58 protein-coding genes (1 of these 58 running past the window's edge) are annotated in these 57,671 nt (G+C 42.4%); 8 read left to right on the plus strand and 50 right to left on the minus strand.

What is annotated here, in order from left to right:
* Positions 1-258 precede the first annotated feature (258 nt).
* Both moaA and fdhD read right to left on the minus strand, forming a co-directional pair.
* A complete protein-coding gene (gene moaA, locus BAE31_RS11200) occupies positions 259-1,266 on the minus strand; it encodes a GTP 3',8-cyclase MoaA (protein WP_076840468.1) in 1,008 nt (335 codons plus the stop codon).
* 10 nt (positions 1,267-1,276) lie between these two features.
* Entirely contained in the window at positions 1,277-2,065 is a 789-nt protein-coding gene (fdhD, locus tag BAE31_RS11205; RefSeq protein WP_076840469.1) for a formate dehydrogenase accessory sulfurtransferase FdhD, read from the minus strand.
* A gap of 134 nt (positions 2,066-2,199) precedes the next feature.
* Between fdhD and BAE31_RS11210 the strand changes: the two genes are divergently transcribed.
* Together BAE31_RS11210 and BAE31_RS11215 are read left to right on the plus strand one after the other, a co-directional pair.
* Positions 2,200-3,465: an L-lactate MFS transporter gene (locus BAE31_RS11210; RefSeq protein WP_076840470.1), complete on the plus strand. Its 1,266-nt coding sequence runs from the start codon at positions 2,200-2,202 to the stop codon at positions 3,463-3,465.
* 82 nt (positions 3,466-3,547) lie between these two features.
* Positions 3,548-5,896, plus strand: coding sequence for an FdhF/YdeP family oxidoreductase (locus BAE31_RS11215; protein WP_076840471.1), 2,349 nt, complete (start codon positions 3,548-3,550; stop codon positions 5,894-5,896).
* A gap of 50 nt (positions 5,897-5,946) precedes the next feature.
* Here the strand turns inward: BAE31_RS11215 and BAE31_RS11220 are convergent, their stop codons facing one another.
* The 6 genes from BAE31_RS11220 to BAE31_RS11245 all read right to left on the minus strand — a co-directional run bounded on the left by BAE31_RS11220 (position 5,947) and on the right by BAE31_RS11245 (position 11,444).
* Complete coding sequence (locus BAE31_RS11220; RefSeq protein WP_076840472.1) at positions 5,947-6,624, minus strand: VWA domain-containing protein; 678 nt, start codon at positions 6,622-6,624, stop codon at positions 5,947-5,949.
* An 83-nt stretch (positions 6,625-6,707) separates the two neighbouring features.
* Positions 6,708-7,406: a VWA domain-containing protein gene (locus BAE31_RS11225; protein WP_080769523.1), complete on the minus strand. Its 699-nt coding sequence runs from the start codon at positions 7,404-7,406 to the stop codon at positions 6,708-6,710.
* A gap of 322 nt (positions 7,407-7,728) precedes the next feature.
* Positions 7,729-8,754, minus strand: coding sequence for a stage II sporulation protein D (gene spoIID, locus BAE31_RS11230; RefSeq protein ID WP_041115518.1), 1,026 nt, complete (start codon positions 8,752-8,754; stop codon positions 7,729-7,731).
* Positions 8,755-9,009: 255 nt separating this feature from the next.
* Positions 9,010-10,317, minus strand: a complete 1,308-nt coding sequence (gene murA / locus BAE31_RS11235; RefSeq protein WP_024423722.1) for a UDP-N-acetylglucosamine 1-carboxyvinyltransferase — start codon at positions 10,315-10,317, stop codon at positions 9,010-9,012.
* Positions 10,318-10,349: 32 nt separating this feature from the next.
* Complete coding sequence (locus BAE31_RS11240; protein ID WP_024423723.1) at positions 10,350-11,084, minus strand: YwmB family TATA-box binding protein; 735 nt, start codon at positions 11,082-11,084, stop codon at positions 10,350-10,352.
* 129 nt (positions 11,085-11,213) lie between these two features.
* A complete protein-coding gene (locus BAE31_RS11245) occupies positions 11,214-11,444 on the minus strand; it encodes a DUF1146 family protein (RefSeq protein ID WP_024423724.1) in 231 nt (76 codons plus the stop codon).
* Positions 11,445-11,581: 137 nt separating this feature from the next.
* Between BAE31_RS11245 and BAE31_RS11250 the strand changes: the two genes are divergently transcribed.
* Positions 11,582-12,088 carry a hypothetical protein gene (locus BAE31_RS11250; protein WP_249895864.1) on the plus strand — a complete coding sequence of 169 codons (507 nt, stop codon included), beginning with the start codon at positions 11,582-11,584 and terminating at the stop codon, positions 12,086-12,088.
* Positions 12,089-12,129: 41 nt separating this feature from the next.
* Here the strand turns inward: BAE31_RS11250 and BAE31_RS11255 are convergent, their stop codons facing one another.
* From BAE31_RS11255 to prfA, 21 genes are all read right to left on the minus strand, one after another.
* On the minus strand, positions 12,130-12,525 hold the full coding sequence (locus BAE31_RS11255; protein ID WP_003214592.1) for a F0F1 ATP synthase subunit epsilon: 396 nt from the start codon (positions 12,523-12,525) through the stop codon (positions 12,130-12,132).
* A 24-nt stretch (positions 12,526-12,549) separates the two neighbouring features.
* Entirely contained in the window at positions 12,550-13,971 is a 1,422-nt protein-coding gene (atpD, locus tag BAE31_RS11260) for a F0F1 ATP synthase subunit beta (RefSeq protein WP_008354929.1), read from the minus strand.
* A 24-nt stretch (positions 13,972-13,995) separates the two neighbouring features.
* Positions 13,996-14,862: a F0F1 ATP synthase subunit gamma gene (locus BAE31_RS11265; RefSeq protein ID WP_024423727.1), complete on the minus strand. Its 867-nt coding sequence runs from the start codon at positions 14,860-14,862 to the stop codon at positions 13,996-13,998.
* Between the two features lie 88 nt (positions 14,863-14,950).
* Positions 14,951-16,459 (minus strand): F0F1 ATP synthase subunit alpha, encoded by a 1,509-nt coding sequence (atpA, locus tag BAE31_RS11270; RefSeq protein ID WP_024423728.1) that lies wholly within the window; start codon positions 16,457-16,459, stop codon positions 14,951-14,953.
* A 16-nt stretch (positions 16,460-16,475) separates the two neighbouring features.
* Positions 16,476-17,021: a F0F1 ATP synthase subunit delta gene (locus BAE31_RS11275; protein WP_041108149.1), complete on the minus strand. Its 546-nt coding sequence runs from the start codon at positions 17,019-17,021 to the stop codon at positions 16,476-16,478.
* Positions 17,018-17,539, minus strand: coding sequence for a F0F1 ATP synthase subunit B (gene atpF / locus BAE31_RS11280; RefSeq protein ID WP_008354935.1), 522 nt, complete (start codon positions 17,537-17,539; stop codon positions 17,018-17,020). Before atpF ends, BAE31_RS11275 begins: the two co-directional genes overlap by 4 nt.
* 120 nt (positions 17,540-17,659) lie before the next feature.
* Positions 17,660-17,872 (minus strand): F0F1 ATP synthase subunit C, encoded by a 213-nt coding sequence (gene atpE / locus BAE31_RS11285; RefSeq protein ID WP_003214968.1) that lies wholly within the window; start codon positions 17,870-17,872, stop codon positions 17,660-17,662.
* Positions 17,873-17,920: 48 nt separating this feature from the next.
* On the minus strand, positions 17,921-18,655 hold the full coding sequence (gene atpB, locus BAE31_RS11290; RefSeq protein ID WP_024423730.1) for a F0F1 ATP synthase subunit A: 735 nt from the start codon (positions 18,653-18,655) through the stop codon (positions 17,921-17,923).
* Positions 18,656-18,662: 7 nt separating this feature from the next.
* On the minus strand, positions 18,663-19,046 hold the full coding sequence (locus BAE31_RS11295) for an ATP synthase subunit I (protein WP_024423731.1): 384 nt from the start codon (positions 19,044-19,046) through the stop codon (positions 18,663-18,665).
* A 497-nt stretch (positions 19,047-19,543) separates the two neighbouring features.
* Complete coding sequence (gene upp / locus BAE31_RS11300) at positions 19,544-20,173, minus strand: uracil phosphoribosyltransferase (protein WP_003214553.1); 630 nt, start codon at positions 20,171-20,173, stop codon at positions 19,544-19,546.
* 147 nt (positions 20,174-20,320) lie between these two features.
* Positions 20,321-21,568, minus strand: coding sequence for a serine hydroxymethyltransferase (gene glyA / locus BAE31_RS11305; RefSeq protein WP_034281450.1), 1,248 nt, complete (start codon positions 21,566-21,568; stop codon positions 20,321-20,323).
* Between the two features lie 177 nt (positions 21,569-21,745).
* On the minus strand, positions 21,746-22,285 hold the full coding sequence (locus BAE31_RS11310; RefSeq protein ID WP_076840473.1) for a TIGR01440 family protein: 540 nt from the start codon (positions 22,283-22,285) through the stop codon (positions 21,746-21,748).
* A 12-nt stretch (positions 22,286-22,297) separates the two neighbouring features.
* Positions 22,298-22,747, minus strand: a complete 450-nt coding sequence (gene rpiB / locus BAE31_RS11315) for a ribose 5-phosphate isomerase B (protein WP_076840474.1) — start codon at positions 22,745-22,747, stop codon at positions 22,298-22,300.
* A gap of 133 nt (positions 22,748-22,880) precedes the next feature.
* Complete coding sequence (locus tag BAE31_RS11320; protein WP_024423734.1) at positions 22,881-23,339, minus strand: low molecular weight protein arginine phosphatase; 459 nt, start codon at positions 23,337-23,339, stop codon at positions 22,881-22,883.
* Positions 23,340-23,402: 63 nt separating this feature from the next.
* Positions 23,403-23,957 (minus strand): manganese efflux pump MntP, encoded by a 555-nt coding sequence (locus BAE31_RS11325; RefSeq protein ID WP_076840475.1) that lies wholly within the window; start codon positions 23,955-23,957, stop codon positions 23,403-23,405.
* 60 nt (positions 23,958-24,017) lie between these two features.
* A complete protein-coding gene (locus BAE31_RS11330) occupies positions 24,018-25,070 on the minus strand; it encodes an L-threonylcarbamoyladenylate synthase (RefSeq protein ID WP_080769524.1) in 1,053 nt (350 codons plus the stop codon).
* A gap of 150 nt (positions 25,071-25,220) precedes the next feature.
* The gene (locus BAE31_RS11335) at positions 25,221-25,673 is read right to left on the minus strand and encodes a GNAT family N-acetyltransferase (RefSeq protein ID WP_076840476.1); all 453 of its coding nucleotides are present in this window, start codon (positions 25,671-25,673) and stop codon (positions 25,221-25,223) included.
* Positions 25,674-25,736: 63 nt separating this feature from the next.
* Positions 25,737-26,390, minus strand: a complete 654-nt coding sequence (gene spoIIR / locus BAE31_RS11340) for a stage II sporulation protein R (RefSeq protein ID WP_229137102.1) — start codon at positions 26,388-26,390, stop codon at positions 25,737-25,739.
* A gap of 121 nt (positions 26,391-26,511) precedes the next feature.
* Entirely contained in the window at positions 26,512-26,991 is a 480-nt protein-coding gene (locus BAE31_RS11345; protein WP_024423739.1) for a hypothetical protein, read from the minus strand.
* Between the two features lie 141 nt (positions 26,992-27,132).
* Positions 27,133-28,017 carry a peptide chain release factor N(5)-glutamine methyltransferase gene (gene prmC / locus BAE31_RS11350; protein ID WP_076840477.1) on the minus strand — a complete coding sequence of 295 codons (885 nt, stop codon included), beginning with the start codon at positions 28,015-28,017 and terminating at the stop codon, positions 27,133-27,135.
* Positions 28,007-29,074, minus strand: coding sequence for a peptide chain release factor 1 (gene prfA, locus BAE31_RS11355; protein WP_024423741.1), 1,068 nt, complete (start codon positions 29,072-29,074; stop codon positions 28,007-28,009). The genes prmC and prfA overlap by 11 nt, the downstream gene beginning before the upstream one ends.
* Positions 29,075-29,284: 210 nt before the next feature.
* Between prfA and racA the strand changes: the two genes are divergently transcribed.
* Positions 29,285-29,833 (plus strand): chromosome-anchoring protein RacA, encoded by a 549-nt coding sequence (racA, locus tag BAE31_RS11360; RefSeq protein ID WP_076840478.1) that lies wholly within the window; start codon positions 29,285-29,287, stop codon positions 29,831-29,833.
* 35 nt (positions 29,834-29,868) lie between these two features.
* Here the strand turns inward: racA and BAE31_RS11365 are convergent, their stop codons facing one another.
* The 10 genes from BAE31_RS11365 to BAE31_RS11410 form a co-directional block, all read right to left on the minus strand.
* On the minus strand, positions 29,869-30,825 hold the full coding sequence (locus tag BAE31_RS11365) for an AEC family transporter (protein ID WP_041108169.1): 957 nt from the start codon (positions 30,823-30,825) through the stop codon (positions 29,869-29,871).
* A 90-nt stretch (positions 30,826-30,915) separates the two neighbouring features.
* Positions 30,916-32,616 carry an oxaloacetate-decarboxylating malate dehydrogenase gene (gene malS / locus BAE31_RS11370; RefSeq protein ID WP_024423744.1) on the minus strand — a complete coding sequence of 567 codons (1,701 nt, stop codon included), beginning with the start codon at positions 32,614-32,616 and terminating at the stop codon, positions 30,916-30,918.
* A 279-nt stretch (positions 32,617-32,895) separates the two neighbouring features.
* On the minus strand, positions 32,896-33,498 hold the full coding sequence (locus BAE31_RS11375) for a thymidine kinase (RefSeq protein ID WP_024426350.1): 603 nt from the start codon (positions 33,496-33,498) through the stop codon (positions 32,896-32,898).
* 87 nt (positions 33,499-33,585) lie between these two features.
* Positions 33,586-33,786, minus strand: a complete 201-nt coding sequence (gene rpmE, locus BAE31_RS11380; protein WP_003215407.1) for a 50S ribosomal protein L31 — start codon at positions 33,784-33,786, stop codon at positions 33,586-33,588.
* Positions 33,787-33,918: 132 nt separating this feature from the next.
* Complete coding sequence (gene rho / locus BAE31_RS11385; RefSeq protein ID WP_008354975.1) at positions 33,919-35,202, minus strand: transcription termination factor Rho; 1,284 nt, start codon at positions 35,200-35,202, stop codon at positions 33,919-33,921.
* Positions 35,203-35,568: 366 nt separating this feature from the next.
* Positions 35,569-36,534 carry a class II fructose-bisphosphatase gene (gene glpX, locus BAE31_RS11390; protein WP_012011567.1) on the minus strand — a complete coding sequence of 322 codons (966 nt, stop codon included), beginning with the start codon at positions 36,532-36,534 and terminating at the stop codon, positions 35,569-35,571.
* 32 nt (positions 36,535-36,566) lie between these two features.
* Positions 36,567-37,856 (minus strand): UDP-N-acetylglucosamine 1-carboxyvinyltransferase, encoded by a 1,290-nt coding sequence (locus BAE31_RS11395; protein ID WP_024423746.1) that lies wholly within the window; start codon positions 37,854-37,856, stop codon positions 36,567-36,569.
* A 247-nt stretch (positions 37,857-38,103) separates the two neighbouring features.
* A complete protein-coding gene (gene fsa / locus BAE31_RS11400; protein ID WP_024426351.1) occupies positions 38,104-38,742 on the minus strand; it encodes a fructose-6-phosphate aldolase in 639 nt (212 codons plus the stop codon).
* 111 nt (positions 38,743-38,853) lie between these two features.
* Positions 38,854-39,711, minus strand: coding sequence for a class II fructose-bisphosphate aldolase (locus tag BAE31_RS11405; protein WP_024423748.1), 858 nt, complete (start codon positions 39,709-39,711; stop codon positions 38,854-38,856).
* 178 nt (positions 39,712-39,889) lie between these two features.
* A complete protein-coding gene (locus BAE31_RS11410) occupies positions 39,890-40,264 on the minus strand; it encodes a response regulator (protein WP_003214681.1) in 375 nt (124 codons plus the stop codon).
* Positions 40,265-40,444: 180 nt separating this feature from the next.
* On the opposite strand from BAE31_RS11410, the gene BAE31_RS11415 reads away from it, so the two are divergent.
* On the plus strand, positions 40,445-40,975 hold the full coding sequence (locus BAE31_RS11415; RefSeq protein WP_076840479.1) for a DUF2529 domain-containing protein: 531 nt from the start codon (positions 40,445-40,447) through the stop codon (positions 40,973-40,975).
* Between the two features lie 40 nt (positions 40,976-41,015).
* Here the strand turns inward: BAE31_RS11415 and pyrG are convergent, their stop codons facing one another.
* From pyrG to BAE31_RS11455, 8 genes are all read right to left on the minus strand, one after another.
* Positions 41,016-42,623, minus strand: coding sequence for a glutamine hydrolyzing CTP synthase (gene pyrG, locus BAE31_RS11420; protein WP_024423750.1), 1,608 nt, complete (start codon positions 42,621-42,623; stop codon positions 41,016-41,018).
* Positions 42,624-42,862: 239 nt separating this feature from the next.
* The gene (gene rpoE / locus BAE31_RS11425; RefSeq protein ID WP_034281231.1) at positions 42,863-43,402 is read right to left on the minus strand and encodes a DNA-directed RNA polymerase subunit delta; all 540 of its coding nucleotides are present in this window, start codon (positions 43,400-43,402) and stop codon (positions 42,863-42,865) included.
* A gap of 216 nt (positions 43,403-43,618) precedes the next feature.
* The gene (locus BAE31_RS11430; protein ID WP_080769525.1) at positions 43,619-43,816 is read right to left on the minus strand and encodes a hypothetical protein; all 198 of its coding nucleotides are present in this window, start codon (positions 43,814-43,816) and stop codon (positions 43,619-43,621) included.
* Between the two features lie 146 nt (positions 43,817-43,962).
* The gene (locus tag BAE31_RS11435) at positions 43,963-45,105 is read right to left on the minus strand and encodes an acyl-CoA dehydrogenase (protein ID WP_076840480.1); all 1,143 of its coding nucleotides are present in this window, start codon (positions 45,103-45,105) and stop codon (positions 43,963-43,965) included.
* A gap of 16 nt (positions 45,106-45,121) precedes the next feature.
* Positions 45,122-46,234: an acyl-CoA dehydrogenase family protein gene (locus tag BAE31_RS11440; protein WP_056765553.1), complete on the minus strand. Its 1,113-nt coding sequence runs from the start codon at positions 46,232-46,234 to the stop codon at positions 45,122-45,124.
* Positions 46,235-46,245: 11 nt separating this feature from the next.
* Positions 46,246-47,109: a 3-hydroxybutyryl-CoA dehydrogenase gene (locus BAE31_RS11445; protein WP_076840481.1), complete on the minus strand. Its 864-nt coding sequence runs from the start codon at positions 47,107-47,109 to the stop codon at positions 46,246-46,248.
* Complete coding sequence (locus BAE31_RS11450; RefSeq protein WP_076840482.1) at positions 47,109-48,302, minus strand: acetyl-CoA C-acetyltransferase; 1,194 nt, start codon at positions 48,300-48,302, stop codon at positions 47,109-47,111. Before BAE31_RS11450 ends, BAE31_RS11445 begins: the two co-directional genes overlap by 1 nt.
* A gap of 103 nt (positions 48,303-48,405) precedes the next feature.
* Complete coding sequence (locus BAE31_RS11455) at positions 48,406-50,517, minus strand: heterodisulfide reductase-related iron-sulfur binding cluster (RefSeq protein ID WP_076840483.1); 2,112 nt, start codon at positions 50,515-50,517, stop codon at positions 48,406-48,408.
* A 143-nt stretch (positions 50,518-50,660) separates the two neighbouring features.
* On the opposite strand from BAE31_RS11455, the gene cls (BAE31_RS11460) reads away from it, so the two are divergent.
* The 3 genes from cls (BAE31_RS11460) to BAE31_RS11470 all read left to right on the plus strand — a co-directional run bounded on the left by cls (BAE31_RS11460) (position 50,661) and on the right by BAE31_RS11470 (position 53,160).
* On the plus strand, positions 50,661-51,857 hold the full coding sequence (gene cls, locus BAE31_RS11460) for a cardiolipin synthase (protein WP_076840484.1): 1,197 nt from the start codon (positions 50,661-50,663) through the stop codon (positions 51,855-51,857).
* Positions 51,858-51,869: 12 nt separating this feature from the next.
* Positions 51,870-52,832 carry a UV DNA damage repair endonuclease UvsE gene (gene uvsE / locus BAE31_RS11465; protein WP_076840485.1) on the plus strand — a complete coding sequence of 321 codons (963 nt, stop codon included), beginning with the start codon at positions 51,870-51,872 and terminating at the stop codon, positions 52,830-52,832.
* A gap of 73 nt (positions 52,833-52,905) precedes the next feature.
* Positions 52,906-53,160, plus strand: coding sequence for a hypothetical protein (locus BAE31_RS11470; protein WP_041108190.1), 255 nt, complete (start codon positions 52,906-52,908; stop codon positions 53,158-53,160).
* 229 nt (positions 53,161-53,389) lie between these two features.
* Here the strand turns inward: BAE31_RS11470 and BAE31_RS11475 are convergent, their stop codons facing one another.
* The 3 genes from BAE31_RS11475 to cls (BAE31_RS11485) all read right to left on the minus strand — a co-directional run.
* Positions 53,390-54,388, minus strand: coding sequence for a S66 family peptidase (locus tag BAE31_RS11475; RefSeq protein ID WP_076840486.1), 999 nt, complete (start codon positions 54,386-54,388; stop codon positions 53,390-53,392).
* A 72-nt stretch (positions 54,389-54,460) separates the two neighbouring features.
* Positions 54,461-56,176, minus strand: a complete 1,716-nt coding sequence (locus tag BAE31_RS11480; protein WP_041088614.1) for an ABC transporter ATP-binding protein — start codon at positions 56,174-56,176, stop codon at positions 54,461-54,463.
* 105 nt (positions 56,177-56,281) lie between these two features.
* Positions 56,282-57,671 carry the 3' portion of a cardiolipin synthase gene (cls, locus tag BAE31_RS11485; RefSeq protein ID WP_256928144.1) on the minus strand. It continues 128 nt past the right edge of the window, so only the last 1,390 of its 1,518 coding nucleotides appear in the window; its start codon lies off the right edge, out of view — the gene reads right to left on this strand; it ends in the stop codon at positions 56,282-56,284.

The raw sequence follows: 57,671 nt of genomic DNA on the forward strand, positions 1-57,671 counted from the left end.
TACACTAATCGGATAACTAACTCTTTTTCCCATACAAAAAACACCTCCAAATTGTTTTCAGATATGCTATACCCGATTTTTCAATTTAAAGGTGTTTTTATTTGTCTCACTTTATGGGGTCAGTCCCGATTCTGCTGGTTTTTTATAGTGACTAAGTTCATAAGATAAAAAGACCTGTTTTCAAAAAAGGATTTTCAACCACGATTATGACATTTTCTCTTCTTTTCAAAAATACATGATCATGATACTTTATTGTCATTACCCACCGATGTATGACATCTCAACCTTTTTCTGATCTTTTTTCTGCTCTCTCTCGGCTGAATATTGGTCATGTCTATTCGACCATAATTCCTTTAACCTGTTCGTTAATTCTTCATTATCTTTTGTCGTACGAATCATCTGTTTCAGATCAAAACCCGATGATGCAAACAGACATGTAAATAATTCCCCCCGTGCAGACAGCCTTGCTCTGTTACATGTTCCACAAAAAGCATCTGAAACGGAAGAAATAATGCCTATCTCTCCTGAACCATCTTTGTAAAAAAATCGTTTGGCTACTTCACCTGTATATTGAGGAGGTTCTGGTTTGATAGGATATGTTGAATCAATTAATTCAATTATTTCTTTCTTTGTCATGACATGTTCTAGATTCCATTTATTCGTATTACCGACATCCATAAATTCAATAAATCTGAGAACGTGTCCTTCTTTTTTGAAGTAAGCTGCCATTGGTAAGACATCCTGATCATTCACACCTTTTTGAACAACCATATTAATCTTGATAGCAAGTCCAGCCTTTTTTGCAGCCTCAATACCATCAAACACTTTTTGGATAGAAATATGCCTTCCGTTCATTTGCTTAAAACGGTCGGGATTTAATGAATCTAAACTAACGGTGACTCTATTAAGACCAGCTCTCTTCAACTGATCAGCATATAAAGGTAAAAGCGTTCCATTGGTCGTCATCGCAATGTCTTCAATCCCTGGAATTTTTGCGAGCTTTTCTATTAAGACAGGCAGATCCTTTCGCATTAAAGGTTCTCCGCCCGTGATACGTATTTTTACCACACCTAGGTTCTTTACAAAAAGGGTAGCAAGTCGTTCAATCTCTTCGAAACTAAGCAGTTCTTCTTTTTTCAAGAAAGGATAATCCGGTCCAAAAATTTCAGCAGGCATACAGTACGTACATCTAAAGTTACAGCGATCAGTTACTGATATTCTTAAATCGCGCAATGGTCGATGTCTTTTATCTAAAATACTGACCATACTTTGCCTCCTATTCTGTAATACGCTGAGGATGAGTGTAAATGTTAAAGGATTTTCCTCTGACGAATCCAACTGTTGTAATATTTAGTTCTTCTGCCATTTTAAGCGCTAGCTCAGTAGGTGCTGATTTTGAAATGACGATAGACACTCCTAGTTTTGCTGCCTTCAATAGAACTTCTGACGATATCCGGCCGCTAAAAACAAGGATTTTATCTCTAAGTGGAATTCGCTGAAGTAAACAATATCCATAAATTTTATCTAAAGCATTATGTCTTCCTATATCAGTTCTAGTGATGAATAGCTTCTCTGTGTCACACAATCCAGCATTATGCACTCCACCAGTATGTTGAAATAATTGGCTTTCTTCTTGCAAACTCTTCATGAGATGCAGACAGGTTTCAGCAGAAATACTGATTTGGTCAATGGCTGTTTTTGCCGTCTTCACATCTTGAAGGAAATAAAAGTGTCTTCCTTTTCCGCAGCATGAACCAATCACTCGTTTTGTAAAATCTGATGAATCAAATCCACTTGAGTGAACTAAATCAACATAGGCAAAACCCATACTTTCATCTATTGTAAACCTTTTAATCTCATTTTCAAATCGAATGACCCCTTCTGAAGCCAAAAAGCCGATAACCAATTCTTTCAAGTGCTCTGGTGAACAAACAAGGGTCACAAATTCTTCTCCATTCACCATCACAGTTAAAGGATATTCTTCTACAATTTCATCAGTTTTGCAGGTAAACTGACCTTCACGGTATTGGTGTATGACTCGTTTCTTTTTAACAGAAGGATTCATTGTATGATCTTCCTTTCAATGCAAATTTAGTTATATGATCCAATCAAATTGTGATATTATTTTAAAAAGTCACAAAAATGTAACATATTTCTATCTTATCAAACTTCTTGATTGCTTTATATGGGGGGAACAAAATGAACAAATCGAAAAATCGCTGGCTCATTGCAGCAAGTGCTGTAGGAATTCATTTATCTATTGGGTCTGTTTATGCTTGGAGTGTTTTTACAAATCCTTTACATGAAGCCTTTCAGTGGTCATTAACAGAAATAAGTCTCACCTTCAGTATTGCTATTTTATTTTTAGGTTTATCTGCTGCTTTTATGGGACATTTCGTTGAAAGGTATGGTCCAAGGGCATCGGGGCTCTTCTCAGCTATTTTCTTCGGCATCGGAATGACTGGGTCAGGATTCGCTGTCCACATGTCCTCACTGCCTCTCCTTTATTTATTTTATGGTGTACTTGCTGGAATCGGTTTAGGGGTAGGCTATATTGCACCTGTATCAACTCTAGTCAAATGGTTTCCGGATCGAAGAGGTCTTGCAACCGGCTTAGCCATTATGGGGTTTGGGTTTGCTTCTCTTATTTGCAGCCCAATTATTCAATATCTCATTGAAAAAGTGAATATCGCAAATACTTTTTATTTCCTTGGAATCTCCTATTTTATCATCATGGTGATCTCATCTCTTTATTTATCACCACCAACACCTGATGACGTCAAACAATTTGACGTATTCAAAACAAAGAAAAGAAAAATCCCTCAAGATTTATCACAGCTTACAGCAAATGAAGCGATCAAAACAAGACGTTTTTATTATTTGTGGCTTATGCTTTTTATTAATATCACATGCGGAATCGCTATTATTTCAGTAGCATCACCTCTTGCTCAAGAAAGTGTTGGGTTCACTGCAGGTGCTGCAGCTACTCTTGTGGGCATTTTAGGTGCTTTTAATGGTTTAGGACGCATTGGCTGGGCATCGTTTTCAGATTATATAGGAAGACCGAATACGTATACGATTTTTTTCAGTATCCAGCTCATTGCTTTTCCTTTACTCCCCTATTTAAAAGAACCGCTCATCTTTTCAATCGTGATGGCGATCATTTATACGTGCTATGGAGGAGGATTTGCTTCAATTCCAGCCTATATTGGCGATTTGTTTGGTACAAAGCAGCTTGGTGCCATACACGGTTATATTTTGACTGCTTGGGCCGCTGCGGGTTTAGCAGGACCACTATTTTCATCCTTCATTCGAGATATAACAGGTAATTACACACAAAGCCTTATGGTGTTCTCTGGCTTATTTTTCATTGCTTTTATCATATCACTTCTCATTCGAAAGGATATTCAACAGCTAAGAGAAAAAAACCTATCTGCTGCTTCCTCTGTCTCAGCCCGATCTTAATTTGAATTTGACAGAATCACAATCTAAAGGTAATTTTTAGATATGAAAACGCTTTACAAAGTAATAGGAGGGTGATGATCTCATGGGGAAAACAAAACATAAGGGGCCTGTTAAACTCAATAAAAAACCCTCACCAAAGCTATGGGCCTCTTTTGTACCAATGGGGCTTGGCAAAGTGAAACCGAAACACATTCGAGATACGATGAAAGTGGCATGGGAGAACAAAGATAACCTTCCCTACGCGTACCGTATTTTAACGCAGGGTGTTTGTGACGGCTGTGCCCTTGGCGTCTCAGGACTGTATGATCAAACGCTCGCAGGACCTCATATATGCACCACAAGACTAAATGTGCTTCGTCTTAACACAATGCCAGCTATTGATCCAAAATGGTTTGAAGATATTCATCAGCTAAAGCAAATGGACAGCACCTCTCTTCGCAAGCTTGGGCGGATTCCTTATCCATTGATCCGAAAAAAAGGTGACAATGCCTTTACACGTATTTCTTGGGATGATGCACTAGATCAAATCGCAGCTAAAATCCAATCAATTGATAAACGGCAGCTTGCTTTCTATTTAACCGCCAGAGGAATTACAAATGAAGTTTATTATACGGCTGCAAAGGCTGCTCGATTTATAGGAACGAATCATATTGATAATGCTTCTCGCATTTGCCATTCACCAAGTAAAACCGCTCTTAAACGGTCCCTTGGCATCGGTGCTTCCAGCTGTAATTACAGTGATTGGATTGGAACGGATGTATTAATTTTTTGGGGATCTGTTGCAGCAAACAATCAGCCTGTTTCCACTAAATATATGTACGCTGCTAAAAAGAAGGGAACAAAAATTATCGTCATCAATCCGTATAAAGAGCCTGCTATGAAAAAGTATTGGGTTCCTTCTATTCCAGAGAGTGCTTTATTCGGTACAAAAATTGCAGATGATTTTTACCAAGTCAATATAGGCGGAGATATTGCGTTTATGAACGGCGTCATCAAGCATTGGTTTGACATGGAGCAGCATGCTCCCCATTCGGCTCTTGATCACGAATTTATTCAAAAACATACAACAGGCATACAGGATTTAAAGCAGCATGTCGCACAATTGAAGTGGGAGGACCTAGAAGCATCATCAGGTTTATCAAAAGAAAGAATGAAGGAATTTGCGACACTGCTTGCCAATGCTAATTCAGGCGTTTTTATTTGGAGTATGGGCCTTACTCAGCACCGCTTTGCAACTGATAATATATCACAGGTTGCCAACCTTGCCATGCTGCGCGGATTTATCGGCAGAAAACATTGTGGTGTCATGCCAATTCGGGGTCATAGCGGCGTCCAAGGTTCTGGTGAAATGGGTGCTGATCCATTCGTTTTGCCGGGTAGTGATTTTGATGAAGAGAATATTGAAAGAATCGAACGCATATGGGGGTTTGACATTCCTAAATGGCATGGTGACACCATTGGGCAATCCTTTGAGAAGATGGCTCTCCCAAAAGACCATCCACAAAAACTCAAAATGCTGTTTACGAGTGGCGGAAACTTTTTAGAAACGATGCCAAATCCGGAAGCGATCGAAAAAGCATTATCTGAACTTGAACTCCGTGTTCACCAAGATATCATTTTAAATACCTCTACGCTGGTAGACGCTGAAGAGGCGGTGATTGTGCTGCCTGCTATGACAAGGTATGAACAACCAGGCGGCGGCACATCAACCAGTACGGAACGCATGGTATATTTCAGTCCAGAAATTGAAGGACCTCGTATTGAGGAAGCCAGAGCGGAATGGGACATTTATGTTGATCTTGCGAAAAGAGTCCGGCCAGAAGATGCCGAGCTGATACATTTTGAAACAGCTGAAGACATTCGTCGTGAGATTGCGGTCGCCAACCGAAACTATGATGGCATCCAGCATTTACGTCACAAGGGAGACGTTTTTCAATGGGGAGGAGCATGGCTTTGTGAAGATGGCGTGTGTCCAACACCAGACGGCAAGGGACATCTTCTTCCTGCCCAGCTGCCTCAATATCGAAAAACCGAAGGACATTTCAATATCACGACAAGAAGAGGAAAGCAATTCAACTCGATGATCTACAGTGAAAAGGATGCCTTTAATGGTGGAAAACGTCATTCTATCCTAATGAATGAAGAAGATGCAAAAGAGCTTTACGTCCAAGAAGGTGATCCAGTTGTTCTCTTTAATCAATATGGATCCTATCAAGGAGTGGCCCAATTCGGAGAGTTGAGACGCGGCAATATCGCAGTTTATTGGCCGGAAGGGAACGTTTTAATTCCTAAAGGTGTGTATGAGAGCTACTCACAGATTCCCGAGTATAATACGGCTGCCATATTAGAAAAAGCCGAAACCTTCCATGCAAGAAAGGACCAGCATTACGTGGAGAAACGAATTGATGAATTAGAAACGACTTTGAATTAATCGTCAACTTAAAAACAGCTGGGGCTGTTTCCCCAGCTGCTATTCACTCTCTACCGACCAAAAGCGCTCGCTTCCTGTTGAAGAATACGGTTCAATTCTTCGGCATTTGCAGCCGGTTGATATTGTCCTCCACCCGCTTTTGCAACAGATTTAAGACTTTTTGCTTCCTTTTCATTCACATCGAAGCCAATGATATTGACGATTGTATCAATTCCGTCTTCATGTAATTCCTTTGCTGCTTGTGAAGGGCTTCCACCACAAGTTTCTTCACCATCACTGACAACATACACAATATTTTTCCCTTCAGCCTGGTGATCTTCAAAATCTTGTTTTGTATCTGTTAATGCTTTTGCAAGCGGTGTCCAGCCAGTTGGCTTATACACATTCAGTGCTTGCTGAAATGTTGATGGCTCATATGATCCAAATCCGTAAACGGCTTCAGAACTTGAACAAGAAACAGCTTTCCCTGCATTCTTATTGGTTCCTTCATGACCAAACACACGAAGCAGAACTTGTGTATCTTCTGATAAAATGCTCGCGAAGCTTTGAATAGACCTTTTGGCGATATCGATTTTCTTTTCACCTTCAACTGATTGTGCCATGCTCCCGCTTAAATCGAGTAATATTACCACATGCGCAGGCGGCTCCTGTTTTGTTGCAGCATGAGCTGGTGAAGAAAGAAGCAGGACAAGACTAGCCAAAATGGTTAATACGATGTTTTTTTTCATTAATAAAAACCTCCCTTTTTTACTTTTGTACAGAAAAAGAGAAACGAAAGCATGAATCAATCGTTTCCCTTTTGTTCAGCAAGTTATTCGTGTAGTTTTAATGATTCTGCTGAAAAGATAGAACCCATTTCTTTACCAGTGCTTGCTTGGTAGTAATGGCCTTTACCAGCTTTGGCTACTTGCTTCAATTGACCTTCATAGCCATCGTTAAAGTCTAATCCGATCACATTTACAACAGTTGATCCTTTTGAGTTATGCAATTCTTTTGCTACTTTTACTGGATCTCCGCCACAAGTTTCCTCACCATCAGTGATTAAGTACACAATATGCTTTGTTCCTGCAGTAAGCTGCTCATCCGCTTGCTTTGCATTTTCAAGTGCACGTGCAATCGGTGTCCAGCCAGTTGGCCCAAGTCCGTTTAAAGAGTTTTCGAAGCTGTCCTTTTCATAAGGCTGTACGCCGTAAACGCCTCTAATGACTTCACATGATTGAGCTTTACCTGAATTTTTGTTGTTTCCTTCAGAACCAAACAAGCTCATACGAATTTTAGCGTCTTTTGGAAGTGACTGAGCAAATTTAAATACCTCTTGTTTAGCGAGATCAAATTTGCGCTCTCCCTCTACTTTTCTTGCCATGCTTCCGCTTGCATCAAGTAAGATTGTCACTCTTACATCTTTGTTATGTTTTTTGACTGTAGATGCTTCTGCAAATACTGGTGAAGAGATTGACATAGATAATGTCAATACAGTTAAGGTTACGAGTGTGATTACTTTTTTCAACATACTTTTCCTTCCTCCTTATGTATTTGATTGAAACATCTTAATCGTAAATTATTCTGTCTTGGAATGGTATAGGACTCGGTCCCTTTTTCTTTTTCATCAAAATCACTAAAATTCTGTCAGATGTCTAGATATTTTCACCTAACACACCCATTATTCTCTCGTTTTCTCTGTCTTTCGAGGGATTTTGTATCGGCCATCGGTTCTTGTCAGGACATAAATGTTTAAGATTTCCTGATCTGCGTCTTAAGTCGCGATTTGACACATTCTGTTCAAATCTCTTTGAACACACAAAAAAATGCCTCATTTCTGAGGCACCTTTGCTTTATTTTTTAGCCATATACGTGTTGAGAAAACGATCGGCTGATTCGATTTGAATTCCTTTATAATAATGCTTCACGATGGCATCTACTTTTTTGCCTGCCTGCGCCATATAATGCGCACCATATTGACTCATGCCTACACCATGACCATATCCTTTTGTTGTAATGACAATCTGCTGACCCTGGCGTTCCCATGTGAAGTCCGCTGAATGAAGGCCTAGTGATTCTCGAATGTCTCGGCCTGACATTGTTTTACCGTTGATCACGGCTTTCGCTACCTGGTTTCCTGGTGTCCGTTCTACAATCTGTCCGACCTGAGCCTGCTGGGTGAGCGTCACACCTAATTTTTGCTGAAATTCACTGACCGAGATGGTTTTCTTATTTTGAAATTTTGGCGATTTTTCGTCCCATTTACTTGAGACACTTTTCAAATAAGGGATTTCGTTTTTCCAATAGGCTTCGGCATTTTCCGTTTTTCCGTTACTTGTTGAAAAGAATGAAGCATCAATTGGTTTCTCGTCATAAGTCAGCACTTTTCCTTGTGTGCTGGCGACAGCTTCCGTGACCTTTTTTAATTTCCAATTGTACGCTTTCCCCCAAATTTTCTTGAGTTCCTGTTTGTTTTTGTAAACTTGGAACATTTGGGTATCATCTACAAGAGAGCCCTTAGGTGATTTGACAGTCTTATCACTGATCATTTGCCTGACGATATACGTTCTTGCTGCGAGCGCCTGTGCCTTGAGTGCTTCCATTTCAAAATCAGCTGGCATTTCAGATGCTACGACACCGATCACATACTCTTCTAAGGGGATGTTTTCTACCTGCTGATGAGCAGAGCGATAGACGGGGATAGCGACGGGTGATTGCTTCAATTTGACTGAACCCTTCACTTCTTTTTTAACTGATGGTTCTGCTGCTACGTGCTGGCTGGCCGCCGGTTTCCCTTGGAACGTCGGCAACACAAGTAATGTTGGAATCATTAAAATGATGATGCATATTCCTGCGATTGTCCATATCATTGGTTTCATATTTGGCTGCCCCCATTTGTCATTGAATCTCTTTTATCCTATGGGCAGGGACAAGCTAATATGACAGCTTCTTTCATTTAGTGGACAAGTCTTTTATGGAGGTATGAGGCTGTTCTTCGAATGGATTTTACTGTTCGTCTGTATGAATAAAATTTAAGATGACTGGATACACTAATGATAAGCTTCGTGAAATGAAGCATTCTATATTCTAAAAAAAATCAGCATGCCCAAAGGACACACTGATTTCTTTCATGATTAAGCGTTCAGATCTGATACAACTTGTTCTTGTGTCACATCTGCTGATTCATCGTTTACTCTTTCAATATCTGCACCGATTGCTGCAAGCTTTTGGTGGAAGTTCACATAACCACGGTCAATATGCTTCAACTCAGTGACACGTGTATGACCTTCTGCCACTAATCCAGCAAGTACAAGTGCTGCTCCTGCTCTTAAATCAGTCGCTGCCACTTCAGCACCTTGAAGTTGAACCGGCCCATTGATAATGACAGAGCGACCCTCAATTTTAATATCGCCATTCATGCGGCGGAATTCTTCAGCATGCATAAAGCGGTTTTCAAACACTGTTTCTGTGATCATGCTTGTTCCGTTCGCACGAAGCAATAGCGCCATCATCTGAGATTGCATATCCGTTGGGAACCCAGGATGCGGCATTGTTTTTAGATCGATTGGCTTGAGCTCAGATGGTCCAATGACTCTTAAACCTTCTTCTTCTTCAATGATCTGAATACCCATTTCTTCCATTTTTGCCACAAGTGATGTCATGTGCTCTGGCACTGCGCCTTTTACAAGAACATTTCCTTCTGTAATGGCTGCTGCCACCATGAAAGTACCTGCTTCAATTCTGTCAGGGATGATGTTGTGTTTTGCACCGTGAAGTGTTTCCACACCTTCGATTTTGATTGTACCAGTACCAGCACCGCGAACCTTACCGCCCATGGCATTGATGTAATTTGCTAAATCAACAATTTCAGGTTCTTTTGCTACGTTTTCTAAAATCGTCGTTCCCTCAGCTAATGCTGCTGCCATGATGATGTTTTCAGTTGCCCCTACACTTGGGAAATCCAAATAGATTTTTGCACCTTTTAAACGGCCTTTTACTTCAGCCTCGATGAAACCATTACCTACTTGAATTTTAGCTCCCATTGCTTCAAAGCCTTTTAAATGCTGATCAATTGGTCTTGAACCAATCGCACAGCCTCCAGGTAATGCAACTCTTGCATGACCCGTTCTTGCTAAAAGTGGTCCCATGACAAGCACGGATGCTCGCATTTTACGGACATACTCAAACGGAGCCTCAGTTTCTAGTGCATGTGATGCATCAACTGATACTTCGTTATTTTCAAAATGTACTTCTGCTCCTAAATGACGTAACACTTCATTGATTGTATATACATCGGAGAGCGTAGGTACATCACAAATTACGCTTTTTTCTGTACTTGCTAACAAAGATGCAGCGATAACTGGTAAAACGGCATTTTTTGCGCCTTCTACTTTAACTGTGCCGTTTAACTTTTGACCGCCGCGGACGATGATTTTTTCCAAGGTCTTCCCCTCCGCGTCCCAAATTCTCTATATTAATATTCAGTCGTTACGATTGGTGTGCCAACCGTAATCGTATGATTTTCGTTCATTTCCGAACTTCTGATGGCAATTTGAACATTCATTTTATCATTTGAAGTCATAATGAACTGTTCCCACTTATCTGTGTAAGCGGAAAGCGACACAAAATTAGACTCAACGAGATACTCAACTGGTTTTGCTTGAAATTCATTTGCTAACATTTCAGCTTTTTTTTGCAAAACAACATCCATCATACCATTTACATGACCATCGAGACAAGTAAAAATTACAATTTTCTCTTGTAATATGCTTTTTGCATGACGTACGAACTGATCATATGTATGCTCCCAGGTATTCAGTGGGCGAGCACCTTTTTGCTCATATAATAAATACGACTTTTGATTGGATTTTGTGTCGGTCTTCACGAGTAAAATTTTCGATTCTGTATCATTTTTTTCATCTTTGTAAATTCCTGTGACTTTGGTGACATGTTGCTCTTTTTTTTCGGTCCACTCATACTGTCGTAGTTCGTCTTTCAAACGTTTCACTTTTTTTGAAAATTGTTCGGATGAAATATCTACATTTGTCTTGGCATGGAGGGTCCACCCATCGACTTCAATTTGCTGGTTTTTCAGACCTTCTGCTATTTGAGCGAGCGGGGAAGATTCTTCCGCACGAACACCTTGAATCATCAGAACAAAAAAAAGAATAAACGCAAATAATGGCCAACCTTTCAAATACTTTCTCACTTGTCATTCCCCCTTGCTACAAGTGTTGCCGCAAGGAGGGCAATGCATACGTGGAAAAGACAACAAAAGGCCAACCTTTTGACCCTTCCTTTTACGTTCCCGCAGAAGGTCATGACCAAACCTTTTATGTTAGAACATATAAGGAATTTGTCTGGAGAAATTTAAGTAATCAAGGAAGAAATTGCTGACCGCAGATGCGATAGCAATGGTAATGAGCATCATCAGCAGCCTTGCTTGAACGATTTTCCCTTTTTTAATGAGTGGATCAATATTTACAGCAAGCAGTGCCCACCATGTAACCGCGATAAAAAATAGGTGGATCACAATGCCCACGATTGCTTGTTGTCCTACGTCTTCCATACAATTGAATCCTCCTTTTATTTATTTCTGTAAAGGAAAACTCCCTTTCATTATATCCTCGAAAATCGGAAAGATGAATCATTTGGAAAAAAGAGCTACATTTAGTGTGAATCCCCTCTTATCCTGATGCCAAGGAGATGATATACTGCGTGTGGAAGGAGCTGAACACATTGAAAGATTCTTTTCCTGACTTTGTTGATTTGTACGGAGAATTGGTTCCCTCATTTGATTATGAATGGGAGGCCATTGCTTTCTACTTTGATTATAGACAGACACAGCTAGAAGAATTAGCACAATTGTGTCATTTTCATAACATTTCTTTGGATTACTCTGAGGAAAGCCTGTATCAGTTAGAATCACTATACTTTGAGGCATTAACCAAGCAGCTGTTCGCTGAGTGGAAAATGCCAATAGATGCATTAGAAGCGATGATGAGTGTGTATATAGGAGAGGTTGTCATCCGTCATCATTCAGATGCTGACTGGGTGGTGCGGCCTTATATGGATTCTCCGCATCAATATACGCTTGGTTTGCGCCGTCACAATAAAACGTGGCATAGTACGCAGTTTTGCGAGCACTTATATCTTGAAAAACAGGATTCGCACCCTTATGTGTCCATGTATCAATCTCTCATGTCATTCTAAAAAAAACCTTCTTATCATTGTGATAAGAAGGTTTTTCTGTTTTATTTCCCTGCTACATTTAAACGGTTTAACGCCCGTTTTAATGCGAGTTCCGCCCGGCGTACATCACTTTCATTCGGGTGGTTCAAATGCTCTTCAGCACGCTGCTTCGCTGATTTAGCACGATCGACATCAACTTTATCTGATGTTTCAGCGGCCTGAGCCAGAATGGTTACTTGTTCAGGGCGGACTTCAACAAATCCGCCACTTACTGCAACCAATTCAGTTGATCCACTATGTTTTAAGCGAACTGCACCGATTTTTAGCGGAGCAACCATTGGAACGTGGCCAGCTAAAATACCAAGCTCACCGCTTTCTGCTCTTACACTGACCATTTCCACATCCGCTTGATACACTGGGCCGTCGGGAGTAACGATATTGACTTGAACGGTCTTCATGCTTTTACCCTCCTAAGGACCAGATTAGGCCTCTACACCCATCTCTTTGGCTTTTTCAACCACTTCTTCAATGCGTCCAACTAAGCGGAATGCATCTTCTGGAAGGTGATCGTATTTACCAGATAAGATTTCCTTGAAGCCTTTAACAGTTTCTTTCAATGGCACATAAGAACCCTTTTGGCCAGTGAACTGCTCTGCTACGTGGAAGTTTTGAGATAGGAAGAATTGAACACGACGCGCTCTGTGTACCACAAGCTTATCGTCCTCAGATAATTCATCCATACCTAAAATGGCAATAATATCTTGCAGCTCTTTATAACGCTGTAATGTTTGTTGCACTTCACGCGCAATCGCATAATGCTCTTCGCCAACGATCTCAGGTGCAAGTGCACGAGATGTTGAAGCAAGAGGATCAACCGCTGGGTAAATACCCATTTCAGTCAGCTTACGCTCAAGGTTTGTCGTTGCATCAAGGTGAGCGAACGTCGTTGCTGGAGCTGGATCCGTATAGTCATCCGCAGGTACATAGATCGCTTGAATCGATGTAACCGATCCTACGTTTGTAGACGTGATACGCTCTTGCAGCTGACCCATTTCTGTTGCAAGTGTCGGCTGATAACCTACCGCTGAAGGCATACGACCAAGAAGGGCTGATACTTCAGAACCTGCTTGTGTAAAGCGATAGATATTATCGATGAAGAACAATACGTCTTGACCTTGTTCATCACGGAAATGCTCTGCCATTGTCAAACCAGTTAGGGCAACACGCATACGTGCACCTGGTGGCTCGTTCATTTGACCGAAGACCATGGCTGTTTTTTCGATAACGCCAGAATCTTTCATTTCGTAGTAAAGGTCGTTTCCTTCACGTGTACGCTCTCCAACACCAGCGAATACAGAAATACCGCCGTGTTCTTGTGCGATGTTGTTGATCAATTCTTGAATCAGAACGGTTTTACCTACACCAGCTCCACCGAATAGACCGATCTTTCCACCTTTGATGTAAGGAGCAAGCAGGTCAACAACTTTGATACCTGTTTCAAGAATTTCAACTTCTGTAGAAAGTTGATCAAAAGAAGGCGCTTGTCTGTGGATTGGATCTCTTTGAGCTTCCACACCAAGTGGCTCATCTAAGTCAATGTTATCTCCCAGTACGTTGAATACACGTCCAAGTGTTACGTTACCAACTGGTACTGAAATTGGTTTTCCAAGGTCTACAGCTTCCATACCGCGCTTCACACCGTCTGTTGATGCCATTGCGATGGTTCTCACTGTATCGTCACCTAAATGTAGTGCTACTTCTAAAGTTAAGTCGATATCAACTTCACTTTCGCTTTCCGCTTTATGCGAAACTTTGATCGCATTATAAATCTCAGGCAAGTGACCGTCTTCAAAACGAACGTCTACGACTGGTCCCATGATCTGACTGATGCGTCCTGTTTTCATTGCATTCCCTCCTGACAATTATTTCTATTCTAAGGCAGCTGCTCCGCCGACAATTTCTGTAATCTCTTGTGTAATCGCTGCTTGACGAGCACGGTTGTAAGAGAGTGTCAGGCTGTCGATTAATTCTTTTGCGTTGTCTGTTGCACTCTTCATTGCTGTCATTCTTGCAGCATGTTCACTTGCTTTGCTGTCAAGAAGCGCACCGAAAATCAAACTCTCTGCATATTGAGGAAGGAGAACTTCAAGAATTTCTTCTTCAGAAGGCTCAAACTCATAAGATGCGGAACGTTTATTTGGTGTCGCTGCGGCCGAAAGGTCCGTTAGCGGCAATAATTTCTTCTCTGTTACTTCTTGTGAAATCGCACTGACAAAGTGGTTGTAGAACATGTAAAGTTCGTCAAACGCTTCATCAGAGAACATTTGAACTGTACTGCTTGCTAATTCTTTAATATCAGCAAACGCTACTTCGTCTCCAAGCCCTGTTACTTCAGAAATAACTGGAATACCACGCTTTTTGAAGAAGTCGCGTCCGATTTTACCAATGACAATCACCGCATATTCATCAGCGGATTGATGACGAGATTGAATGGTTTGGTAAGCGGCACGCAAAATCGAGCTGTTAAAAGGTCCTGCAAGCCCTCGATCAGATGTAATGACGAGATACCCTGTTTTCTTGACAGGTCTTGAAAGAAGCATTGGGTGCTTAGCACTTGTTCCAGTTGCGATTGCAGCAACCACTTCCTGGATTTTCTCCATGTAAGGAACAAAAGACTTCGCATTGTTTTCAGCACGATTCAGTTTCGCAGCTGATACCATTTGCATCGCTTTTGTGATCTGACTCGATTTTTTCGTTGACGTGATCCTTGACTTTATATCGCGTAATGAGGCCAAAGATTTCACCACCTTTTTTCAGGAATCCGTGTTCATTTACGTGAAAAGAGAGAAAAAGAGAATCTTTTTCTCTCGGAAAGATTACTAATTAGTTGCTTGGTGCAAACGTACGTTTAAAGCCTTCGATTGCTGTCTTCCACTCTTCATCAGCAGGCATATTTCCTGTTTGAGAGATTGTGTCAAACAAGCCTTTATGGTTTTCTTCAATGTACAAGAATAACTCAGCTTCAAAACGTTTAACATCAGCAATGGCTACATCGTCTAAGTATCCTCTTGTTAGTGCGTAAAGAATCGCTACTTGTTTTTCAACTTTAAGCGGTTTGTTCAAGTCTTGTTTTAAGACTTCAACTGTTCTTGCACCACGGTTTAATTTCGCTTGAGTGGCTTGGTCTAGATCAGATCCAAACTGAGCGAATGCTTCAAGCTCACGATAAGAAGCAAGATCCAGACGAAGTGTACCTGCTACCTTTTTCATCGCTTTGATTTGTGCAGAACCACCTACACGGGATACAGACAATCCTGCGTTTACCGCTGGACGTACGCCTGAGAAGAAGAGGTCAGATTGTAAGAAAATCTGTCCATCTGTGATGGAAATAACGTTTGTTGGGATATATGCAGAGATATCGCCAGCCTGCGTTTCTACGAAAGGCAATGCTGTGATAGAACCGCCACCCTTTTCGTCACTAAGCTTCGCTGCACGTTCTAATAAACGAGAGTGAAGATAGAAAACATCACCAGGGAATGCCTCACGACCTGGAGGACGACGAAGCAATAATGAAAGCTCACGGTAAGCTGCCGCTTGTTTAGAAAGGTCATCATAGACAACAAGTACGTGCTTGCCGTTATACATGAATTCCTCACCCATCGTTACACCTGCATAAGGAGCAAGGTAAAGAAGTGGAGCTGGCTGTGATGCAGAAGCTGTGACAACGATTGTGTAGTCAAGCGCACCATGCTTACGAAGTGTTTCAACAACACCACGAACCGTTGATTCTTTTTGTCCGATGGCTACATAAATACAGATCATGTCTTGATCTTTTTGGTTTAGAATCGTATCGATTGCAACAGATGTTTTACCTGTTTGACGGTCACCAATGATCAATTCACGCTGTCCACGGCCGATTGGAATCAAGGCATCAATTGCTTTAATTCCTGTTTGAAGTGGCTCATGTACAGATTTACGATCCATAACGCCAGGTGCTTCACTTTCGATTGGACGTGTTTTGCTTGTTAAGATTGGACCTAGTCCATCAACAGGCTGACCAAGCGGGTTCACAATACGTCCGATTAACTCTTCACCTACTGGAACCTCCATGATACGACCTGTACGTTTTACGTCGTCACCTTCGCGGATATCTTTGTAAGGTCCTAAAATAACGATACCTACGTTAGACTCCTCAAGGTTTTGAGCCATACCCATTACACCGTTAGAGAACTCAACCAGCTCTCCTGCCATAATGTTGTCAAGGCCATGTACACGCGCGATACCGTCCCCTACTTGAATGACTGTACCGACATCTTTTACTTCAATTTCTGATTGATAGTTTTGGATTTGCTGCTTTATCAGCGCGCTAATCTCTTCAGCTTTGATACTCACTAAGGTTTCACCCCTTCTAACGATTTTCGCCTGCAAGCTGACGTTCAATGCGGGAAAGCTTTCCGCTGACACTGCCGTCATAAATGCGGTTTCCGATACGGATTTTCACTCCGCCTATTAGATCCTTGTCAATCACATTTTCAACACGCAGTGATGTGACTCCGGCTTTTTTGGCAAATACTTCAGATAAAGATTGAATTTCAGCACCGCTTAGCGGTTTCACTGAATACACGACCGCATCGTCTATTTGTTTCGTGCGGTTTGCAAGTTTCACAAACTCAGACGTCATTTCAGGGAAAATATTCGTGCGTCCGCGGTCAATCAGTAAATACATTGTGTGCAATACATAAGTAGAAACACCTTTGAAAGCTTCAGCAATCAACTGTTTCTTTTTGTCTGCCGTAATCTTTGGATGAACAAGGAAGTCATTGAGTTCTTGATCAGCCTTTAGAACTTTTTTGATCTCATTCAGCTCTTTTTCAGTTTCGTCTACTGCCGAAGAAGCAAGAACGATGTCAAAAAGAGCAGAAGCGTAACGCTTAGAGACAATAGTTACGCTCATCGGCTTTCGCCTGCCTCTTTAAGGTACTCTTGAATCAATTTCTCTTGTGCCTGCTCATCAAGTTCTTTTTCAATCACTTTAGATGCAATCAGCACAGATAGTGATGCAACCTGCTCACGCAGTGCAGCCACAGCTTGTTCTTTTTCTTTCACGATTTCAGTTCTAGCAGATTCTTTCAAGCGCTCTGATTCTTGACGTGCTGCTTGAATGATCTCTTCTTTTTGTTTCTCACCAATCTTTTTCGCATTTTCGATGAGTGTATGTGATTCTTCGCGTGCTTCTTTCAATAAGACACGTTGTTCTTCAAGAAGCTTTTCAGCTTGAACGTGCTTTTGTTCAGCACTTGAGATTTCATTTCCTATATAATCTTCACGCTGCTTCATAATACCTAATAAAGGTTTAAGCGCAAATTTCTTTAAAAGTGCAAGCAAGATGAGCATAGCGATAAGCTGGAATAACATATCACCGGCGTTGAAGCTTAAGCCCCCTGCTCCTAAAACCACTGGTAACTGAGACATTTAGTACGGCAACTCCCTTCTTTAAATAATATGTTAAGAAACAAAACATAAAGGAATGGCGAAGTTTCGAACTAATCTGATCTTCGCCATTAAAATTCATATTAGAACGCTTCTCACATATTAACCAAAGAATGCCAAGAATGCGATAACGACAGCGATAATTGGAAGTGCCTCAACTAAAGCGACCCCGATGAACATAAGTGTTCTTAGTTCTCTACCAGCTTCTGGCTGACGAGCGATTCCTTCAACTGTTTTAGATACGATTAGACCGTTACCAATACCTGCTCCTAGTGCTCCTAAACCGATTGCAATTGCTGCTGCTATTAAATTCATTAAAAAGCTCCTCCTTTAAAATAACGTCCTTTTTGGACTCTCAATTTTTTAGTGTTCGTCGCTGACTTTATGGGAAATGTACACCATTGTCAGCATGGTGAAGATAAATGCCTGGATTGTTCCGACAAACAAGCTGAATGCCTGCCATACAATCATCGGCACGATGGCACCTAATGTACCAACGATACCAAGCGCAATGTTTTGCGTGTAGAAATTGGTCGCAAGTCCTGCAAGTAAACCAAGAAGAATCTCTCCAGCGAAAATATTTCCATAAAGACGCAAACCAAGTGTTAACGTGTTTGCAAATTCTTCAATGATTTTCAGCGGCACTAAATATGGGATTGGCTTGAAGAAGTCTTTCGTATATTCCTTGACTCCTTTTGCCTTGACACCGTAGAAGTGTGTAAGTCCCATGACCATAATTGCTAGTGTCATTGTGATTGCAGGATCAGCAGTTGGTGATTTCCACCACAAGTTGTGATCGACCGTAATCGAGAATGGCAGTCCAAGCATGTTTGAAACAAATATGTACATGAGTAATGTAACGCCAAGCGCTAGAAATGGGGCTCCTGTTTTCATGTCCATCGAACTACCTATGATATTTCGAACAAAATCAACGATCCATTCCATGAAGTTCTGCGCCTTAGTCGGACGAATAGACAGAACACGAGTAGTCAGCACCGCTATGAGAAGAACGATGATACTAGCAATCGTAATCATGAGAACATTGGATAAGTTGAACGTTAACCCTAAAAATTCTGTAGTTTTTGAACTGTGACCCAAAGAGTATTCACCTCTCTTCCATAGTAGAACGTTTAAGTTGAATGAAGGAATCTATCATAATGACAGGATATATTGTCATTAATCCTATAACAACACCTGCCAGATGAACTTCATTAGGGTAACGCCAAGCAATCGCTACTGCGAGAATCGCGTTGGCCCACCTGGCTGTACTTCCCATTGAACGAATGGATTTTCCTTTTTTAACCGCTCGATCAAAAGCGTGCATTCTCCGTATAAGTAGGAATAAATTAAAGAAAGCAAAAATTGTGCCGATAATGAAACCAAGAAACAGTGGTTTAAAACCAGGCATGGCATAGCCAAACACAAAAATTGCCAATAGATAGAACATGTATTTACTCTGTCTGCGGAAAATCGCGTTTGGATCGTTCATTCATCTGACTCCCGATGAAAAGTATTGTAAAAAAGGTGATAAATGGTGATGAAAACTGCGTAGAAGACGCTGATGATAAGCCGTCCTATTCGAAAAAAATCAATCACCCATCGGTCTAATTGCACAATCAGACTTGAAATCTTTAGATCTATGGGATGCTGCTTCATTCGTTGATACAAACCCTGATTATTAAAGGGTTCACAATGAGGATTAGTAGAGTGCTATAGGCTATGAAAACCTTACCATAATACCCTCGTTTAGCATACAATAGCGTCTATGATGTGTCAATCGGTTGAAAGTTAAAAAACTTTTCTATAGTGATAGAGCACACAAAATGTTCACAATTTCATCAAACTTTAGGAGAGATGTGACAATCATTGAAAAAAACAGTCAATGTTCAGTATACATTGATTTTTCTAAGAACGGTATCAACCGTTTGTCATATATTTCAAAAAGCCCACATGCGCGTTTGCATGTGGGCTTTTATTAAGAATTTCTTATTTCGTTCCGTACATACGGTCACCAGCATCACCAAGACCTGGGATGATGTAACCTTTTTCGTTTAGTTTCTCATCTAATGCTGCAATGTAGATATCAACATCTGGATGATGCTTTTGCATTTCTTCTACACCTTCAGGGGCAGCAATCAGACACATAAAGCGAATGTTTTTCGCACCGCGTTTTTTCAAGCTGTTTAACGCTTCGACTGCTGAACCGCCAGTTGCAAGCATTGGGTCTACTACGATAAATTCACGTTCTTCCACATCTGATGGAAGCTTCACATAATATTCAACAGGCTTTAATGTTTTCGGATCGCGGTATAAACCGACATGTCCCACTTTAGCAGCTGGAATGAGTTTCAAAATCCCGTCTACCATTCCAAGACCTGCTCTTAAAATTGGCACAACCCCGAGTTTCTTCCCTGAGATCACGTTTGATTTCGCTACTTGTACAGGTGTTTCTACATCTACCTCTTCAAGCGGTAAGTCTCTTGTGATTTCAAATGCCATTAATGTTGCGACTTCATCCACTAGCTCTCTAAATTCTTTAGTTCCTGTATGAACGTCACGAATATATGTAAGTTTGTGCTGAATAAGCGGGTGATCAAATACATAAACCTTTGCCATTGCTTGCTACAACTCCTTTTCTGTCATCTTCCGGTGAACTTTGCACACTTCCTACAATTCTACATAAAAAGACATCATCTTTCAATATGATTCGCAAATCCTACAAAAAAAACCCACATGCCAAAAATAGGCAAATGGGTCTGTTTTTTAATAATCTAATTCGTTATATAGAGGGAAACGGGCCGTAAGATCAGATACACGCTTTTTCGCCTCTTCTAATTTCGCTTCATCTTCATGATGTTTTAGCGCAAGTGCAATAATGGAACCGACTTCTTTCATCGCTTCTTGATCAAAACCGCGGCTTGTTACTGCTGCTGTACCTACACGTACACCGCTTGTGACAAATGGTTTCTCTGGATCATAAGGAATTGCATTTTTGTTCACTGTAATACCGATTTCATCAAGAACGTTTTCTGCAATTTTTCCTGTGATGCCAAGAGAACGCAAGTCGATGAGAACAAGATGGTTATCTGTTCCGCCAGATACAAGCTGAATATCTTCAGATAAAAGTGTTTCAGCTAGTTGTTTTGCATTATCAATGACGTTTTGTGCATATGTTTTGAAATCTCCGTTCAATACTTCACCGAAAGAAACAGCTTTTGCAGAGATGACATGCATCAGTGGTCCACCTTGAATACCAGGGAAGATCGATTTGTCGATCTTTTTACCAAACTCTTCACGGCATAGGATCATTCCGCCGCGAGGTCCGCGTAATGTTTTGTGAGTTGTTGTTGTCACAAAATCTGCGTAAGGAACTGGATTTGGATGAAGACCTGCTGCAACAAGACCAGCAATGTGAGCCATGTCGACCATAAAGTAAGCACCGACTTCATCAGCAATCTCACGGAACTTTTTGAAATCAATTTGGCGTGGGTATGCACTTGCACCCGCAACGATGAGTTTCGGCTTATGTTCACGTGCTTTTTCAAGTACATCTTGATAGTCGATATGCTGAGTTTCTTTATCTACACCATATTCTACAAAGTTGTACTGTACACCACTAAAGTTTACAGGGCTTCCATGTGTTAAATGCCCGCCATGTGATAAGTTCATGCCCAGTACTGTATCGCCATGCTCAAGAATTGTAAAGTATACGGCCATGTTCGCTTGAGCACCTGAGTGAGGCTGTACGTTCACATACTCAGCGCCAAAAATTTCTTTTGCGCGGTCACGTGCGATATCTTCCACAACGTCTACATGTTCACAGCCGCCATAGTAGCGTTTACCAGGATAACCCTCAGCGTATTTGTTTGTTAATACAGAGCCCTGTGCTTCCATGACTGCTTCGCTTACGAAGTTTTCTGATGCAATTAATTCGATTTTGTCCTGCTGGCGTTTCCGCTCTAGTTGAATTGCTTTGAATACTTGTGCGTCTTGCTCAGGTAAATGTTTCATCAGCGAAATCCTCTCCAATCTATTTCCATTCGATGTTTTCACCATCTCATTGTACACGGTTTTTGAGTAAAATGTAAAAGTTTTTTTTGGAAAATCGACTTCTTTTTTATGAAAACCCGAATGTTCAAGTAGTAAAGCGTCTTCATCATTCAACATTATATCAGAAATATATCGAAGCTATGATCTTGTATAAACGGCTCGTTCTCCGCCAATCAGCTTCGGACGCGTTTTCGCAAAAGTCACATGTGCATTTCCTAATCGATGACGACTGAGGCGGACAGGTACAGCGACTCTCTTTAAGTGCATCCCAATTAACGTATCGCCGATATCAATTCCAGCATGTGCCTCAATGCATTCGACCAATACAGGATGTTCCATTTGCTGATACGCATGAGCCGCCATCGAACCACCCGCTTTACGGACAGGTACTGCACCTACGATCTCCAGGTTAAAACGGAAAGCCACTTCTTCTTCAACCACAAGGGCACGATTTAGATGTTCACAGCATTGAAAGGCGAGCTCAATGCCTGTCTCTCGTCTTAACTGATCCAATTCTTGATAGATCGAGGCAGCAATTTGCTCACTTCCTGCAGTACCAATATGCTCACCAGCCACTTCTGACGTACTGCAGCCAATGACTAAGATTTGCCCGGCACGCAATTCAACTGTTTGATGAAACTCTTTTAACATTTCAAGCCAATCTTGACCAATGTTCATGTTAAGCGCTCCTTATAGGTGCTTTTCTTCATAATCAGCTATTTTGCCAATCCGCACAGCATGGCGCCCTGCTGTAAACTCTGTCGTCAGCCAAATCTGCGCAATCTCACGTGCTAATCCTGGTCCAATCACTCGCTCTCCCATTGCAAGAACGTTCGTATCATTATGTTCTCTAGTTGCTTTCGCACTAAATGTATCATGAGCCAATGCACAGCGAATTCCTTTTACTTTATTTGCTGAGATGCTCATGCCGATGCCTGTCCCACAAATTAAAATGCCGCGGTCGACTTCTCCGTTTGCCACCATATTGGCTACAGGGAAAGCATAATCTGGGTAGTCTACAGAACCTGATCCGCATTCACAACCCATATCAATGTATTCAATCTTCAATTCATCCATCAGTTGTTTGATTTCTTCACGAATATTCGTTCCGCCGTGATCGGATGCAATGGCTACTTTCATCGGGCAATTCCTCCTAAGGGTGAGTTGATCTGTTATGTCTTACATTCATTCTTTATTTACAGTTATATTTTAACCTCTGCCTAGTGATTTGCAAACAATAGCAGAAAAACCGTTGAGGCAACGGTTTTACAGGTTATCTATTATGATGATCTTTTTTCAGCTTCTCAGCGAGCTGATACAGCAAGGCTTCTAGTTCATCTCGAGTTTCCTGATAAACAGAAAGACTTCCTCCAAACGGATCGGATACATCGCCTTCTGTTCCTGTCGCAAATTCCTTTAAAGTGAAGACCTTGCCTTTTGCATGCGCATATTGCTCTGCAATCAACTGTTTATGCTGCATCGTCATCGTGAAGACGTAATGAGCTTCGCGCAGAAGATCCTCTGTCAATTTTGATGATGAGTGATTCAGTGGAATGCTTTTCTCAAATAATGCTTCGATCGCTTGAGGAGAAGCTTTCCCTTCATCGGAGGCAAAAATGCCCGCTGATTTTACAGTGACCTCTAAACCTTTTTCATCTGCAATTGAAGCAAAAAGGGCTTGAGCCATTGGACTTCTGCATGTATTTCCCGTACAAACAAATAAGATTTTCATCTTTCGCCCTCCTTTTCTTCTATTATATAGCATTTCATTCTACATGTTATGTAAGGAGACTGGCTAGAGCGGAAATAATAATTTGATACCAAAGGCTAGTAAAATGATTCCACCAAGCGCGCCGCTATATGAACCAACCCATGACCGAACCTGTTTACCGAGTAATAATCCGAGCCATGTGAGGAGCATACTAAAAAAACCAAACAATAATATAGTCATCCACACCTGGGAACCGTAAATCCCGAGACTTAAACCAACGGAGAAGCTGTCTAGGCTTACACTTGTCGCAAAAAGAACGAGACCAGTCCCAACTGGTGCGATAAAGGGCTTATCCTCTTTGCGGATAGAAGCAACAATCATTTGCAGTCCCAGCACCAAAAGCAGCGCCCCGCCGATATAGGTGGCAAGAAGACCGAGCCATCCGGATAAGAGCTGACCTGTCAGTATGCCAAAAAGCGGCATAAACATATGAAATATCCCAATGACAAGTCCAATATAAATGATCTGGCGGAACCTCAGCTGAATCATCCCCATACCAAGTCCAACCGAAAAAGCATCCATCCCAAGTGCAAAAGCCATGATGCTGAGTGTCAGCAATTCGCCAGCTAGTTCGTTCATGTAAATCCCCCTTGGACACACATTCTCCTTTAACCTATGTTTGTCCAAGAAAGGTTAGAACTATTGGAACGAAGGGAGTGTACGCCCTCCTGCGGCTTTTTGCAGACGGTTCATAATGGCAGAACCAACTCCCTGCTCTGAAAAGGCTTCTGATATAATCAAGTCTACATCCGTTTCATCAAATTGTCTCAGTACACGATAGAGGTTTGCAGCAACCGTTTCAGGTTTTTCTCTATATCCACAGCTGTACACAACATCTGCCGCAAACAGCGATTTCTTTTCTTCTGTTGTCAGCACTCCGACTTTTAGCCCTTCAGCTTTGTATTTCTGTATGTGACGCTGCATGTCTTCATCACTTCCATGAAAGATATACATCTTGGCTTCAGGTGCATAATGTGTGTATTTCATTCCCGGCGATACAGGCGCTTCGTCCTTTTTTGTCAGCCCTGGGTCCACACTCACCGTCCCCACGACCTCTTCTAATGCTTCTTTTGTAATTCCGCCTGGTCTTAAAATCACTGGAGTCTCACCGATACAGGATACAACCGTTGACTCAACGCCAATACCAGTTGAACCGCCATCCACAATCCCAGCGATTCTCCCTTCGAGATCACTCGCTACATGGTCTGCTTGTGTTGGTGAAGGTTTTCCCGAACGATTGGCACTTGGTGCAGCAATTGGCAGACCAGCTGCTCGGATGAGCTCAAGCGCAATGGGATGGTCAGGCATTCTCACACCTACTGTGGATAAACCTGCTGTAACCTGCTTTGATAAAGTGCCCGGCTTACACGGAAGAACGATAGTTAAGGCGCCCGGCCAAAAGGCATCCATCAGCGCCTCCGCTTTTTCGCTTTCTATTTGTGCAAATTCGTGAAGCTGCTGAACCTCCGCAATGTGAACAATCAACGGATTATCACTCGGACGCCCTTTCGCTTCATAAATTTTCATAACGGCTTCTGTCTCTTTCGCATTTGCCCCGAGTCCGTAAACGGTCTCTGTCGGGAAAGCAACCACTTCATTTTGCTGCAGCAGATCGGCCGCCTGTTTAATTTGTGGATAGTATGTGGATAAATCCTTTTCTAAATCCACAGACCACCTTTTTGTATTTAACATCATACAAACTCCTTTTAAAAAAGATAAAACTGTTGATATATCTCAATTATCCTTTTGAAAGTATAAAAGATGATGATAAATAAAACAAGCGTTGTCCACAATTTGTGGATAACGCTTGTTTTGTAGTGGATAAGTATGTGTATAAGTCCATCATTTTGTGATTAACTGCCTTTTTTGCAGGACCACAGCCTGTTCTTTCCCCAATGTCTCTTTTGCATGTGCAGAGCTCCATATGCTTTCTGGAATTTCCTTTAAAGGCGCAAAGCCCATTAATGCCAAAAAATCATGGGAAGAGGAATGGTTTGCGACGACATAAAAAGTATCCACACCCATTTTTTCACCGAGCGTTTGAACACTTTGGAACAAAGAGACAATGTGTCCCTGACCGAGCTTATCTGATATGACAAGAGACCGCAGCAATCCCTCTTGTTCATTGAGCTGTTCAAGACCTAAGCAGCCTGCCAGCTGACCATCCGCATCTTCCATCACTACAAATGCCGTTCGCTCCGCAAGCGTTACTCCTCCTTTTGCTTGTCCCTTTTCAAGAAAAGCATTGATCGCCGGGACATCTTGTTCTGTAGCTATTCTTAATTGATAATACATGCTTTCACCTCTTTTTGATCTCTTACTTCAACTCTATGAGGCAAAAACCGATTTATACCTTTTTTAAGAGAAAAGACTAGAGACCCATTCAAACAAAAAGAACTTCACTTCACCTGTCTCTTCTTCCTCTTCTTTCACCACTTCATTAACAGACTCTTTCGTTTGCTGCGCTGTCACTTGTTTATCATCATCCCCTTCTGGTGAGGCGATGGCTTCTCCGTTTGAAAAATCGATAAAGCAGAGCGGCGGAAATAACACACACCACCAGTTGGCTCCGTCTCCTTCTCCAAGCGTAATTAAAATGGCTTCATATTTCCCAGCAGGGTAGACGAAATTTCCATAGAGCTTTGTTGGAAATGAAGCTTTTTGAAAACTGACCGATACGGATTGATCTATGTGCTGTTCCTTCAATTTCGCTTTAGCAATACGATTGATTTCTGGCAGCTTTGATCGAATGACACGTCTTGCTTCTTCAATGGATGTGAGGTCTTTCACCCACTCCGTCATACTCGCATTGACCTCGTCACGAATACTTCTTTTCACATCCTGATCCGCTGAACGATCACTATTTGCTAAAATGCGTAATCGAATCGCTTCATCTGGTATGACAACAGGCTGATTTGCAGAAGCAGCCGCTGTCTCCTCTCTGCCAAGGTTTGCAAAAGCACCGCATAATAATAGAAACATATAAAGACAAATCATCGTTTTACTTTTCAACATTGTGTGTTCCCCCCACTTTTCTCTTCGCTACAAACATTGTGTCCAGGAAACACATTTCATAAACAGTCAACATGAATTTTTTAATAGATTATGAGTCAAAACAAAAAAGCCGCTCTCATTAAGAACGACTTTTGAGTGAGGATTGGTAGTCAGAAGGGTATAGTCTTCCATCCCAATCTCGGCTGATTTTTAAACCAGATTCTGTTTTGATGACAGTCATGGCTCCTTTTTTCTCGATTTCTTTTTTGACTTTTCCTTTTTGATCGATAAATTGGATCACCATTTCATAGTTAAATTCAATTCTGTCATCGCTTTCATCTGAAGGCGTAAACATAATTTTTTTCAGCTTTATTTGACAATCTTGATCCTTCGCCGCTTCTAATATGCTCGGGAACATGCTGTCTTGTGTATATTCTTGATATTCATGTTCGGTTAAATAAACCTTCAGCTTCTCTTTCATGTCAGATAGGTCATCCGTTCGATTCACTGTGTATTGTGCTTTTTTATAGCTTTCTCCAAATGCTGCTGCCTCTTTTTTAAAGCTCGGTTTACCACAAGCACTCACAATCAATAGTACACTGACGATGACCAACACCATCGCATACCTTTTGTTCACACCATTCGCTCCTTCAAAACAAATTTATGTAAAAAATCATGATCAGAATGTTCATTCTTCTATATATACGTTTCTCTTTTACCATAAGTTTCATCTTTACATAATAAAATAGTCCGGCTTTCTTCAGCCGGACTTTCCGTTTTGAATGTGTGCGCAAACAGCTCGATCTTTTCCGTTAATATCTTTGACGATGCAGACATCCGCTTTAGGAAATGCCTGCTCAAGAAGCGCTGTGACATCTTGACCTTGCGTATGTCCAATTTCAAAGACAACAACTGCCTGATCACTCAGCACGCTGGGAAGATCATGAACGAGACGCTGATAAAACCACAAGCCATCACGTCCGTCCGTCAGCGCATTCACCGGCTCATGCTTTGTCACAACCTCAGACAAACTGTCCATTTCTTCCGCCGCAATATAAGGTGGATTGGAAATAAATACGTCCACTTTGATGCCTTGAGCTATAACCGGTTCAAGTAAATCTCCATGTAAAAAATGAACGTCTGCACCGAGCGTTTGTTGATTTCGTTTTGCTACCGCAAGCGCTTCTTGTGAGATATCAGTCGCTGTGACAGATAGTGATTTTTTTTCAAGAGCCAGCGTAATCGCAATGGCCCCGCTTCCTGTGCCAACGTCAACTGCTTTGAGCGGCTGATCGGGCGGGAAAACGTCACCTACCAAATGGAGCGCCGCCAAAACAACTTCTTCCGTTTCAGGACGAGGGATGAGAACATGCTTGTTCACCTCGAAAGGACGTCCGTAAAAGAATTCAACACCCGTTAAATGCTGAACAGGAACACCCGCCCTGTGCTGCGTCACAAATTTGCTGAACAGTTGATCTTGCTCCTCAGGCAGCGCATCATGAAATCGTGCAAGAAGCTCACTTCTGCTCCAGCCGAGCACATGCATCAACAGGAGTTCTGCTGCATTTTGGTCTCTGCCAGCTTCCGTTAACAAAGAAGAAGCCCATTTAAGGGCTTCGAAGATTGTTCGCTCTTTATTTTGCATCTTGAAGCTTTCTTGCTTGGTCTTCCATAATTAGTGCATCAATGACCTCGTCAAGTTTTCCTTCTAAAATTTGATCAAGCTTTTGAATCGTCAATCCGATGCGGTGGTCTGTTACACGGTTTTGCGGGAAGTTGTACGTACGGATACGCTCTGAACGATCCCCTGTTCCAACCGCAGATTTACGTGTTTGATCATATTCAGCCTGTGCTTCACGCTGGAATTTATCATAAATTCTCGCACGCAGCACTTTCATGGCTTTTTCTTTGTTTTTAATTTGTGATTTCTCATCCTGACAGGACACAACAACACCTGTTGGAAGGTGAGTTAATCGAACAGCAGACATGGTCGTATTGACACTTTGTCCGCCAGGTCCGCTTGATGCAAATGTATCTACACGGATGTCTTTTTCATGGATATCAATTTCAACTTCCTCAGCCTCAGGTAATACAGCGACTGTCGCAGTAGATGTATGGATCCGTCCGCCTGATTCTGTTTCTGGAACACGCTGCACGCGGTGTGCACCATTTTCAAACTTTAGTTTGGAGTATGCGCCTTTCCCGCTGATCATAAAGATGATTTCTTTATAACCGCCTGTGCCAGTGACACTTGCTTCCATGACTTCCGTTTTCCAGCCTTGCATTTCAGCATAACGGCTGTACATACGGTAAAGATTTCCCGCAAAAAGAGCAGCCTCTTCTCCACCCGCTGCACCACGAACCTCCACAATAACGTTCTTATCGTCATTCGGATCTTTCGGGATCAGCAAGATTTTCAGCTCGTCTTCTAAACGTTCCGTTTCTTCCGTGAGCTCTGAAATTTCTTCTTTGACCATGTCGCGCATCTCGGCATCCAGCTTCTCTTCGAGCATTGCTTTCGCATCATTCAGCTGGTCGTATGCCGCACGATATTGTCTATATACCTCAACAGTTTCTTGAATATCGGATTGTTCTTTCGAATATTCACGAAGCTTCTTAGGGTCGTTCACCACTTCAGGGTCACTTAAATATTCATTTAGCTTTTCATAGCGTTCTTCAATTGATTTTAAACGGTCTAACATGGTCTTCACCTCTGTTTTGTGCGTAACAGTCTAATTATAGTATAGCGGGGTATGACAGTCAAAAAAATTTCCAAAACAATTGATTTCCTGCAATTTTTCGCTAGAAAACACGATCTTTGGCGATTGGTTACTTGTTTTGTCTAACGTGAAGGAACAGGAACTCCTTAAAGAGAATGGTACTTGTAATTGAAAAAAGGGAGGGCATTTGTTTTGAATACAAATGAGGTTGCAAAGGAAATTGGTGTTTCTTCAAAGACGATTCAGCGCTGGGTCAAACAGCTCAACATCCCTGTCGCCCGGAATGAACTTGGACATTATGAATTTCATGAAGATATTGTACAGCTGCTCAAAGAGGTCAAATACCAAATGAGTGAAGGTGTGATCCTCCAAGATATTCAACTGCCAATCCATAAGGAAACCGTTCGTCAATCAGCACCTGCTGCCGAAGCTGATGTCTCTATACAGCGGATTGAAGCATTAGAAAAACAAGTGAAAGCGCTCATTCAGCAGCAATTACATGTCACTGATGTAGAAGACCGCCTGCAAGAACTTGAACGGAAATTGGCTAAAAAAGCAGATGAAGGTGTATCGTATCAGCTGCTTCAGCACCGCAGAGAAATTGAAGACTTATCCACAAAATTTGACCGCCTCGCCGCATCCTTGAAACAACCGTCACAAGTAGAAGAAAAAGAGGAAATCGCAAACCCCGACATCAAAAAAAAGCGTGTACTCTTCCCTCTGTTTCATTCATTTCGCTAAGAAAGGCTGCCTCGTTTGGCAGCCTTTCTACTATATTATACGGTAAGTGCAATAATGATCGGTAATGTAATGAGTGACATGATGGCACTGATTACAAATGCGGATGCAGTTTCCGCCTCTTGTTTTTCAAATCGTGTTGCGATCATCGCTGCAACAGCTGAACCTGGGAAGGCAACAAGCAATACAGCTTTTGTAATTTCATCAGCCGAAAGACCCATAAGAACGGCAATGAAATACATAAGTAATGGTTGTACAGCTACTTTTAGCAATGCAATACTGAAGGCTGGCAAGCTTAATTTAATTTTGCGGATACCAACAGTGACACCGACTGCGAATAATGCCACACCTGATGTGACGCTGCCAATTTCCTCTAACATTTCATGTCCAATTGCAGGAAGTTTAAATCCTAAAAGAACAAGAATGATACTGGCTAACGGTGCAAGTGCAAGCGGCTCTGATAAACCGTGCAAAATCGCTTTTGTCGTCATTTTTAGGAAGCTTTCGCCGTCTTTTGTTTTTCCTTTTGTTTTTTCACCGACAGTTGATACAATAATTGCAATTGGATCAAGCAGTGCATTTACAACTATTCCGGTAATCGCAATCGGAATTGCAACCTCTTGAGCCCCAAATAAACTGCCCAAGACCGGAATCCCCATAAATGCAAAGGTCGGTTGTGCTGAGTTTAACGAGAAAACAGAAGAATCTGTTAAATCATATTTAAAAGCAAATTTCGTAACTAAAAGGATAATGATATAAAAACCAACGATTCCGAAAATCAATGCAACGAAAAATGGAATTTGACTATAGAATTTATCTTTTGGTGTTGACAGAATACTGGCGATAAAGTGCGCTGGTAAAGCATACTTTGTAACAAGTGTACTTACACCTTTTGCAGATTTAGCGTCATAGCTGCCGAAGTTCCCTGCGAACCAACCCAGCGCGATAACGAAAAAAATCGGTGCTAGGAGGATCAAAATATTTAAAAAGTCCATCTTACTCTTCCTCCTTAAATCCTTTACATGTTTCTTATTTATTGCGGCATTGCTTAGATTACCCGAAGCAATGCCGCGTTACACATTTTATTATGCTCTTACAATTTTTTTATATTCAGGAATCCACATTGCGTCTTTCACAGCTTGTTCGATGTTGTCAGGCGTTTTTCTTGCGACACCATCTTCAATTGCTGCTTTCGCTACTTCAACAGCTACATGAATTGACACTTCTTGCAATTTATCAATACTTGGAAGAAGACCAGCACCTGGTTTCTCATGATCAACCATTTCAGCAATTGCATTCGCAGAAGCAACGAACATGCCTTTTGTGATGATTTTTGATTCTGTTACGATTGAACCAAGACCAAGTCCAGGGAAAACGAACGCATTGTTTGATTGTCCGATTTCATGTTCAATTCCGTTATACTCAACGTTTTCGAACGGGCTTCCTGTTGCAACAAGCGCACGGCCGTCAGTCCATTTGAATAGATCCTCTGGCACTGCTTCAGCAAGCGGTGTTGGGTTAGACATTGGCATGATCACTGGACGCTCTGTATGAGCTGCCATTTCTTTAATGATTTCTTCAGTGAATGCGCCGCCTTGACCTGATGTACCAATAAGGATGGTAGGCTTCACCCTGCGAACAGTTTCAGCAAATGAGATTTGTCCTTTTTCATCGCGTGCCCAGCCTTCTACTTCATCAGAAGTACGCAGGTATGGTTTTTGGAAATCAAGCACTTCATCTTCAAATTGATCTGTTAGCAATCCTCTGTAGTCTAATGTCCAGAATGCATTGTTTGCTTCTTCTTCTGTTAGACCTTCAAGAACCATTGTGTCACGCATTTGATCTGCGATTCCGATACCAGCTGATCCAGCTCCGAAGATGACAACACGGTGATCTTTCAATTGAGTACCAGTTTTCTTGACAGCTGCAAGAACACCCGCTAAAGTAATGGCACCAGTACCTTGAATATCATCGTTGAACGTTAAGATGTTATCGTTGTATTTTTTCATGATGTTACGCGCATTTTTGTTTCCAAGGTCTTCCCAGTGAAGCAATGCTTTCGGGAAGAATTTAAGTGCTGCTTTCACATAAGCATCAATGAATTCTTCGTATTTTTCACCTTGTACACGTTTGTGATGGTTCCCAATGTATAATGGATCATTCAATAATTTTTCATTGTTTGTTCCAACATCTAATACAACTGGAATCACGCGGCTAGGATCAATACCTGCTGCAGCCGTGTAAACAGCTAATTTACCGATTGCGATGTTGATACCACCAACACCCCAGTCACCAATTCCAAGAATACTCTCAGAGTCAGTTGCAACGATGAGGTCAATATCTCCAGCAGTTGCGTGCAAGTTTTCAAATGCTTTCTCGATTCCGTCAATGTCGTCGATTGAAAGATAAACACCATGAGGCCTTCTGTATTCATGGCTGTATTCTTGAATCGCTTCACCAACAGTTGGTGTGTACACAACTGGAAGCATTTCACGAAGCTTTTCTGTTAGAAGCTTGTAGAACAATACTTCGTTACGGTTTTGCAAATCACTTAAGTATACGTTTTGACGAAGACGATCCGGCTGAGCTAGAAACTGCTTGTACGCTCTTTCCGCTTGCTGTTCTAAAGTTAGAACCGTTGGAGGAAGTAAGCCTTCTAGTCCAAGCTCTTGTCTTTCTTCTTCAGAGAAAGCAACGCCTTTGTTCAACGTTGGAATCGATAATACATCTTTACCTGTCAAAGTGGTTTCGAGGTACCCTTCTTTTGTTTTCTTCACGTTGTTCATCAAAAACTACCCTCTTTCTAAAATATAAATAAAGTGAACTATTAATCCAAAGAACGATTAAGGAGAAAAATCCTTAATCAAAAAAATTATGACAAGAAATCGAACTTTTCGTTTAAATGCTTTACACTACAGTTAGTCATTTTATGCCTGCTTATGACAAAACGCAAGCGTTGAAAATTAGATAATTTAATCGTAGTGTTATTTAATTTATTTAAGTACAAATGATGGGTGTTCAGCCAAAATTTCTAAAAACGAAACACAGCGGCATTTGCTATTTTTTTATTTGTCAAGTGTTGTACCAACATCAAGTCTTGGTACTTCATGGTGATGTCTGCATCGTGCTTCGTATGATTCCTGCGCACCTACTAAAATAATAGGATCATCATAGGATGCGGGTTTACCGTCGATCAAGCGTTGTGTTCTACTCGCTGGGGAGCCGCATACCGAACAAACTGCTTGAAGTTTTGTTACAAGCTCTGCACATGCCATTAAATGCGGAACAACACCAAATGGCTCTCCTCTGAAGTCTTGATCCAGGCCTGCAACAATGACTCGATAGCCTTGGTCAGCCAATTGAGTGACAATGTCAATGATTGTCTCATCAAAAAATTGCACCTCATCAATGCCAATGACATCGGTTCTTTCTGATATGTGCGTTATTATGTCTTTTGGTGAGGCTACTGCAATCCCATCTAATGATGAACCGTTATGTGACACAACTGAGCTTGTACTATATCGGTTATCAATCGATGGTTTGAATATTTTTACTTCTTGTTTGGCAAAGGTGGCCCTTTTGGCTCTCCGAATCAATTCTTCCGACTTTCCAGAAAACATACTGCCGCAGATGACTTCAAGCCAACCGCTTTGTTTCATCACATACATAAGGTCTTCTCCCCCGTTTTAAAGTTCCATCAATCCACGTAAAAAAACAGGCAAGAACGGATTCCTGCCTGTTTATTGTATCTATTATTACTTAAGACCGTATTTTTTGTTAAAGCGGTCAACACGTCCATCAGCAGAAGCGAATTTTTGACGGCCTGTATAGAAAGGATGGCACTCAGAGCAAATCTCGATGCGTACCTCTTCTTTTACTGATCCAGTTTCAAACTCATTTCCACAAGCGCATTTGACTGTAGCTTTTTTGTAGTTAGGATGAATTCCTGTTTTCATCTACTGTCATCTCCTTCCGCCCTGAATCCAATTCGGAAACAGAGTTAATATCTCAGAAATAAATTCTGAAACGCACATGATAAAATTATAACAGTGTGAGTCTATGATTGCAAATGTATTTTTTCAGGAAAGCTATCTTCTTGATGCAGACATATTGGCTTGTTTCCATTCTTGCGTTAAAATATCGAAAAATTCTTGGTTTGTCTTTGTTTTTCTCATTTTGCGCATGAACTTCTCAGCGAAGTCAGGTGTATCTGACATCGATTTTCTCATCGCCCATAGACGATCAAGATGCTCTTTTGGCACAAGCAGTTCTTCTTTTCTCGTACCAGAACGGCGAATGTCGATCGCAGGGAAAATTCTTCTTTCGGCCAAAGAACGGTCCAAATGAAGCTCCATGTTTCCAGTTCCTTTAAACTCTTCATAAATCACGTCATCCATACGTGATCCTGTATCAACAAGTGCAGTGGCTAAAATCGTCAAGCTTCCGCCTTCTTCAATGTTACGCGCAGCACCAAAGAAGCGTTTTGGACGATGGAAAGCCGCCGGATCAATACCGCCTGAAAGCGTTCGGCCGCTTGGCGGAATCACAAGGTTGTATGCACGAGCAAGTCTTGTGATGCTGTCCATTAAGATGATGACATCCTTTTTATGTTCAACAAGACGCATCGCACGCTCTAAGACAAGCTCTGCTACTTTAATGTGGTTTTCCGGTACTTCGTCAAAGGTTGAACTAACAACATCCCCTGCAACAGAACGTTCGATATCTGTTACTTCTTCTGGACGTTCGTCAATCAAAAGGACAATCAGCTCTGCCTCTGGGTGATTTTCAGAGATGCTGTTGGCAATTTCTTTAAGCAAAATGGTTTTCCCAGCCTTAGGCGGTGCAACGATTAAACCACGCTGTCCAAATCCAACTGGCGCCATCATGTCCATAATTCTAGTAGACAGGTGATTAGGCTGTGTTTCAAGAATCATTTGACGGTCAGGAAATAGCGGTGTGAGAGCAGGAAAGTGAACACGTTCCTTTGCTGATTCTGGGTCGTCCCCATTTACCGCTTCTACATGAAGGAGGCCATAGTAGCGTTCATTCTCTTTTGGAGGTCTTACCTTTCCAGACACTTTATCTCCATTTCGTAAATCAAAGCGTCTGATTTGTGAAGCTGAAATATAAATGTCTTCAGAACTTGGTGAGTAGTTAATCGGTCTTAAGAAACCAAATCCCTCAGACTGAATAATTTCAAGAACCCCTTCCATAAATAAGAGATCCTCTTGCTCAGCGTTCGCCTTTAAGATGGCAAAAATTAATTCTTTTTTTGTTAGTTTGCTGTAATAAGAGATTTTGTATCGCTTTGCTAACTCATACAGCTCTTTTAATTTCATATTTTCCAAAGATGAAATCGATACATCTTTCAATATGGACACCACACTTTTCTAGTCAATGTATTTCTTTACAAATGCATGACCATTGTATTTGATTAGCTTTTAATTCCGTTGTTGTTGGAATGACCTCGCTCTGATGGTAACGCTCCCACTCGTTTTATCGTGAAAGATAGGAACAATGTGAAATAGAGCTTTGTCAACATAGAGAAGGATAATGAGTATATCGTCATGATGCGGCAGTATTTAAACTTTGTTGAAGCTTAAAAGAAGTAAATTCGCAGAAAATTTCGCAGCACTCTTTAGTTTTACCTCATTTGCAGAGAATATTCAACTTTTAAAAGAAAATGATATACATTTGACACCTATATGAAAAGCGGGTAATGAATACCCGCTTTCAGATTACGGACGAATGACAAGATTCGGTTTTTTCTTTAAGCTGTGTCTGCCGTCTACGAAACGAACCGTACCTGATTTCGCACGCATGACAACACTATGTGTTGTTCCCACAGAGCCTTTGAATTGAACACCTTTAAGTAATTCGCCGTCCGTTACACCTGTCGCTGCAAAAATGGCGTCATCTCCTTTTACGAGATCTTCCATTCTGAGGACTTTCCCAACATCCAGCCCCATTTTCTCACAGCGTCTTAGTTCTTCTTCACTTTGAGGAAGAAGCTTACCATGAATTTCACCACCAAGTGCCTTTAACGCAACAGCAGAAAGGACACCCTCAGGCGCTCCGCCTGAACCAAATAGAATATCAACACCTGTGTGATCAAATGCTGTATTAATGGCTCCTGCAACGTCACCATCGTCGATCAGTTTAATTCTTGCTCCTGCTTCTCTCAGCTCAGCAATAATTTTCTCATGTCGATCTCTGTTTAAAATCGTTGCAACCACATCTTCAATATCTTTGTTTTTTGCTTTTGCAACAGCGCGAAGATTATCAATGACAGGCGCTTCAATGTCGATGCAGCCTACCGCTTCTGGACCTACTGCGATCTTATCCATGTACATATCAGGTGCATTCAGCAGGTTGCCATGATCTGCAACTGCAATGACAGCTAAGGCATTCCAGCCGCCGCTTGCCACAATGTTTGTTCCTTCTAATGGATCAACAGCGACATCCACGCGAGGTCCATATCCGTTCCCAAGCTTTTCCCCAATATAAAGCATTGGTGCTTCGTCCATTTCTCCTTCGCCAATGACCACTGTTCCCTTCATCGGAATGGTGTCAAATACATCACGCATTGCACTTGTTGCAGCATCATCCGCTTCGTCTTTTAATCCTCTTCCCATCCAACGGGCAGATTTTAATGCAGCTGCTTCTGTCACCCGTACTAGTTCCATCGATAAACTTCTTTCCATTTTTGTCCAAATCTCCTCTCACAGTCAAAGCCTTATGAATTTTGAAGTTCTTCTATTTCTTGGTCATTCAGCTTTTCACGCCAGATGGTTGCACCCAAGCCTTCAAGCTTCTTCTCAAGCAAACTATATCCTCTGTCTATATGTTCAAGCCCTGTGATTTCGGTCACACCGTCTGCCATTAACCCTGCGACAACAAGACAAGCGCCTGCACGCAGATCACTTGCTTTGACCTTTGCTCCTTGGAGCTGCGTTTGTCCGGTAATAATAGCAGATCTTCCTTCGACCTTCATGTTTGCACCCATTCGACGCAATTCGTCAATGTGCTTAAAGCGGGCTGAGTAGATCGTATCTGTGACCACACTCGTGCCTTTCGCTTTTGTTAACAGCGCCGTCATCGGCTGCTGAAGATCAGTCGGAAAGCCCGGATACACAAGGGTTTTGATATCGACAGGCTTGAGTCCTTCGTTTCTGCCAACGATCAGCATCTGATCGTTGCTCGTTTCAATGGTGAACCCCATTTCTCTAAGTTTCGCCGTAATTGATTCTAAATGAGTTGGGATCACATTATCAAGTACAACTTCATCTCCCATCGCTGCACCAGCTATTAAAAATGTTCCTGCTTCGATGCGGTCAGGGATGATGGAATGCTTACAGCCATGAAGAGATTCTACACCTTCGATTCGGATCACATCAGTACCCGCACCTTTGATTTTGGCTCCCATGCTTGCAAGCAGTGTCGCTACATCAATAATTTCGGGTTCCTTTGCAGCATTTTCAATCACGGTTTTTCCTTCAGCCAGTACGGCTGCCAGCATGATGTTGATCGTCGCACCTACACTGACAACATCAAGATAAATCCGGGCTCCGACTAATTTTTCAGCGCGCAAATAAATGGCACCCTGCTCGTTTGTCACCTCGGCTCCAAGTGCTTCAAAGCCTTTGATATGCTGATCGATCGGCCTAGGTCCTAAGTGGCATCCTCCTGGCAGTCCGATGACAGCCTGCTTAAATCTGCCCAGCATGGCGCCCATTAAATAATAGGATGCACGCAGTTTCTTCACTTTTCCATTAGGAAGCGGCATACTGATCATGGAAACAGGATTAACAACCATTTCACCTTTTTCAAAAGTGACCTTTCCGCCAATTTCTTCTAACAGATCCCGTAATGTGTCGATATCTGATATATGCGGAAGGCCTTCAATGGTTACTGGAGAATCAGCGAGAATCGTGGCAGGAATCAGTGCCACAGCACTATTTTTCGCACCACTAATATGTACGGTCCCGCGCAAGGGATCACCGCCGGCAATGTTTAACTTTTCCATATTTGTCTCCCTTCTTAAAGAAGATCACTGTTGGAGTTATACTGTTTGTGGATGTCGCGCTTTAAAAGGTCTTGTCCAAAATTTAGCCAATATCAAGAGAAAGAATACAGGTTAAACGAAATTTGTCGGAAGAAAAATAATCGAAGCTTTGCGAGGCTGTGATGTTCTCTTCTTTGCACAAAACATTTCTTAGCGTTTATAAGGAAAACTGCGGCAAACGAGAGACGATCCCGCCTGCCACAATCATTTATTTATTCCAGTCTGCTAAAAATTGCTCAATGCCTGCATCCGTTAATGGGTGTTTCGTCAGCTGCTTGATGACTTTCAGCGGCATTGTGCCGATATGAGCACCTCTAAGCGCAGCTTCTGTCACATGCTGCGGATGACGAATGGATGCAGCAATGATTTGTGTATCTAATCCATGAACATCAAAAATAGTTTTCACTTCGCTGATGAGATCAAGACCATTTTGGCCAATGTCATCTAAGCGGCCAAGGAATGGAGAGACATACGTCGCACCAGCTCTAGCTGCAAGCAGTGCCTGGTTTGCACTAAAAATCAAAGTGACGTTTGTTTTAATTCCAAGGTCTGTTAATGCTTTGACAGCTTTAAGGCCATCTGTAGTCATTGGAATTTTGACTGTGATATTCGGTGCGATGGCAGCAAGCTCTTTTCCTTCTTCAATCATTTCCTCTGCTTTTAAGGAAATCACTTCTGCACTGACAGAACCTGATACCACGTCAGTGATTTCGCGAAGGCGGTCGTGGAATGATACGTCCTTTTCTTTCGCTACTAAACTAGGGTTTGTTGTGACGCCTGCTAAAATGCCAAGCTCGTGCGCCTCTTTGATGTCTTCAATATTCGCTGTATCTACGAAAAATAACATAACTGTGCCACTCTCCTATCAATAAATTGTCTGAAATGTAAATCTGATTGCGCTTTCTCAAGATATGGAGAAAACCGCCTGTGACTCAGGCGGCTTTCGGTTCTCATCAAATTATGCTTGGTTAGAAGAACCAAATTCGCGCATTTTGCCGATAACAGTCGCTTTAATTGCGTCACGAGCTGGTCCAAGATATTTACGTGGATCATACTCTTCTGTTTTTGCAGCAAGTGTTTCGCGTACTGCTTTCGCAGAAGCAATTTGGTTTTCAGTGTTTACATTGATTTTTGCTGTACCAAGTGAAATTGCACGCTTGATGTCAGCAGTTGGGATACCTGTTCCGCCGTGAAGAACAAGTGGAAGACCAGTTGTTTTACCAATCTCTTCCATTTCAGCGAAACCAAGGTTTGGTTCACCTTTGTATGGACCATGTACTGAACCTAATGCAGGTGCAAGGCAGTCAATACCAGTGCGTTCTACAAGCTCTTGGCACTCTTTTGGATCAGCATAAATAACGCCCTCAGCGATGACGTCATCTTCTTGCCCACCAACAGTTCCAAGTTCAGCTTCTACAGACACACCATGGAAATGTGCAAGTTCAACGACTTTCGCAGTTGTTTCCACATTCTCATCGAATGGATGGTGAGAAGCATCGATCATGACAGAAGTAAATCCTGCATGAATCGCTTTTGCACAAGATTCAAAGCTTGAACCGTGATCTAAATGAATCGCAACAGGAACTGTTACATTATATTCTTCGATTAACGCTTTAACCATTGCGACAACTGTTTTGAAGCCGCCCATGTAGCGTCCTGCTCCTTCAGATACTCCTAAGATAACAGGAGATTTCTCTTCTTCAGCAGCTTGTAAAATCGCTTGCGTGAATTCTAAGTTATTTAAGTTAAACTGTCCAACAGCGTAACCTTTTTCCTTTGCGTCTTTCAACATTTCTGTCATTGAAACTAAAGGCATGATGAAAAATCCTCCCTATGTAGCTAATTTGCTTGCTAAAAAAAGCTCTCCACCCTAGCATGACCAGAATTTCTCGCCATATGTAAACTTTCAAAGTCAGATCGCTTTCTTCTTCTTTTCTAGAATACCAATTATTCGACAAATCGGCAACAGAATGACTCGATTCAATCATTTCCATCTAGCCATTTGTTTCAAGCGGCAGGTATTCTTTAACAGCATCTCGGATTTCATCAATATCAAAAGGCTTAGCGAAGTGCGTCAATGCACCGAGTTCTTTGGATTCTTGAATCATATCTAATTCTCCATAGGCTGTCATAATGATGACACGAATGTCTTCATCAATTAATTTCATTCGTTTTAAAATTTCAATACCATCCATTCCGGGAATTTTCATATCAAGCAGGACAAGGTTCGGTCTATGGTTTTTCACAATATCTAATGCCTGAAGTCCATTGGCAGCTTGAAAGGTTTGATAGCCTTCTTTATGAAACACTTCATTCAATAATATTCTAATACCGTACTGATCATCGACAATTAAAATTTTCTCATTCATCTGTTACACCCCATTGCTTTCATTTTTCGCCATAAAAAGAGCTGTTGTTAAATAATTCTGTTTGATTTTCACATTTCCTTTAATTATAATAGTTTACTTTACGACATTTTCTGAGCATTTTTCCTAATATTCTCTTTATATTCTATTATAAAATGATCTGACCGAAGGAGGAAATGAGTCTTGTTAAAAATTTTTACGACCCAGTTATCAGGTATTTTTTCACGTATTGGAGAAAAGCAGGCTGAAGCGATTGAGGACGGTGCACGCCTTCTTGCTCAGGCTGTGGTCAGTGGACATGCCGTTTATTTTCACGGAAAGAATGAACTGGCTGCTGTCGCCCTAGAGGCATCTGAAAGCAAGGAGCCGTTTCCCGGTGCGAAGGTGCTGCCGCTCGATCAAAAGGAACGCAGCTTACTTCATCCAAGTGACAGGGTGCTGCTATTTTATTCAGACCCAGAAGATCCAGAAATTCAATCTCTTGCACAAGAACTGCACGAACAAGATACGCCCGTTGTTGGTGTAGGGCCGGCACAAAAGGAGCCGTCTACGATTGAAGAGCATTGTGATGTCCACATTGATTTCCAGCTCAAGAAACCGCTTGTGCCTGCTGAAGATGGGACAAGGTTTGGTTATCCTGCTTTAATGACCTGCTTATACGTCTACCACGCTCTATCGTTTACTGTGAAGGAAATCGTGGAGGAATATGAATAAAAAAACTGCCGAGAAGTGATATTCTCGGCAGTTTTTTGTTTTATTTTGATTCAGATGCTTGAAGTGAAGCACCAACGAAATCTCTAAATAATGGCTGTGGTCTTGTCGGTCTTGAAACGAATTCTGGGTGGAACTGAGAAGCAAGGAACCAAGGGTGATCCTTCAGCTCGATAATTTCAACAAGACGTCCATCTGGGCTTGTACCAGAGAAGACAAAGCCTGCTGCTTCCATTTGCTGTCTGTATTCGTTATTAAACTCGTAGCGATGACGGTGGCGTTCGTAGACCACTTCGTCATTGTATGCAGCAAATGCTTTTGAGTCTTCATTTAATTTACAAGGGTATAGACCGAGACGAAGTGTTCCGCCTAGATCATCTACATCCTTCTGTTCTGGAAGAAGGTCAATGATTGGGAATGCTGTTTCAGGATCAATTTCCGCTGAATGAGCTCCCTCAAGGCCTAGTACGTTTCTCGCGTATTCGATAGATGCCACTTGCATTCCTAAGCAGATTCCGAAGAATGGCACTTTGTTTTCACGGGCATATTGTGTAGCAATGATTTTCCCTTCTACTCCGCGGTCTCCGAAGCCTCCAGGAACAATAATGCCGTCCACATCTTGTACGAAATCAGCGATATTCTCTGCTGTCACTTCTTCTGCATTGATCCATTTAATTTGAACATCTGCATCAAACGCATAACCAGCATGACGAAGTGATTCAACGACAGAAATATAAGCATCTTGCAACTCAACATACTTCCCTACAAGACCAATTGTGACTTGTTTCGAAAGGTTTTGCACTTTATCAACAAGCGCTGTCCACTCCGTCATGTCCGCATCTTGGCAGTCAAGTTTCATATGTTCACATACTAGCTTGTCCAGCCCTTGTTTTTGTAAATCAAGCGGAATGGAGTATAGCGTGTCTGCATCCTGACATTCGATAACAGCTTTTGTATCAATATCACAAAATAGCGCAATTTTGTCCTTCATATCTTGCGTCATTGGCATTTCCGTTCTGACCACGATGACGTTTGGCTGAATACCAAGACTGCGAAGTTCTTTTACACTATGCTGTGTTGGTTTTGTTTTCAATTCACCCGCTGCACGGATGTAAGGAACAAGGGTACAATGAATGTACATCACGTTTTCACGGCCGATGTCACTCTTCATTTGACGAATGGCTTCAAGGAATGGAAGGGATTCGATATCTCCTACTGTTCCGCCGATTTCTGTAATGACCACATCTGCACCCGTTTCTTTTCCGGCACGGTACACGCGGTCTTTGATTTCATTCGTAATGTGGGGAATGACCTGTACTGTTCCACCTAAGTAATCACCGCGGCGCTCTTTCTTCAGAACAGTAGAGTAGATTTTACCAGTTGTGACGTTGCTGTACTTATTTAAGTTAATATCAATGAAACGCTCGTAGTGACCTAAGTCAAGGTCTGTTTCAGCGCCATCATCTGTGACAAAAACCTCACCGTGCTGGTATGGACTCATTGTCCCTGGGTCTACGTTGATGTATGGATCGAATTTTTGAATGGTGACATCCATCCCTCTATTTTTCAGAAGGCGGCCTAACGATGCAGCCGTGATTCCTTTTCCAAGTGAGGAAACAACTCCTCCTGTTACAAAAATATACTTTGTCATTTCGTATGCTCCTCTCTTTTTTACCCTTGCATGTCTACACATGCACAGCTTCATCCTTTTTAGAGTGTATCCCTAAATCTCTTGAAAAATAAGAAAGCTCCCTTTCAAATAAATGAAAGGGAGCGTAAATGAACGTATCTTTACGTACTCTTTTTTAGAGAGCCCAAAATACATACTACATAGTTCGCTCTCGAAAGTCAAGACGGTTTTGTCCTGTTTTGAAGACCGGTTTGAGAGGGTTATTTGTCTTCCTCATCATCGTCTAAATCGTCTTCATCAATCTCCGTTAAGCCGTCATCATCTTCATCATCATCTTCGTCGAAGTCTTCAAGATCTTCTTCAATTTCTTCATCATCGTCTAGGTCGAGATCATCGTCGTCTTCAACAAGATCAAGGTCTTCTTCAAGCTCGTCGATTTCTTCTTCCTCTTCGATCTCATCGAAGTCGTCTTCAACGACAGCTGCTTTTGATTTTTTCTTTTTCGCTTTTGTTTTCACAGCTGGCTGAACTTCTTCTTCGATTTGATCAACTGGATACCAGCTGCGAAGTCCCCATCTCTGATCACCTAACGAAATAAAGCGGCCATCTATATTTAAGTCTGTATAAAATTGAGCAAGTCGATCATCAAGATCGGATTTTTGTATTCCTTGCAAACGGATAATTTCATCTATTAACTCGGAAAACGTAATTGGTGTTTTGCTGTCTCTGAAAATTTCATAAGCAAGTTCAACTAAAGACATTTGTTTGAGCTGTTCCTGTGAGTATTCTTTCAAACTCAAGGTCAGACACTCCCTTTCTATTACATGTATGTATCCATTTATCAGTGAAATAATAAGTATTTATACCTTATTCTTACGACAAACCATACCTCTCATTATAAACAAATTAGGGGAGTTTATGCCACCTTTATTGATGTTAATTTTTGATTTTTCTCATGGGGAGCACCTAGAGTGTGTACGGCATGCTTTTTGTCGTTCGGTTTTTTCTCGTCTGTTTTAAAATTGGATGTTCTGAATGAATGAGACAACGATAGGAATCGTGAATAACATTCCAGCAGACATGAGTACGATTAGTTTTCTGCGGCTGTTTTCTTTTTCTTCCTGCTTCTTTGGAGATTTCGAAAGCTCCGCGGACACCATGATCCAGATCACCATCGTGACGATTGCCAAAATGCCCATAATTGTTGAGTTCATCATCATAACCTCCTTATTGAAATTTTCCCTAATTTTAACATAACACGATGGTGATATGGATGAACATTGACAATGCGCTTACATTTGAAAACTGCATGACGAACCAAAACAGACCACCTTACGTTCAGGCGGTCTTTGCTTGTTTTCTACATATCTAGCAGTTTCCTTGAGATGACCAGGCGCTGGATTTCCTGAGTTCCTTCATAAATTTGAGTGATTTTCGCATCACGCATGTATCGTTCGACCGGGTAATCCTTTGTGTAGCCGTACCCGCCGAAGATTTGAACCGCTTCTGTCGTCACCTTCATCGCTGTATCACCGGCAAAGAGCTTGGACATGGCTGATTCCTTTCCATACGGGAGGCCTTTTGTTTCGAGCCATGCCGCCTGGTAAGTAAGCAGCCTTGATGCTTCAATCGCTGTTGCCATATCAGCCAGCTTAAAGGCGATCCCTTGCTGCTGAATGATTGGTTTGCCAAATTGTTTACGCTCCTTGGCATAATCAACCGCCGCATCAAGAGCGCCTTGCGCAATCCCAACCGCCTGTGCAGCAATGCCGTTTCTGCCGCCATCGAGTGTCATCATGGCTATTTTGAACCCTTCTCCTTCTTGACCGAGCCGGTTCCTTTCATGAATTCGGCAATCTTCAAATCGAATTTCAGTTGTTGGCGAAGAACGTATGCCCAGTTTGCTTTCCTTTTTGCCAACGGAAAAACCAGGTGTCTCTTTTTCTACAATAAAAGCAGTTGTATTTCGAGACGAAGCTTCTTGGTCTGTTACGGCAAACACAATATAATAATCTGCAATGCCTCCATTTGTAATAAAAATTTTCGCCCCGTTCAGGACATATTCACTGCCTGCCTTGACGGCCGTTGTCTTCATCCCGCCTGCATCTGAACCAGAACCGCTCTCAGTGAGCGCATATGCTCCTATCTTCTGCCCTTCTGCAAGCGGCTTTAAGTAGTTCTCTTTTTGTTCCTTTGTTCCAAATGTATAGATTGGCCATGAAGCAAGAGATGTATGAGCGGACAGGGTGACACCTGTAGAGGCGCACACTCTTGAAAGCTCCTCAACTGCTATGACGTAGGCTAAATAGTCACTGCCGATTCCGCCCACGTCTTCCGGCCAAGGAATACCTGTTAAACCGAGCTCCGCCATTTTGCGAAAAATAGATGGATCATATGTCTCTGTTTCGTCTCGATCTGCTGCTGTTGGCTCCACTTCATTTTTCGCAAAGTCTCTCACCATTTTTTGAATCATTTCATGTTCATCACTTAATTGGAACTGCATCGTGAGCCACCTCGTTTCATATTAGCTGTTTACAGATGACCAGCCTTTGAATTTCACTTGTTCCTTCATAGATTTCACAAATTTTCGCATCACGAAAGTAACGTTCTGCTTGATAGCGATTCGTATAACCATCCATGCCTAGCAAATGGATCGCTTCTGTACTGATCTCCACCGCCGTTTTTGACGCAAATAGCTTTGCCATTGATGCTTCCTTTGTGACCGGTCGATTTGCCTCTTTGAAAGAAGCCGCTTGATAGACAAGCAGTTTGGCCGCCTCAAGCTTCGCCGCCAAATCGCCCAGTCGAATGGTCGTTTCAAGACCTGCTGGATGCTGCTTTAAATAGACCACTGCCTCGGTTAAAGCGGCTTCTGCAATGCCAAGGCTTTGAGCCGCAATTCCGATTCTCCCTGCATTTAGGCTGGACATGGCAATTTGAAAACCCTCTCCTTCTGCACCGAGTAGCTGATCTTTTGGAATCCGCACGCCATCAAAATGAAGCGTGACTGTTTTTGAACCGTGCAGTCCCATCTTTTTCTCATCTTTTCCAATCGTAAATCCCGGCGTATCTTTCTCGACAATGAACGCCGATATATTTTTTCTCGCAGAAGCCGGATTGGTCACTGCGAAAACAAGATACAGTTCTGCTTCCCCACCGCTTGTGATAAAGATTTTCGTCCCATTTAATACATAATCGCCGCCCATCCGCTCTGCTCTTAACTGAATACTGGAGGCATCTGATCCGGCCTTTGGTTCAGTCAGACAAAAGGCGCCCAGCTTCTCCCCGGATGCAAGCGGCGGCACATAAGTTTCTTTTTGTTCCTTCGTTCCAAAAGTCAAAATAGGCATCGTCACAACAGATGTATGAACGGACACAATGACACCGATGGTCGCACTCACTTTCGATAATTCATGGATTGCGATGATATACGTTGTAAAATCTGCTCCTAAGCCTTGATACGAAGCTGGTATTGGAATCCCAAGATAGCCTTGCCGTCCCATTTCACTTAAAAGGTTTTTTGGAAACCGGCCTTGTTCCATGGCTTCTACTTCAGGGAATATACGCTGGCGTGCAAATTCTGCTGTCTGTTCTCTCCAGAGACGCTGTTGATCCGTAAGCAAAACATCCATCTTGACTCCCCCTATAAGTGGTCGTGGTATGTGTAAAAACCTCTCTTTGTCTTTTTGCCCAGCCAGCCTGCATTCACGTATTTTTTCAAAAGAGGACAAGGTCGATATTTGCTGTCTCCAAGTCCCTCGTGAAGGGTATTCATAATAAATAAACATGTATCCAGTCCGATGAAATCAGCTAGACGAAGCGGCCCCATTGGATGATTCATCCCAAGTGTCATCACGCCATCAATACTTTCTGCATCTGCTACGCCTTCATATAAGGTGTAAATGGCTTCATTGATCATTGGCATCAATATGCGATTTGATACAAACCCTGGGAAATCTTCCACTTCAATTGGGGTTTTGTTTAATGTCTTCGCTGTTTCATAAACAACTTGATATGTGTCATCACTTGTTTGCAGCGCTCGAATGACTTCAACCAGTTTCATGACAGGAACCGGATTCATAAAATGCATGCCAATCACTTTCTCCGGTCTGCTCGTCACAGCTGCTAATTCTGTGATCGACAAGGAAGACGTGTTTGTCGCAAATATGGCCTCAGCCTCTGCAAATTGATCAAGTGTTTCAAAGATTTGTTTTTTCACACTCATTTGTTCTGATGCGGCTTCTATGACTAAATGAGCCTGCTTGACGTCTTTTAAATCTGTGGAAACGGCAAGCCGCTGCGTGATATCTCGGACTGCCTGATGTGCCAGCTTTCCTTTTTCTGCCCGCTTCGTCAGTTGTTTGGTCATGGAGGAAATCGCTCGATGAATCTGCTTTTCTGATACATCATGGAGCAGGACTGTATAGCCTGACTGAGCAAACACTTGGGCAATGCCTGATCCCATTTGACCAGCCCCAACGACCATAACGGTCTCTTCTATACTCATCAATAAACGCCTCCCTTTTCATCTACCTTTATCATGATGGCATCTCCTTGACCGCCTCCGCTGCAAATCGCCGCAATGCCAATGCCTCCACCTCTTTGTCTTAATGCATGAATCAATGTCAATATCACGCGTGTTCCGCTTGCCCCAATCGGATGACCGAGTGCGACAGCCCCCCCGTTGATATTCATTTTCCGCCGGTCGATCCCGGTTATTTTTTCACATGCCAAAGCCACAGCTGAAAAGGCCTCATTGATTTCAAACAAATCAATATCCTCTAGGCGCTTTCCTGTTTTCTTTAAAAGCTTCTCGATAGCAAAGGCTGGTGTTTTCGGAAAATCCTTCGCCTCTACAGCAACCTGAGCATGACCGAGAACGACTGCCATTGGCTTTACGTCATGCCGTGCAGCATACGTGTCTTTCATTAAAAGGAGCGCACTTGCACCATCATTGACACCTGGTGCATTTCCAGCGGTGATGGTACCCTTCTGATCAAAAACAGGCATGAGCTTTGACAGCCGTTCATATGACGTATCACGCCGCGGAGACTCATCTTCTGTGATCAGCCGTTCTCCCGTTTTTATTTTGACGGTGACGGGGGTGATTTCATGCTCAAAAAAGCCGTTTTTTTGCGCTTCGATGGCCCGTTCATGACTTCTGAGTGCCCACAGATCCTGCTCTTCGCGCGTGATGCCGAGCTCCTTTGCAGCCATACTTCCATACTCACCCATATGAACGCCTGTAAACGAACAGGTTAACCCATCTAAAATCATCGCATCTTGTACTGCACCATCTCCCATTTTGTAGCCCCATCGCGCTTTTTTTAGCACATAAGGAGCGTGAGACATAGATTCCATACCGCCCGCTGCGATGACCTCAGCATCTCCGGCTCGAATGATTTGATCTGCTGCAGTCACACTGCGCATTCCGGATGCACAGACTTTATTGATGGTTTGTGTTGGAACAGACCAAGGAAGATCAGCATATCTTGCTGCTTGCCTTGAAGCAATCTGCCCTTGCCCTCCTTGTAACACACATCCCATAATGACCTCATCTATTTCATGAGAACCCGAAACTCTTTCCAGTGCAGCCTTGATCGCTATACCGCCTAGTTCTGCGGCAGTCAAACCACTGAGAGCACCGCCTAGTTTTCCAAATGGTGTTCTTGCTCCAGATACAATGACCGTCGAACTCATGTATGCCCCTCCCCGTTTGTTACCGCTTACATATGATTTAGGCAGCTGATGAAACAGCGCCATGGATAAGCCGATGAACATCCTATTCATCGGCCAGTCATGTTTACGACACCTGCTTTCCAGGCTCACCAAACACTGATTTTTCAAGAAGTTCGGCGACATCAAATGTGCCTACCTGCTCCTCTACTTCCTTCGCCTTCGTCCCATCTCCCAGCATCGTTAAGCAATAAGGACACCCTGAGCTGATGATGGACGGCTGGACCTGTAACGCCTGCTCCGTTCGTGCAGTGTTAATCCGGGTACCCGTCTCTTCTTCCATCCACATTAAGCCCCCGCCTGCACCGCAGCACATACCAGTTTCACGGTTGCGCTCCATTTCTTTCAGCGTCACACCAGGAATGGCTTTTAAAATGTCTCTTGGCGGGTCGTACACTTCGTTATATCTGCCTAAGTAACAAGAGTCGTGGAAAGTAATCACTTCGTTCACTTCATGTACAGGTGTTATTTTCCCTTCTTTCACTAACTCTGCCAGTAATTCTGTATGATGATACACTTCTGCCTCAAGTCCGAAGTCTGGATATTCATTTTTAAATAAGTTATAGGCGTGTGGATCAATCGTGACGATCTTTGTAACGCCGTTTTTCTGGAATTCTTCAATGTTTTTTGCAGCAAGCTCTTGGAATAAAAATTCGTTTCCGAGTCTTCTTGGTGTATCACCTGAGTTCTTCTCTTTATTGCCTAGGATGGCAAAGGAGACCCCAGCTTCATTGAGGAGCTTTGCAAAGGCAAGCGCAATCTTTTGGCTACGATTGTCATAGGCCCCCATTGAACCAACCCAGAATAAATAATCAAAGGTTTGCTCTGCTTTTTTCAGCTCTTTCACTGTCGGCACATGCACATCTTCTCTCAGTTCACGCCAATTTTCTCTTTCTTTTCGGTTCAGTCCCCACGGGTTCCCTTGGCGCTCAATGCTTGTCATGGCACGCTGTGCATCTGCGTCCATTTTTCCTTCAGTCAAGACAAGATATCTGCGCATATCAATAATCTTATCAACGTGTTCATTCATGACAGGGCATTGGTCTTCACAGTTTCGGCACGTCGTACATGCCCAGATTTCTTCTTCTGTAATGACCTCTCCAATAAGAGAAGGATGATATATAGAGCTGGCAGCCGACTCTTCCGCACCTGCTCCTCTCGCCTGCAGTGCCAGCTGGTTTCCTGTTGTCTGCTTGAAGGCAAGCTGCGGGACCCAAGGTGTCTTTGATGTAATAGCGGCCCCTTTATTGGTTAAATGATCTCTTAACCTTAATATCAAATCCATCGGAGACAGCATCTTCCCTGTCCCTGTTGCCGGGCACATATTCGTGCAGCGCCCGCATTCCACACAGGCGTAAAGATCGATGAGCTGAGACTGACGGAAGTCTTCAATTTTTCCCACACCGAAGGTCTCTTGTGACTCATCTTCAAAATCGATTTTTTGCAGCTTGCCTGGCGGGTCTAATCTGCTGACAAATACGTTCACAGGCCCTGCAATCAGATGGGCGTGCTTTGACTGCGGAACATATACTAAGAATGTCAGCAAAATAAGAAGATGCACCCACCATGCGGCATAAAAAACAATCGCAGCCGCAAGAGGTGAAATTCCGCCCAGCAAGAAAGCAATACCAGAAGCGATTGGCTCAGTTGGTGATAGAGAGTGTCCATGCCAGATCATGTTCATGCCGTTCCCAAGTAAGACTGTCAGCATTAAGCCGCCAATAAATAAAAGCACTAGACCCGATTTGAAGCCTCGTTTTAAACGGACAAGCTTCTCCACGTATCTTCTATGAAACGCCCATACAACGGCCACTAAAATGAGAAGTGTGACCACCTCTTGGAAAAACGTAAAGACGCCGTACACCGGACCTAAAGGAAGCCCGCTGTCTGGAATAAGCCCCTTCAGAATAAAATCAAGGGCTCCGAACTGTACGAGGATAAATCCATAGAAAAACAGCACATGAATGATGCCGCTCTTCTTGTCCTTTAACAGCTTCTTTTGCCCAAATACATTGACCCAAACACGCTCTAAGCGTTTCTTCATGTCTTGTTGAAACTCTTCTTTTTTACCAAGACGAATATACGCCGCTCGTGTTCGAATGAGATAAACAAACAAATACACTGCGTAAGCGGTCACCGCCGCAAATGCGATCAAGTTGATGATTAAAAGGCTATTCATCTTGCTCCCCCTTTCATTCCCCAAAACCCACTTTGTTCCGTTTCCATGTTGTACCTCTATCATAAATAATGAATGAGTATTCAGTCAATATTTTTTACACGTTTGGGTACACTATTGAAATATGCAAAAAAGGAGGAAGTTTCATGATCGCATTGATCATCCTACTCGTACTCATTGCCATCGTTTTGCTCGTGATGTTAGACCTTTATATGGGAAGGAAATATTTTTCTACTCACGCATTTGAACGGTCTTTTGACCAAACAAGCGGCGATGCTGCCTTTTATCATGATGGCGAACCATTTTTCGATCAGCTGCTTACCGATATACAGCAGGCCTCTTCTTCTATTCATATGATGTTCTTTATTGTAAAGAACGACAAGATTGGTCAAAAGGTCTTACAAGCATTGAAAGCCAAAGCTGAGCAAGGAGTTTCCGTCTTTTTGCTGACCGACCGATTGGGCTCCTATCCGTTTGATCAAAAGGCGATTGACATGCTAGAAAGAAGCGGCATTCAATTTTACTTTTTAAATAAGCCTCGGTTTCCTTTTTTGATTTACCGTTTAAACATGAGAAATCACCGTAAAATCACGGTAATTGATGGGAAAATTGGCTATATTGGCGGATTTAATATAGGCGATGAATATGTTGGAAAGAAAGGCCGGTTTGGCATTTGGAAGGATTATCATTTGCGGATGACTGGACAGGTTGTCGCAGATCTCCAGCATGTATTTCTGAATGATTTGTACCGGTCGTCTGGTATTCATCAGCTGCAATATGAGGTTTTCCCTGCATTGGAACCGGGAACATTACAATGCACAACACGCGCGACTGCTGGCTTTTCTTTAGAAGCTTTATTTCTTAAAGATATTCAACAGGCGAAGAAACAGATCATCATCTGTACGCCTTATTTTATTCCATCTTCCCCTCTTCTGAAGGCGCTGCTTGATGCACGAAAGCGCGGCGTCACAGTTGAAATCATCATTCCAATGAAAGCGGATCATCCACTTGTCAAAGAGGCTGGCTTTCATTATTTGAAGGATCTCATTGCCTCTGGATGCCTTGTTTATCGTTTTTATAAAGGATTTTATCATTCGAAAGCCATTTTGATTGATCGCAGCCGCTGTATGATCAGCACTGCGAATTTTGATAAACGCAGTTTGTTTTTAAACGAAGAAGTAGATGTGGCCATTGATGATCCCGACTTTACTGCACACGTAGAGGAAAAGATTCGGGAGCATATGGAGGTATCTGAAATCCTGACAGAAGAAACATTGTCAAAGCGCCCGCTTTTCACACGGCCGCTTGAGTGGGTTGCCGCCATGTTCTCGTATTTTTTATAAAGGAGATGACCTATGCGTTATCGATTTGGTTATGTATCCAATGCCGTCACCTTGTGGGAAGCTTCTCCTGCCAAGTCGCTGACCTTTGCTAGATACAGCAAGCTCGCTAAGGAAGAAAGAAACGAGGCTTTATTGCGAACAACAAAAGCCAATCTCGTGAATACATTAAGAACGCTTTATTTCGCCATTGCTCATGATATCCCGCTTTACCGTTTTTCAAGCTCGATCGTCCCGCTCGCGACCCATCCCGAGGTGCGCTGGGACTTTGTGACACCTTTTCGCAAAGAATTTCTTGAGATCGGCAAGCTGGTGAAACGGCACGGCTTACGGGTCAGCTTTCACCCCAATCAATTTACCTTGTTTACTAGTCCAAAACCTTCGATAACTGAAAATGCCGTCATCGATATGACGTACCATTATCAGATGCTTGAGGCGATGAAGCTCGAAAAGGAAGGCTACATGAACATTCATGTAGGCGGGGCGTACGGCGATAAAGAATCGGCTCTTCAACGCTTTGATGAAAATATCAAACAGCTTCCGGCTCATATCAAGGCGAGAATGACACTTGAGAACGATGACAAAACATATACGTCGCTCGAAACGCTTGGTGTATGTGAAAAGCATGACATTCCGTTTGTTTTTGATTACCATCATCACGTGGCAAATAAAGATGATGATGATGCACTCGATGACATCCTGCCAAGAATGTTCAACACTTGGACAAACACTGGCATTCCGCCCAAAATCCATTTGTCTTCACCTAAATCAGAAAAAGCTATACGCAGTCATGCAGATGGAGTAGATATGAACTTTGTCTTACCGCTTTTTCAAACATTAAAACCGTATGGTCGTGATGTAGATTTCATGATTGAAGCAAAATTAAAGGATCAGGCTCTGCTCCGTCTAGTCGAAGAACTGTCTGCGATAAGGGGCAATCGGCGGACGGGCGGAGGAACCATTGAGTGGAAATCATAGAGAAAGGTTTACCTTTGTGCAAATCAGGGTAACAAAGCTATTGTGAGAAAGTAATTAACAGGAGGATATGAAGATGTCTCAAATTTATTCAATCCGAATCGCTGCAAAAGCGTTGAATTTACATAAGCTTATTTCTCTTTATGAAAAGTGCCAGCAGGCTCAGCATCGTATATATGTGTATTCTAAAAAAACAATGTGCAACATTAAGAACATCGTAGAGCTTGAAACCTTCAGGCTCACTCATTTAGAATCTGATTACTTAATTGTCGTAGAGGGGAAAAAAGCGCAAGATCTCCTTCAGCCGTTTGAAAAAGAGACGGTTTCATAAAGAAGAGCAGCCTCGGGCTGCTCTTTCAAATTGATTGACAAAGGGCTAAAATGATGTTGATTTTAGCCCTTTGTCTTCTTTTCAGCGTGATAGAAAACCTTTGCAGCCTAGGAAGGACGAGTACCGGCGCGGAGCGAATTTGACATTCGTGAGCACCGGCACGCAGGCCTGACACAGAATGCGAGGGTTTGTCTACATGCTGGGAGAGCAGCCGCGGGCTGCTCTTTTGCTATATCCACTCTTTTGTTAACCAAACTTGTTTGGAGGATGCATCCATTTTCACTTGTGCCCCAATTGGCATCGTAAGCATTGGGTGCGTATGGGCACAGTCAAAATCAGCGATGAGCGGTCTTTTTGTCTCTCCGAGCACCTCAAGTAAAATCTCGTAAGGTTCTTTGCCCGTTCCTTCATCATCAAACAGCTCATGTTTTCCTAAAAGAATCCCTGATACCCGTTCAAACACTCCATTTACTTTCAATAAAGAGAAGTTCTTTTCTACAACCGACGCGGTTTTCATACAATCTTCAATGAGAAGGATGTCTCCGTTTTTCACGGCTGGCATGAACTCACTTCCCCATATGCCATACATCGCATTCAAGTTCCCGCCGATCAATCTGCCTTCTGCCTGTCCCTCTATGACGCACAGCCAATCATTCGGACGCTGCTTTTTGTCAAGCGTCTTTTCTTCCCAATTAATTCGTTCATCTGTCCAAAAAGGCGGTTTTTCAATCTGATAAGGAATGGTTTGTTGGGACATCAGGATGTCCTCAAATGACTGATATGTATAATCGACAAATGGTTCAAACTCGCCAAAAGAAGGAACAAGCGCCGGCCCGTAGAAAACAGGCAGTCCCGTTTTTTCGTATGCCGCTAAAAGAATTGCTGTCGCATCTGAATAACCGATCATGATTTTCGGATGTTGTTTCAGCAGGTCAAAATCAAGATAAGGCAGCAAACTATTTGAATTCGTCCCGCCAATCATTGACATGATGCACGCCAAGTCCTTTCTAGCCATCAGCTCATTCAGCTCATCTGCTCGTTCTTGAATTGTACCTGAACGGTAGTGATCCTCTTTCCCTGTTAATGATCCTGGAACCACAATGAATCCTTTTTGCTCAAGCCACTTCTTCGCCCGCTCATACCTTAGAGGCGAGGTCGCTGATGCAGGACTGGAAGGTGAAAAAATACCAATCTTATCGCCCTTTTGTAATCGCCGAAGCCCCTTCATTCCATCAGATCCTTCCTACAAACGTTTTTTCTATCCTAACAAAAAAAGCCCTTTATCAAAAGGGCTTTCTCTTTAATGACCAAACTGCGCTTCATGCAGTCTGCTGTACACGCCGCCCATTTGAATGAGGTCTTGGTGGCGGCCTTGTTCTTGGATGCCTTCCTCTGTCACGACGATGATACGGTCGGCGTGCTTAATTGTTGCCAGGCGGTGGGCAATGACGAGTGTTGTCCTGCCGACAGCCAGTTCGCTCAGTGCATCCTGTATAGCTTTTTCTGTTTCTGTATCAAGTGCTGATGTGGCTTCATCTAAAATAAGAATCGAAGGATTTTTTAGGAACATCCGCGCAATCGACAGACGCTGCTTTTGACCTCCCGACAGTTTGACGCCGCGCTCACCTATGACTGTATTTAATCCTTCTGGGAAACGCTGAACGAGTTCCTCTAAATGCGCACGACGTACAGCCTCCCAAATCTCTGCATCGCTGGCTTCTAGGTTGCCGTACGCAATGTTTTCTCGAATGGTGCCTGAGAATAAAAAGACATCCTGCTGCACAATGCCGATTTGCTGTCTTAAAGAAGACAGGGTCATCGATTTTGTACTCACACCATCAATTGTAATCTCCCCTTCATCCACATCATAAAAACGTGGCAGCAGGCTGCAAATCGTCGATTTCCCGGCTCCTGAAGGCCCGACAAACGCAACGGTTTCTCCTTGTTTGATCTTCAAATCGATATCTTTTAACACATGGCTGTGCTCATCGTAGCCGAATGTCACGTTTCGATATTCAATTTCACCTTTCAATCCGAATACATCACGAGCTCCTTCTGTATCCTTCACATCTGGCTCTGTTTCAAGTAAATCGACATAGCTTTTAAAGCCCGCAATTCCTTTAGGATACATTTCAATCACTGTGTTGATTTTATCAATCGGTCTGAATAAGACGTTTGTAATGAGAACAAACGCGATAAATCCACCTGCCGTTAATTGACCCTGCAGAACAAACCATGTCCCTGCCAGAAGGACAAACAGTGTCACAAGACGTGTGAGAATGTAACTGATTGAGCCGTTCACCGACATGATTTTATATGAAAGTAGCTTCGCTTTCCGAAAGCGGTTGTTGTTTTCAGCAAAACGCTTTTTCTCGAAATGTTCGTTGGCAAAAGCTTGAACAAGACGAATGCCGCCAATATTGTTTTCAACCCTTGCATGAAAGTCTCCAATGTCATTGTTCAGCTGTGTAATCGCCTGTGTCATCTTCTTATTAAAATGAAGGGCAAGCCAAATGATGACAGGCATGATCAGAAAGGTTAAAATAGCAAGCTGCCAGTTAATCATCAGCATGACAGCAAAGGCGCCAAGAATCGTCATAATCGCAATAAACAAATCCTCAGGTCCGTGATGAGCCACCTCACCAATGTACATGAGGTCATTTGTCATCCGAGACATAAGCTTACCCGTTTTGTTGTTATCAAAGAACTTAAATGAGAGACGCTGAAAATGATCAAATAGCTTCTTCCTCATATCTGTTTCAATATTGATACCTAACATGTGCCCCCAGTACGACACAATAAACTGCATAACCGAGCTGAGTGCATAAATGATAAACAGAGCAAGTGCGGTCCAGGCAATGACCGTCCAATTCCCTGTTGGTAATAATGTATCAATGAAGTAGTTCACGATCAGCGGGAAACCAAGTTCCATCAATCCAACTGCGACAGCGCAAAAGAAATCTAAAAAGAACAGACCGCGATAGGGCCTGTAATAGGCGAAAAAGCGTTTTAGCATATGTAAAAGAACCTCATTCCCTCTATAATTGATAATCATTTTCAATTATAGAGGAATCCTCTTCAAAATACTAGATCAGGAAATGATTTCTTTGACTGGAAATCCTCATAATACGCCAGAAAACAACCGGGCAAATGATTCCTTCAACCGCTCTTTTAAGCCTCTTTTATAAAAATGTACAGGACCCATTTGCTCACATTCTTTCATATCTTCCTCATAGTGGGCCATCAATTGCTCAATTGGCTTTTTGGCGGCTGTAAAGACATTGACTTCAAAATTGAGCTGAAAGCTTCTCATATCGACATTCGCGGTGCCGACAGAGGCGAGTTCTCCATCTGCGATCATCACCTTTTGATGCATAAACCCTTTTTGATAGTGATACACCTTGATGCCCTCTTTTAGAAGCTCAGAAAAATAGGATCGTGTGGCATATTGCGTGAGAAATCCGTCATTGATCTCCGGTACCATCACCCGCACATCCACCCCTCTTGTGGCAGCGATTTTGAGCGCAGTGCGAATCGATTCGTTTGGTACAAAGTAAGGTGTGGCAATCCAGACAAATTGTTTCGCATTAGAAATGAGGGCATCATATAAATCACTCATACTTTCTTTCATATCAGGTCCAGTTGGTACAACCTGAATGACATCCTCGCCTGTCACAGAATGCGGCGTATGATACCTCGGATCATCAATTAATACTTCATCTGATACATACTCCCAGTCCAGCATAAAAACGGAGTGAAGGGTCTGAACAGCCTCACCCTTTAACATGGCATGCGTATCACGCCAAAAGCCGATCTTTTCATCCCGTCCTACGTATTCCTTACCGACATTTAACCCGCCGACAAACCCTGTCTCTCCATCAATAATGACGATTTTCCGGTGATTTCGAAAATTAAATTTTTGATTAAAGAATCCATATTTTAAAGGCAGAAAAGGAGCGACCTTGACCCCTGCCAGCTTCAAGCGTTTAATATCTTTTCGGGAGAAGCGGATGCTGCCTGCCGCATCATATATGAAGCGGACCTCTACCCCTTCTTTCACTTTTTCAATCAAAATCTCCATCATCCGGTGACCAAGGAAATCAGATTTGAACATGTAATATTCAATATGAATGAACGATTTTGCCTTTTTTAACTCTTCAAAAATTCTGGGGAACGTCTCCTCCCCATTCTTTAAAATCTCCATATCACTATTTGTATTCACATGCATGCCTGTTGCTTTTTCTGTGTAATGAAAAAAAGCACGCTGATTATCGGTTAAACGTGACTCATTCGGCTTACTCTCAAGCTCAGAGATTCTGCGTAATTTCTCGCGGTTATACATTCTCTTTGATTTGAATAAATGACCCTTTACATAGAGCTGCCCTGAGAACAGATAGAACATATAGCCAATGATCGGGAAAAAAATCAGCACATATATCCATAACAGCGTGTGCTGTGATGTACGGTTCTCCAGCATGAGTGAGATGATACTAAATAAAATAATGGCGATA

It is taken from the genome of Bacillus sp. I-2 (assembly GCF_001974945.1).
GTDB classification, from domain to species: Bacteria; Bacillota; Bacilli; order Bacillales; family Bacillaceae; genus Bacillus; species Bacillus safensis.

Bases quoted from the DNA above. Each gene is read 5' to 3' on its own strand.
- BAE31_RS11250 (WP_249895864.1), top strand. From the start codon at position 11,582: ATGATATACTGCGTGTGGAAGGAGCTGAACACATTGAAAGATTCTTTT.
- BAE31_RS11220 (WP_076840472.1), bottom strand. From the start codon at position 6,624: ATGAAAAAAAACATCGTATTAACCATTTTGGCTAGTCTTGTCCTGCTT.
- BAE31_RS11395 (WP_024423746.1), bottom strand. From the start codon at position 37,856: ATGGAAAAGTTAAACATTGCCGGCGGTGATCCCTTGCGCGGGACCGTA.
- atpD (WP_008354929.1), bottom strand. From the start codon at position 13,971: ATGAAAACAGGACGCATCAGTCAGATCATGGGACCAGTCGTAGACGTT.
- spoIID (WP_041115518.1), bottom strand. From the start codon at position 8,754: ATGAAACCAATGATATGGACAATCGCAGGAATATGCATCATCATTTTA.
- BAE31_RS11440 (WP_056765553.1), bottom strand. From the start codon at position 46,234: ATGGATGTTTTGCTTACGGATCAACAGCGTCTCTGGAGAGAACAGACA.
- BAE31_RS11275 (WP_041108149.1), bottom strand. From the start codon at position 17,021: ATGAGCGTAACTATTGTCTCTAAGCGTTACGCTTCTGCTCTTTTTGAC.
- glpX (WP_012011567.1), bottom strand. From the start codon at position 36,534: ATGGAAAGAAGTTTATCGATGGAACTAGTACGGGTGACAGAAGCAGCT.
- rpmE (WP_003215407.1), bottom strand. From the start codon at position 33,786: ATGAAAACAGGAATTCATCCTAACTACAAAAAAGCTACAGTCAAATGC.
- BAE31_RS11430 (WP_080769525.1), bottom strand. From the start codon at position 43,816: ATGAACTCAACAATTATGGGCATTTTGGCAATCGTCACGATGGTGATC.
- upp (WP_003214553.1), bottom strand. From the start codon at position 20,173: ATGGCAAAGGTTTATGTATTTGATCACCCGCTTATTCAGCACAAACTT.
- prfA (WP_024423741.1), bottom strand. From the start codon at position 29,074: ATGTTAGACCGTTTAAAATCAATTGAAGAACGCTATGAAAAGCTAAAT.
- rpiB (WP_076840474.1), bottom strand. From the start codon at position 22,747: ATGAAAGTAGCCATTGCATCCGATCACGGCGGAACGAATATTCGTGAA.
- BAE31_RS11210 (WP_076840470.1), top strand. From the start codon at position 2,200: ATGAACAAATCGAAAAATCGCTGGCTCATTGCAGCAAGTGCTGTAGGA.
- BAE31_RS11455 (WP_076840483.1), bottom strand. From the start codon at position 50,517: ATGAATAGCCTTTTAATCATCAACTTGATCGCATTTGCGGCGGTGACC.
- BAE31_RS11435 (WP_076840480.1), bottom strand. From the start codon at position 45,105: ATGCAGTTCCAATTAAGTGATGAACATGAAATGATTCAAAAAATGGTG.
- BAE31_RS11225 (WP_080769523.1), bottom strand. From the start codon at position 7,406: ATGTTGAAAAAAGTAATCACACTCGTAACCTTAACTGTATTGACATTA.
- pyrG (WP_024423750.1), bottom strand. From the start codon at position 42,623: ATGACAAAGTATATTTTTGTAACAGGAGGAGTTGTTTCCTCACTTGGA.
- fsa (WP_024426351.1), bottom strand. From the start codon at position 38,742: ATGTTATTTTTCGTAGATACAGCGAATATTGAAGACATCAAAGAGGCG.
- moaA (WP_076840468.1), bottom strand. From the start codon at position 1,266: ATGGTCAGTATTTTAGATAAAAGACATCGACCATTGCGCGATTTAAGA.
- BAE31_RS11345 (WP_024423739.1), bottom strand. From the start codon at position 26,991: ATGGTGTTGGTCATCGTCAGTGTACTATTGATTGTGAGTGCTTGTGGT.
- prmC (WP_076840477.1), bottom strand. From the start codon at position 28,017: ATGCAAAATAAAGAGCGAACAATCTTCGAAGCCCTTAAATGGGCTTCT.
- BAE31_RS11480 (WP_041088614.1), bottom strand. From the start codon at position 56,176: ATGCTAAAACGCTTTTTCGCCTATTACAGGCCCTATCGCGGTCTGTTC.
- BAE31_RS11215 (WP_076840471.1), top strand. From the start codon at position 3,548: ATGGGGAAAACAAAACATAAGGGGCCTGTTAAACTCAATAAAAAACCC.
- BAE31_RS11295 (WP_024423731.1), bottom strand. From the start codon at position 19,046: ATGAACGATCCAAACGCGATTTTCCGCAGACAGAGTAAATACATGTTC.
- BAE31_RS11310 (WP_076840473.1), bottom strand. From the start codon at position 22,285: ATGAACATTGGTCAAGATTGGCTTGAAATGTTAAAAGAGTTTCATCAA.
- glyA (WP_034281450.1), bottom strand. From the start codon at position 21,568: ATGAAACATTTACCTGAGCAAGACGCACAAGTATTCAAAGCAATTCAA.
- BAE31_RS11445 (WP_076840481.1), bottom strand. From the start codon at position 47,109: ATGAGTATAGAAGAGACCGTTATGGTCGTTGGGGCTGGTCAAATGGGA.
- atpF (WP_008354935.1), bottom strand. From the start codon at position 17,539: ATGTCTCAGTTACCAGTGGTTTTAGGAGCAGGGGGCTTAAGCTTCAAC.
- BAE31_RS11375 (WP_024426350.1), bottom strand. From the start codon at position 33,498: ATGTATGTGATGAAACAAAGCGGTTGGCTTGAAGTCATCTGCGGCAGT.
- BAE31_RS11450 (WP_076840482.1), bottom strand. From the start codon at position 48,302: ATGAGTTCGACGGTCATTGTATCTGGAGCAAGAACACCATTTGGAAAA.
- BAE31_RS11475 (WP_076840486.1), bottom strand. From the start codon at position 54,388: ATGAAGGGGCTTCGGCGATTACAAAAGGGCGATAAGATTGGTATTTTT.
- BAE31_RS11335 (WP_076840476.1), bottom strand. From the start codon at position 25,673: ATGTATTATCAATTAAGAATAGCTACAGAACAAGATGTCCCGGCGATC.
- BAE31_RS11330 (WP_080769524.1), bottom strand. From the start codon at position 25,070: ATGTTAAATACAAAAAGGTGGTCTGTGGATTTAGAAAAGGATTTATCC.
- BAE31_RS11365 (WP_041108169.1), bottom strand. From the start codon at position 30,825: ATGGACTTTTTAAATATTTTGATCCTCCTAGCACCGATTTTTTTCGTT.
- BAE31_RS11470 (WP_041108190.1), top strand. From the start codon at position 52,906: ATGTCTCAAATTTATTCAATCCGAATCGCTGCAAAAGCGTTGAATTTA.
- BAE31_RS11410 (WP_003214681.1), bottom strand. From the start codon at position 40,264: ATGAATGAGAAAATTTTAATTGTCGATGATCAGTACGGTATTAGAATA.
- cls (WP_076840484.1), top strand. From the start codon at position 50,661: ATGATCGCATTGATCATCCTACTCGTACTCATTGCCATCGTTTTGCTC.
- atpE (WP_003214968.1), bottom strand. From the start codon at position 17,872: ATGAATTTAATAGCAGCAGCAATTGCAATCGGTTTAGGAGCACTAGGA.
- BAE31_RS11255 (WP_003214592.1), bottom strand. From the start codon at position 12,525: ATGAAGACCGTTCAAGTCAATATCGTTACTCCCGACGGCCCAGTGTAT.
- BAE31_RS11325 (WP_076840475.1), bottom strand. From the start codon at position 23,957: ATGAACGAACTAGCTGGCGAATTGCTGACACTCAGCATCATGGCTTTT.
- BAE31_RS11245 (WP_024423724.1), bottom strand. From the start codon at position 11,444: ATGGAAGACGTAGGACAACAAGCAATCGTGGGCATTGTGATCCACCTA.
- fdhD (WP_076840469.1), bottom strand. From the start codon at position 2,065: ATGAATCCTTCTGTTAAAAAGAAACGAGTCATACACCAATACCGTGAA.
- BAE31_RS11320 (WP_024423734.1), bottom strand. From the start codon at position 23,339: ATGAAAATCTTATTTGTTTGTACGGGAAATACATGCAGAAGTCCAATG.
- uvsE (WP_076840485.1), top strand. From the start codon at position 51,870: ATGCGTTATCGATTTGGTTATGTATCCAATGCCGTCACCTTGTGGGAA.
- malS (WP_024423744.1), bottom strand. From the start codon at position 32,616: ATGAACAACGTGAAGAAAACAAAAGAAGGGTACCTCGAAACCACTTTG.
- BAE31_RS11405 (WP_024423748.1), bottom strand. From the start codon at position 39,711: ATGCCTTTAGTTTCAATGACAGAAATGTTGAAAGACGCAAAGGAAAAA.